Below are 44,975 nucleotides of genomic sequence, written 5' to 3' on the forward strand. Positions count from 1 at the left end.
ACCCGCCCATGGCCGCGCCGGCCTGGAACTGGCATCCGACATGGTGGAGGACGACCGGCGGCGCTAACCGGCCGGTCCGTCAGCCCGCCCGCATCCGCCCCGCTGCAACATTAGGCACGGTCAGCGGTTCATCGAAGATGCGCACCTCGGCAGGCACATCATGACGCGCGCGGGCAAGGCCGCCTTCTCCCTGCAATGGCAGATGCTGGCGGGCTTTCTCGCGGGGCTGGTCCTTGGCCTGATCGTCCATGCGAGCGCGCGGGACGCGGCCTGGGTCGATCATGTCACCACCTATGCGACGGGCCCGATCGGGCAAATCTTCCTGCGGCTGCTGTTCATGCTGGTCATCCCCCTGCTGGTCTCGGCACTGATCGTCGGCATCGCGGAAATGGGGGAGATGCGCGCGCTGCGGCGGGTCGGGCTCAAGACGCTTCTCTACACGCTGCTGGTGTCCAGCATCGCGGTCGCCATCAGCCTCGCCGTGGTCAACCTGCTGCGCCCCGGCGCGGGTGTCGATCCGGTTCAGGCGCAGGCGATGCTGGACAATGCCGGAGCAGGCGCGCACGCCATATTGGCGCGGGGCGGCGAAACGCCCCAGGGGATGAACGCCCTGATCGCGATGGTGCCCGACAACATCATCAGGGCGATGGCGGACAACGACATATTGGCCGTGATGGTCTTCGCCCTGTTCTTCGGCATCGGCCTGGTGCTGGTGCGCACCGACCACTCCAGACGGCTGCTGTCGGCGATGGAAGGGCTGTTCGAAGTCACCATGCGGCTGATGGGGCTGGTCATCCGGCTCGCGCCCGTCGCCATCGCCTGCTTCATGTTCAACCTTGCCGCGCAGTTCGGATGGGAATTGCTGGAGCGCCTGTCCGCCTATGTCGGCGTGGTGGTGCTGGCGCTGGCCCTCCAGATGATCGGCGTCTATTCTCTGCTGCTCGCCCTTATCGCGCGGCGTTCGCCGCTGGCCTTCTTCGCGGCCGCGCAGGAGGCGATGGTGATGGCCTTCGCCACGGCGTCGTCCAATGCGACGCTGCCCACCGCCATCCGCGTAGCGGAGGAAAAGCTGCACCTGCCCCGCCGCATCGCCCGCTTCGTGCTGACGATCGGCGCGACGGCGAACCAGAATGGAACCGCGATGTTCGAAGGCATCACGGTGCTTTTCCTCGCGCAATTCTTCGGCATCGAACTGGATTGGGCGCAGCAGTTGATGGTGATGCTGGTGTGCATCCTTGGCGGCGTTGGAACCGCCGGGATTCCGGCCGGATCGCTTCCGGTCGTGGCGATGATCCTGGGCATGGTGGGCGTGCCGCCCGAAGGCATCGGACTGGTGCTGGGGGTGGACCGCCTGCTCGATATGTGCCGCACGACGCTGAATGTCACGGGCGATCTGGTGGCGGCGACGGTCATCGCCTCGGGCGAGCCGCCCGAAAGCGTCAGCGCGCCGCCTTCGCCGCCTCCGCCCACCAGATGAGGCTGCTGGCAAAACCGGAAAAGCCGCGTTCGAGCGCCGCGCCTGCGTCCCCTTGCGGCTGGCCCTGCTCATCGATCGTCTGGCCGATCTGACCGGCGCTCAGCCGTTCGGGGATGACGGCCATGCCCATGGCTGACAGAGTCACCGTCCAGTCGGCATGGCTGTTCACCCCGGCATAGCGGCCCGCCGAATAGCTGGCGATACCGGCGGGGCGGCGGTCGAATTCCTTGAGATAATGGTCGACCAGATTCTTGAGCCCCGGCTGGATGCCGCGATTATATTCGCCCGCGACAAAGACGAAGGCGTCGGCGGCGGTCAGGCGTGCCGCAAGCGCGCTCATCGCTTCGGGCGCTTCGCCGGGCGCATAGTCGCTATAGCGCTGGTCGAGCATGGGAAGGCCCACCTGCATCGCATCCACAAGCTCAGCCTTGTGGCCGAGCTTTTGAAAGCCGCCGACAAGATAGCCGGCAAGGCGGATGCCCATGCGATTGCGGCGGTAGGAACCGTAGAGGACGAGGATGTCGAGGGACATGACAGGCTCCGTTGCTGGGCACGTGTTCGTTCCCGACCGTAGAGAATAGCGCTACCTCCAGCAATGGCACTGGCCGGGACCCGGCGTGGCCGAGCCTCATCCGACCGGCGAAGCCGCTTTTCAGGTTTCGCGCAGAGACGCAGAGGGCGCAGAGCGATCGCGTCCCGCCACCAAACTCTGCGCCTTCTGCGGGCTCTGCGCGCATTTATTTCACGCGGAGGCGCGGAGATGCTGCGTGCGGCACCATCGTCCGTCTTTCTCCCCTCGCCTCCAAATGCATGCTTTATTGGAAGCGCTACGCGGCCTTCCAATCACTCCGCGTCTCCGCGCCTCCGCGTGAAAATAAATTCTGAGCGCTAACATCAGCAGCCCGCCCGCCGAGCCAATGACGAACGAAAAACCCTATCGCAGCTTGGCGATGGAAAGCCCGTCCTGCTTGGCGCGGGCCTTCACTGACTCCTCGCTGCGGGTCAGCGCCTTGGCGATCGCCTTGAGCGCCATGCCCTTCTTGGCCAGCGTGTGGAGCTTTTGCAGCTCGTCCGCTGTCCAGGGCTGCTTGTGACGCTCGAATCGTTTGTCAGTCATGGCATAAGCATGTGTGGATATTCAGTTCAGGGCGAGGCGAAAATGCCGGGGTTCGAGAACCGGCGCGCAGCGTGCTTCCGGCACGTGAGCACCGGAAGCGCTGAAAACCGGCATTTGCAGCCCGCGCTGGGCTGAATAGCCGCACATGCTAGTCTGCGAAGGGGTCGCGGACGAGGATGGTGTCCTCGCGCTCGGGGCTGGTGGAAACGAGCGTGACCGGGCAGCCGATCAGTTCCTCGATCCGGCGGATATATTTGATCGCCTGCGCGGGCAGGTCGGCCCAGCTGCGGGCCCCCGCCGTGGTGTCCTGCCAGCCTTCGATGTCCTCATAGATCGGCTCCGCCTTCGCCTGGTCCTGCGCATGGGCGGGGAGGTAATCATAGCTCTGGTCGCCGATGCGGTAGCCGACGCAGATTTTCAGCGTCTCAAAGCCGTCGAGAACGTCGAGCTTCGTGAGCGCGATGCCGGTGACGCCCGACACGGCGACCGACTGGCGCACCAGCACGGCGTCGAACCAGCCGCAGCGGCGCTTGCGTCCGGTGACGGTGCCGAATTCATGGCCGCGCTCGCCCAGGCGCTGGCCTACGTCATTTTCCTGCTCGGTCGGGAAAGGACCGGAGCCGACGCGCGTCGTATAGGCCTTGACGATGCCCAGCACGAAGCCCGCGCCATTGGGGCCAAGGCCGGTGCCGCTCGCCGCCGTGCCCGCGACCGTGTTGGACGAGGTGACGAAGGGATAGGTGCCGTGGTCGATGTCGAGCAGGGTCCCCTGCGCGCCTTCGAACAGGATGCGCTTGCCTTCGGCCTTCGCCTTGTTGAGCGTCAGCCATACGGGCTTGACGAAAGGCAGGATGAAGCTGGCGATGTCGCGCAACTCCGCCATCAGCGCGTCGCGGTCGATCGGGGCTTCGTTGAAACCGGCGCGCAGGGCGTCGTGGTGGGCGGTCAGGCGGTCGAGCTGCGGACCCAGGTCGTCGAGATGGGCAAGGTCGCAGACGCGGATCGCGCGGCGGCCGACCTTGTCCTCATAGGCCGGACCAATGCCGCGGCGGGTGGTGCCGATCTTGCCCGCGCCGCTCGCATCCTCGCGCAGGCCGTCCAGGTCGCGGTGAAAGGGCAGGATCAGCGGGCAGGTTTCGGCGATCTGGAGATTCTCCTGAGTGATCTCCACACCCTGCCCCCTGAGCTTCGCCACCTCATCCCGGAAGTGCCAGGGGTCGAGGACCACGCCATTGCCGATGACGCTCAACGTACCACGGACGATGCCCGAAGGGAGCAGCGAGAGCTTGTAGACCTTCTCCCCCACGACCAGTGTATGCCCGGCATTATGGCCGCCCTGGAAGCGGGCGACGACATCGGCGCGCTCCGACAGCCAATCGACTATTTTACCCTTGCCTTCGTCGCCCCATTGGGCGCCGATCACGGTCACATTTGCCACAGATACAGTCCTCCGCCCGCCGCGCGGACCGGCCATGCCCTTCGACGGGACTCGGCATGCCGGTGGGATCAAGTTGGGCGCGAACGCCTCATGCGGGCCGCGCGTTAGCCCTGTGAGCGTGGCGCGTCAAGCGTGCTGCGGTGCAACCAATCGTCCGTTCGTTTCGATCATAGTCGAGAAACGCAAGAACAGCGCTTGCCGCTTCTCGACTACGTTCGAAGCGAACGGAGCAGAATCAATAAGGCCGGGGCTCCTCCCCATCCATCCAGTGGGTGCAGCGCAGCGCTTCGCCATCTTCCTGCCCCGTCAGCGCGGCGACCGTCTGCCACCCTTCCCCGCGAAGTTGCGCGGCGCGACTTTGATCATGATGGAGGGGCAGAAAGAGCCGCCTGGGCGCCTCCGCACCGAACCCCGCGTCGATCAGCGGATCGGGGTAGAGGGAAAAACCCATGGCGGGTTCTTCCGAACCGTCCGCGCGGGTGATGGCGTAGCTGCCGCCCCGGCCGATCTCGCCGGTGAAGCCTTCGGCGAAGATCGAGAAGCCGAACCAGTTCTGATATTCGAAGCCATGACGCTCGGTGGGATCGAGCGTCAGGGTGATATCCCAGCCGATCGGCTTTGCGATGGCTCGCAGACCAGCGATACGGCTGTCGATCGCACCGCCGAGCCGGGCATTGAGCGCTTCGAGCTTTTCCATCGCGGGATGGAAGGGCCCGGCTGCCTCGATCAGCGGGAGATAGGCGGCGGCGGCCGGGCTGATCGCCGCGAGCGCACCTGCATCCTTGGCGTCCAGTTCGGCGCGGACAGCCTCGATTTCTTCTGGCGCGAGCGGGAGCGGACCGGCGGCAAGCCCATCGATCAGGTCCGGCAGGGTGAAGTCGATGGTGATGCCGGTGACGCCCGCAGCCTGAAGGGCCTCGATCGCGACGTTGACGATCTCCACCGCCGCCGCGCTGCTGTCGCTGCCGATGAGTTCAGCGCCGACCTGAAGGCGTTCGCGTTCGGGGCGGAGCTGATTCGCGCGCAGGCGGATGACGGGGCCTCCATAGGAGAGGCGCAGCGGGCGCGGCGCGCTGGCGAGGCGGGTGGCGGCGATGCGGCCTACCTGCGCGGTCATGTCGGGGCGGAGCGCCAGGCTGCGCTGCGACACGGGATCGACGGCGCGGACCAGATCCTGCGCGCGCATGGATTTGAGGCGGCCGACGAGCGTTTCCTCAAACTCGGCGAGCGGGGGCATGACACGTTCATAGCCATGGGCGGCGACCGTATCGAGCACGCGGCGCGCAAGCCGCGCTGAGGCTTCGGCCTGCGGCGGCAGGCGGTCGGAGAGCCCTTCGGGAAGGAGGCCGGGGGGGATGCTGGTCATGGGCTGGCCTTTAGGCAACATCGGCCAGATTATCCAGCCTCCGTTCAGTTCGAGCTGGTCGAGAAACGGTCAGAGCAACCGTTTCTCGACTTCGCTCGAAACGAACGGGGATCAGGAGATAGTTCAGGCGAAGCGCAGCAGTTTGACCGTCTTCACGCCTGTGAGCTTGCAGATGTCGGCAAGCACTTCCTCGCTCACCGCGCCATCGACCGAGAGCAGCAGCACGGCTTCGCCACCCTGATTGCGGCGGCCAAGGTGGAAGGTGCCGATGTTGACATTGGCCTCGCCCAGCGTCGAACCCAGGCGGCCGATGAAGCCGGGCGCGTCCTGATTGACGATGTAGAGCATGTGCCCGGCAAGGTCGGCTTCCACCTTGATGCCGAACAGTTCGACCAGGCGCGGCTGCGCATTGCCGAACAGCGTGCCCGCGACCGACTTGTCGCCAGCCTCCGTCTTGACCGTCACGCGGACGAGGGTCTGATAGTCGCCCTCGCGATCGTGACGCACTTCGCGCACGTCAAGGCCGCGTTCCTTCGCCAGGAAGGGCGCGTTGACCATGTTCACCGTGTCCGAATAGACGCGCATCAGACCAGCCAGCACCGCAGCGGTGATCGGCTTCTGGTTGAGTTCGGCGGCATGACCTTCGACCTCGACCGAAACGCCCTGGATCTTGTCGCCTTCCAACTGGCCAACGAGGCTGCCCAGTTCCTCCGCCAGAGCCATGTAAGGCTTGAGCTTCGGGGCTTCCTCGGCCGACAGGCTGGGCACGTTCAGCGCGTTGGTGATGCCGCCGTCGAGCAGATAGTCGCTAAGCTGCTCGGCCACCTGGAGCGCCACGTTCACCTGCGCCTCGTCGGTCGACGCGCCCAGATGCGGGGTGCAGATGAAGTTGGGCGTGCCGAACAGCGGCGATTCCTTGGCCGGTTCAGTCGCGAACACGTCAAGCGCGGCGCCAGCGACATGGCCCGAATCCAGCGCTTCCTTGAGCGCGGCTTCATCCACCAGACCGCCACGGGCGCAGTTGATGATGCGCACGCCCTTCTTGGTCTTGGCGAGATTTTCCTTGCTGAGGATGTTGCGGGTCTGATCGGTCAGCGGCGTGTGCAGCGTGATGAAGTCCGCCTTCGCCAGCAGCGTGTCGAGATCGGCCTTTTCCACGCCCATTTCCACGGCGCGTTCCGGCGTCAGGAAAGGATCGAAGGCGACGACCTTCATCTTGAGGCCGAGCGCGCGGCTGGCGACGATCGAGCCGATATTGCCCGCGCCGATCAGGCCCAGCGTCTTGCCGGTGACTTCAACGCCCATGAAGCCGTTCTTCGGCCACAGACCCTGCTGGGTCTGGGCATTGGCTTCGGGGAGCTGGCGAGCCAGCGCGAACATCAGCGCAATGGCATGTTCGGCGGTTGTGATCGAGTTGCCGAACGGGGTGTTCATGACGATCACGCCCTTGGCCGAAGCCGCCGGAATATCGACATTATCGACGCCAATGCCCGCGCGGCCGATGACCTTGAGGTTGGTTGCGGCGTCAAGAATATCCTTGGTGACCTTGGTCGAGCTGCGGATGGCGAGGCCGTCATATTGGCCGATGATCGCCTTCAACTCTTCCGGGGTCTGGCCGGTAATCTCGTCAACCTCGACCCCGCGTTCACGGAAGATCGCGGCGGCGCGGGGGTCCATCTTGTCGGAAATGAGTACCTTGGGCATGGGAATGCTCCTTACTGGAATATGGGAAAGCCGTTCGGGCTGAGCAAAGTCGAAGCCTTCAACTGAGCGAAGCGAAGTGGCCTCCCCAATGGTCGGCCAAGCCCTTCGACTTCGCTCAGGGCGAACGGAATTAGGAGATGTTAAGCAGCCTTGGCCGTTGCATAGGCCCAATCGAGCCACGGACCCAGCGCCTCGATATCGGCGGTTTCGACCGTCGCGCCGCACCAGATGCGCAGGCCTGCCGGAGCGTCGCGATAACCAGCGACGTCATAGGCGGCGCCTTCCTTTTCCAGCAGGCCAGCCATGCTCTTGATGAAGGCTTCGTCCGCCCCCTCGACCGTCAGGCAGACGCTGGTGGTCGAACGGGTCGCAGGATCGGCGGCGAGATGGCCGAGCCAGTCGCGCTCCTCGACGATCTTGTTCAACGCCGCCGCATTGGCGTTGCTGCGCGCGATCAGGCCTTTGAGGCCGCCCAGAGACTTGCCCCATTCAAGCGCGAAGATCGCGTCCTCGACCGCCAGCATGGAGGGCGTGTTGATCGTCTCGCCCTTGAAAATGCCTTCGGCGAGCTTGCCCTTCGCCATCAGGCGGAAAACCTTCGGCAGCGGCCAGGACGGAGTATGGGTTTCGAGCCGCTCGACCGCGCGCGGGCCGAGGATCAGCACGCCGTGGCCACCCTCACCGCCCAGCACCTTCTGCCAGGAAAAGGTGGCGACGTCGATCTTGGTCCAGTCGATCTCATAGGCGAAGACGCCGCTGGTGGCGTCGGCAAAGGTCAGGCCTTCACGCGTCGCAGGAATCCAGTCGGCGTTCGGCACGCGCACGCCGGAGGTGGTGCCGTTCCAGGTGAACAGCACGTCGTTGGAGAAATCGACGGTGGAAAGGTCGGGCAGCTGGCCATAGTCAGCGCGAATGATCGTCGGGTCGAGCTTCAACTGCTTGGCGGCGTCCGTCACCCAGCCTTCACCGAAGCTCTCCCAGGCGAGCGTCGTGACGGGGCGGGCGCCCAGCATCGTCCACATCGCCATTTCGAAGGCGCCGGTGTCGGAACCGGGAACGATGCCGATGCGGTGGGTGTCGGGCAGGTTCAGCAGCTCGCGCATCAGGTCGATGCAGTAGCCGAGGCGGGCCTTGCCGATCTTGGCGCGATGCGAGCGGCCGAGGGATTCAGCGCTCAGCTTGCCGGCGCTCCAGCCCGGAGGCTTGGCGCAAGGACCCGAAGAAAAATAGGGGCGAGCCGGCTTGGTGGCGGGCTTGGCCGCGGCGGGCGCAAGAGTGGCGTCGGCAGCAGTCGTATCAGTCATGTAATGCGTCTCCTTGCAGAGAGCACGCGCGGCGTTGGGACCGCGTGGCCCGGCGGCCGCTCTAAAGACCGCCGGGCAAGAGTCAAGCCGCCAAAGAGTCCAATCGACGCTCTGGATGCGATGAACCGTTGCGCTTGTTAACCCACAGGATAGCAGAGCATGGTAAATGGTCGCTCATGAAAGAGCGGGCTTGGGGGAAAGCGGTAATGCGCGGCGCGGGGCAAGCGGGCCTGCTGTCGCTATGTCTGGCGTTGGCGTCGTGCAGCGGGGACATCGTGCCGCGCGGCCGGGTCGAGCGCCCGTCCAAGCCGGTCAAGAGCGCGCGCCCCGCCGCACCGCCGCCCATGGAATTGCGGCAATGCCTGGTGAAGCTGCAATCGCAATCCGTGCTGTTCACCCCCCTGCCCGATCAGAATTTCGGCGGCGGCTGTTCGGCGAAGGGCAGCGTCAAGCTGCTCGACATCGGCGTTCCCGCCACCAATTTGGGGGCGATGACATGCGGTCTTGCGGCCAATTTCGCTGCCTGGGCGCGTTATGGGGTGCAACCCGCCGCGCGGCTGATCCTGGGAGCGGAGATCGAAAAGATCGAAACCTTCGGCACCTATAATTGCCGCCCGATCGCGGGGAGCGGGAAGCTTTCCGAACATGCGCACAGCAATGCGGTGGACGTGTCGGCCTTCGTCCTGTCGGACGGGCGGCGGATCACGATCGAGCAGGGCTGGAACGGCGATCGCCAGACGCGGCAGTTCCTGCAAATCGTGCGGGCCAGCGCCTGCAAACGGTTCCGCACCGTGCTGAGCCCCGACTATAATGTCGCGCATCGCGATCATTTCCATTTCGACATGGGAGGGCGCGGCGGCTTCTGCCGCTGAACGCCCCCTTGGGTTTTACGGCCCGCGCGCCTAAGTTCAGTGCGATGACAAAAAAAGAAATCGAAGAACGCAAATTCCGTCCTGCGCGGCAGGAAGCCGCCGACGCCCAGAAGCAAGCCGGAACCCCGCAGACCAGCAGCGCCGCCTATCGCCTGGCCTTTCAGGACACGGAATTCCTGTTGCGGGAGGATTTGCGGCCCGTGCGGTTCCAGCTGGAATTGCTGAAACCCCAATTGCTGATGGACGAAGCCCGGATCGAATCGACCTTCGTATTTTACGGGTCGGCTCGCATCCCGGAGCCCGATCAGGTGCAGGCGCGGATCGAGGCCGCGACGACGCCCGAACAGCGGCGGATCGCGGAGAATCTTGGGCGGAAGGCCCGCTATTATGAGGAAGCCCGCAGGCTGGCGCGAATCGCGGCGCAATATCCGGTGACGGAAGCGGGGTGCCGCCATTTCGTGGTCTGTTCGGGTGGAGGGCCGTCCATCATGGAGGCGGCCAATCGTGGCGCGGCGGATGTAGGCGCGCAGACGATCGGCATGAACATCGTGCTGCCGCATGAACAAGCACCCAACCGATTCGTGACGCCGGAGCTTTCCTTCCAGTTCCACTATTTTGCGCTCAGGAAGATGCACTTCCTGCTTCGCGCGCGGGCGCTGGCCGTGTTTCCCGGCGGCTTCGGCACCTTGGATGAGATGTTCGAGCTGCTGACCCTCATCCAGACCGGCAAGATGAAGCCGATTCCGGTGCTGCTGTTCGGGCGGGACTTCTGGACGCGGGTGGTGGATTTCGATGCACTGGCGGACGAAGGAGTGATTTCGCCTTCGGACCTGAATTTGCTGACATGGGTCGAAACGGCCGAGGAAGCCTGGGCGGCGGTGCAGACTTTCTATGAGGATAGCGCTGCGCCCGGATGCGGGTGAACTTAGCGGCACAGCCTCTTGAAAAATCTTTGCGTTCTCTGCGCCTCTGCGCGAACAATTTTTTGCGCGCAGGGGCGTAAAGAACGCAGAGAGAAAGATTTGAGGCCGCTTTGCGTCAGGGTCGTGGCTGCCATGCCCTTGCCTCCCTCGGCTCACAAGACTAGGGCCCCGCCATGCGCGCCGAGCTTGCCCATGTCGATTGCTGGATCTTCGATCTGGACAATACGCTTTACCCGGCGAAGGCGGACCTGTTCGCGCTGATCGACGTCAAGATGGGCGAATTCATCCAGGGCCTGCTGGGCTGCGACCCGGACGTCGCCAAGGCCACGCAGAAACGTTACTTCATGGAACATGGCACGACGCTGTCGGGCCTGATGCACCATCACGGCATAGAGCCGCGCGCCTTCCTCGACTATGTGCACGATATTTCGATGGACCGGCTGGAGGTGGACGAGGCGCTGAACGCGCATATCGCCGCCTTGCCGGGCCGCCGCCTGATCTTCACCAATGGCGATGCGGCCTATGCGGGGCGGGTGCTCGACAAGCTGGGCCTTTCCGGCGCGTTCGAACTGATCCACGACATCCATGCCTGCCAATATGTTCCGAAGCCCGATCCGTCGGGCTATGCCGAACTGTGCCGCGTCCATGGCGTGGACCCGTCGCGCGCAGCCTTTTTCGAGGATATGGCGCGCAACCTGAAGCCCGCCAAGGCGATCGGCATGTCCACCATCTGGGTGAACAACGGGTCCGAGGCGGGCAATCACGAACATCACCCGGACTTCATCGATTTCGAAACCGGCCATCTGACGCCGTTCCTGACCGACATCATTGGGGAAAAACCATGAGCCAAGATCTGATCGCGACCATCGACGCTGCCTGGGAAGACCGGGCCAATGTCAGCCTGACGACGCAGGGCGAAGTGCGTCAGGCCGTGGACAAGGCGCTGGCCCTGCTGGACAGCGGCGCGGCGCGGGTCGCCGAACCCACGGGTGCTGAAGGTTCTGGCGGCTGGCAGGTCAATCAGTGGCTGAAGAAGGCGGTGCTGCTGTCCTTCCGTCTCAACGACAATGTCATGATCGGCAATGGTCCGGGCGCTGGCCACTGGTGGGACAAGGTGCCCAGCAAGTTCGCAGGCTGGGACGAAGCGGCCTTTCGCGCCGCCGGTTTCCGCGCGGTTCCGGGCAGCTTTGCGCGGGCGGGGTCGCACATCGCGAAGAATGTCATCCTGATGCCGAGCTTCGTCAATATCGGCGCTTTCGTCGATGAAGGCACGATGGTCGATACCTGGGTGACGGTGGGCAGTTGCGCACAGATCGGCAAGAATGTGCACCTGTCGGGCGGCGTCGGTATCGGCGGCGTGCTGGAGCCGTTGCAGGCCGACCCGGTCATCATCGAGGATGACTGCTTCATCGGCGCGCGGTCGGAAGTGGTGGAAGGCGTGCGCATCGGCAAGGGTTCGGTGCTGTCGATGGGCGTCTTCATCGGCCAGTCGACCAAGATCGTGGACCGCACCACCGGCGAAGTTTTCATGGGTGAAGTACCATCTTACTCGGTCGTGGTGCCGGGGTCGCTTCCGGGCAAGCCGCTGCCCGACGGGACGCCGGGGCCGAGCCTCTATTGCGCGGTAATCGTGAAGCGGGTGGACGCGCAGACCCGGTCCAAGACGGGGATCAACGAACTGCTGCGGGATTGATTTCCCGCTACTCCCCTGCCGCTAGCGGGAGGGCAGCCTGACAGAGCGATCGCTTCGCGATCATACACACCCCAGCCCCTCCCTTGACGGGAGGGGCTTATAAGATTAGCGGCGCTCGCTTACATAGCCCCAATGCCGCCTTCCACCCCCGACAACAGCCCCCTTCCGCCCGTCTGGGCGACCTTGCGGCGGTTTCTTCCCTATCTCTGGCCATCCGACGCCCCGGCGCTGCGGCGGCGGGTGTCCATCGCCATGCTGCTGGTGGTGCTGGCGAAGGCCATCAGCCTGGCCATGCCCTTCGCCTACAAGGCCGCGATCGACCGCATGGCGCCGGGCATGGAGCCAGCCGTCGCGCTCGCCATAGCGCTGGTCGCCGCCTATGCGGGCGCGCGGTTCGGCAGCGTCCTCTTCGACAATCTGCGCAATGCCGTGTTCGAGCGGGTGGGGCAGGAAGCCGGGCGGCGGCTGTCGGACGATGTGTTCGTCCATCTCCACCGCCTGTCGCTGCGCTTCCATCTCGACCGGCGGACGGGCGCGGTCACGAAGATCGTCGAGCGCGGCACGAAAAGCATCGACACGATGCTCTATTTCCTGCTGTTCAACATCGCGCCGACGGTGCTGGAACTGGCGGCGGTCTGCGTCATCTTCTTCGTGAAGTTCGGGCCCGGCCTGGTCATCGCGACCCTGGTCATGGTGGCGCTCTACATCTGGTTCACCCGCACCGTCACCGAATGGCGCAACCAGTTGCGCCGCGACATGGTGGACATGGACACCAACGCCGTCGCCCATGCCGTGGACAGCCTGCTCAATTTCGAAACGGTCAAATATTTCGGCGCGGAGGAGCGGGAAGCCGCCCGCTACGGCACGGCCATGCGCCGCTATGCCAACGCCGCGGTCAAGTCGGAAAACAGCCTCGCCTGGCTCAACATCGGCCAGTCGCTGATCACCAACCTGATGATGGCGGGAGCGATGGGCTATACCGTCTGGGGATGGAGCCGGGGCAGCTTCACCACCGGCGACGTGGTGCTCGTGAATACGTTGCTTAGCCAGCTATTCAGGCCGTTAGACCTGCTGGGCATGGTGTACCGCACCATCCGGCAGGGCCTGATCGACATGGAGGCGATGTATAACCTCATCGACACGCAGGCCGAGATCGCCGACGCTCCGGGGGCTCCGGCCTTGAAGGTGACGGCGGGCGAGGTGCGTTTCGACCATGTGCGCTTCGGCTATGATCCCGACCGGGAGATATTGCATGATGTCAGCTTCACCGTCCCGCCCGGAAAGACGCTGGCGATCGTCGGGCCTTCGGGCGCTGGCAAGTCCACGATCGCGCGAACCCTGTTCCGCTTCTACGACATTCAGGGCGGCCGCATCCTGATCGACGGGCAGGACATAGCTCAGGTCACGCAATCGTCGCTGCGCGCGTCGATCGGCATCGTGCCGCAGGACATGGTGCTGTTCAACGACACGGTCGGCTATAATATCGGCTATGGCCGCGCGGGCGCGACGCAGGCGGAGATCGAGGCGGCGGCCATGGCAGCGTCCATCCACGACTTCATCATGCGCCTGCCGCAGGGCTATGACACGCGGGTGGGGGAGCGCGGACTCAAGCTGTCAGGCGGCGAAAAGCAGCGCGTGGCGATCGCCCGCACGCTGCTCAAGGACCCGCCGGTGCTGGTGCTGGACGAGGCGACCAGCGCGCTCGACAGCCGGACCGAGACGGAGATTCAGGACGTGCTGCGCAACATCGCGCGCAAACGCACGACCTTGATCGTCGCGCACCGCCTGTCCACCGTCGTCGATGCGGACGAGATCATCGTTCTGGATCAGGGGCGCATCATCGAGCGCGGGCGCCATGCCGATCTGGTGCGGGCGGACGGGCTTTATGCCGCCATGTGGGCGCGGCAGGCAACCGAGCGGGATGAGCCTGTCATGGAACCCGCCTACTCCACCCTGCACTAGCAACGATGGGCATTCAGCCCTGGGACAAGGTGTCGGCGTCGGTGATCCGCACCACCCTGTTGCTGATCTTGACCGTCTTCACCACCAGCGACGTTTCGACATGAGTGACGCCCTCGACCTCCAATATCCTGCCCGACGCCAGCCGGTGAAGGTCGTCGAGATCGTGATAAAGACAGGTCGCCATGACGTTGAACGGGCCAAGCATGATCATCACCGCCTTCACGAGCGGGATGTCAGCAATGTCGCGCGCGATGCGGCGGACATGGGCGGTGTCCGCCTGAATGGCCATGAAGGCGATATTGGCGGCCTTTTCCAGCTTCATGCCGGTCAGCGCGGTGAAGGCGATCAGCTTTTCCTGCTGCAAGCGCTTGATCCGCCCCCGCACCGTGCCTTCGTTGACGCCAAGGTCGCTTGCGATCTTGCGGTTCGAAACGCGCGCATCCTGCGCCAATATGCCGATCAGCTGGCGGTCGAGATCATCCAGTTCCGGCCTGCTCATGCCGCGCTCCTGCTGTCGACCGGCCCTGTGTCCAGCGCATAGCGGACGATGTCCAGCCCAACGGCAGGGGTCATCGACTTGATGCCGGGCACCTTGGCGAATGTGCCGGTGATGAGCGGCGGCAGTTCGTCAATGTCCCGCAGCGTCAGCAGCAGGCTGATCTCATAACTGCCCGTCACCAGATGCGCCGCGAAGACTTCGGGAAAGACGGCCAGGTCCTCCGCCACCTCCAGCGCCGGACGGCCGCTGACCTGGACCGCGAGGTGGATGAGGATATGATAACCATGGACCGCGAAGTCCGACACGGCGACGACGCGCAGCATGCCCGCTTCCTCCATCCGCCGGATGCGCGTGGACACGGTGGAAGCGATCAGATTGAGGGATTCGGCGATCTGCTGGTTGGTCGCCCGGCCATTTCGCCGCAACTGCTCGACAATCTTCCGGTCCGTCTCATCGAACGCGAACATATCGTTCATATAGTTATTCAACCCCTTTTCGGCCGCCGGTCTTGCCAGCAAAGGGCCGGAAGGTCGAATCGAAACAACAGCGCGAAGCGCAGCGCCGCCCGGCCCGCGCGATCAACAATGTTCAGGAAGGCCCGCTTGTGCGGCCATAATGATGAGGGGAAATGGTGCTGCCGGTGAGGATTGAACTCACGACCTCAGCCTTACCAAGGATGCGCTCTACCACTGAGCTACGGCAGCACTTCACCATTTTCCACAGCCATGCGGCTGCGGAGCCGGGCCTATGGCCGCGTGTGTCCGGCTTGTCAAGGCGGTTGCGGCGGCCGGGCGGATTTGCTTTAGGCTTGGCCCATGACAAGCGGACGGGACGATCGCAAGGAGCGGCTGGCGCAGGCGCTGCGCGACAATTTGCGCCGCCGCAAGGCGCAGGCTCGCGCGGGCGCGGCCGAATCGCCGCCCGTGGAACCCGGCAGCGATCGCCGCGATCATTAGGGCGAGCCCGCCCTCAGAGCCGCGCGCATGCCTTCCTTAGCCAATCCAGCGCATCGCCTTCCAGTTGCGGGCCGATCAGGTCCAGCACCTTGGCATGATAGCTGTCGAGCCAGGCGCGCTCCTCGGCCGTGAGCATGTCAACGGTCACCAGATTGCGGTCGATGGGGGCGTAGGTCAGCGTTTCGAAGCCCAGCATCTCCCGCTCCGCGCCCGCAATCTCACGCGGTTCGACCAGCACCAGATTTTCGATGCGGATGCCATATTCGCCGGTCTTGTAATAGCCGGGTTCGTTGGACAGGATCATGCCCGCCTGCAAGGGTTCGTCGCCGCCGCCGAAGGTGGCGATACGCTGCGGCCCTTCATGCACCGACAGGAAGCTGCCGACGCCGTGGCCGGTGCCATGGGCATAGTCCAGACCTTCGGCCCACAGGAACTGGCGCGCCAGAATGTCGAGCTGGCCGCCGCGCGTGCCCTTGGGGAATTGCGCGCGGGCGAGCGCGATATGGCCTTTCAGCACAAGGGTGAAGCGGCGCTTCATCTCCGCGCTGGGCGTGCCGATGGCGATGGTGCGCGTGACGTCGGTGGTCCCGTCCCGATACTGCCCGCCGGAATCGACCAGATAGAGCGAGCCCGGCTCGATGCGGCGATTGGTCGTTTCGTCCACACGATAGTGGACGATCGCGCCATTGGGGCCAGCGCCGCTGATCGTGTCGAAGGACAGGTCCTGAAGCTCGCCCGTGTCGCGCCGGAACGCTTCCAGCCGGGCGGCGGCGGTCAGCTCGTCGGCCGTGCCCTTCGGCCCCTCGACCGCGATCCAGTGCAGGAAGCGGGACAGCGCTGCTCCGTCGCGCAGTTGCGCCGCCTTGTGCCCGGCAATCTCGACCGGGTTCTTGATCGCCTTGGGCAGCACGGCCGGATCGCGCAGCGCCAGCACCTTAGCGCCACCGGCTTCCAGCGCCTCGAATATCGCGGCCACGGAGCGTTCAGGGTCCGCCGCCACCGTCTTTCCTGCAAAGCCCGTCAGAGCGTCTGCAAAGGCGGCGCGGTCATGCACGCGCACCGCATTGCCCAGATGCTGGACCACCGCCTGATCGACCTTTTCCGGCGCGACATAGAGGTCCGCCGTCGCATCGGCATGGACGATCGCATAAGCGAGCGCGACCGGCGTGCGCGCCACGTCCCTGCCCCGGATGTTGAAGGTCCAGGCGATCGAATCCAGCGCCGAAAGCACCACGGCGTCGGCCCGTGACGCCGCCAGCCAGTCCGCCATCGCCTGCCGCTTTTCCGCCGCGCCCTTCCCTGCATAGCGGTCCTCATGCACCACCAGCCGCGCGTTGCCGGGCGCGGGGCGATCGGTCCAGACCGCATCGACCGGGTTGCTGTCCACCGCCACGAGGCTGGCTCCCCGCCCGGCCAGCGCTTCGCCCGCGGCCTTTACCCAGGCGCGCGTGTGCAGCCATGGGTCATAGCCGATCCGCGCGCCTTCGGGCACATGCGCGGCCAGCCAGGCGGCGACGGAGGTCTGCGGCACGCTTTTATATTGCCAGAACGCCTCGTCCACCTGTTCACGCACTTGCAGGGTGTAGCGGCCATCGACGAAGATCGCCGCTTCGTGCGCCAGCACCACGGCGCTGCCTGCCGACCCCTGAAATCCCGTCAGCCATGCGAGCCGCTGGGCATAGGCGCCGACATATTCGCTCATATGCTCGTCAGTCAGCGGCACGACGAAGCCGTCCAGCCTGTCATGCGCCAGTTGCACGCGCAAAGCCTTCAGACGGTCTTCATGGGTGGACATGGAATTTCCCTTGGATCACATCGGCCCCTTGCGCGGGCCCCATCACCGCCAACATAAGCAGGCATGCGCGCTTATGCCAGCGCGTCCGGCCCACGATACAGGACTGTGAATGACCGCTTCCCTTGTTCCCCCTTCCGCCGCCCGCCGCCCTTTCAGCCTGACCCGTCACGGCATCACCGTCGAAGATCCCTGGTCCTGGCTGCGCGATCCCAGCTATCCTGAGGTCAAGGACCCGGACGTGCTCGCCTATCTGGAGGCGGAGAACAGCTTCTTCGAAAGCGCGATGCGGCCGCACAAGGCGCTGACCGACACCCTGTTCGCGGAGATGAAGGGCCGGATCAAGGAAGATGACAGGTCGGTGCCGCAGAAGGACGGCGACTATGTCTATTGGCGCGCGTTCGAGGTCGGGGCGCAATATCGCAAATGGTATCGGCGGCACGTCAATGGCGGCGAGGATCAGCTGATCCTGGACGAACCCGCCCTTGCCGAAGGTCACGAATATTTCCGATTGGGCGCGATGTCGGTCAGCCCGGACGGCCGCTACCTCGCCTACGCCATCGACAATGATGGGTCGGAACGGTTCGAGGCGCGGGTCAAGGACCTGTTCACCGGCGAACTGCTGCCGGAGGTCATTTCCGACACGCTGTCATCCCTGGTCTGGACCAGCGACAGCAGGGGCCTGATCTACGGCATCGCCAATGAAAACTGGCGGACCGACAATGCCCGCCTGCACTGGATCGGGCAGCCGGTAGAGACGGACGTCGAACTGTTCCATGAGGATGATGACGGCTTCCGCGTATCGGTGGGCCTTACCTCGTCGGAAAAGTGGATCGTTATTGCGACCGGCGACCATGTGACGACCGAAGTCTGGCTGCTGCCCGCCGGCAATCCTACGGCCGAACCGCTGCTCGTTTCCGCGCGCAAGCCCGGCCGGGAATATGAGGTCGACGAGCATGACGGCACGCTGTACATCCGCACCAACGACATCCATCCCAACTTCCGGCTGGTGAAGGCGCCGCTCTCAGCACCGGGAGAGTGGGAGGAAGTCATCGCGCCGGACCCGCATTTCTACCTGACCGACTTCACCCTGTTCAAGGGCTTCTACGTCACGGAAGGGCGGCAGGACGGGCTCGACCAGATCGAGCTGCGCGATTACGAGACGCACAGCGCCAAGCGCCTCTCCTTCCCGGAGGCGAGCTATTCCGCGTCGCTGGACGACAATCCCGAATATGACGTGACGAAGCTGCGGATCGGTTATGAATCGATGGTCACGCCCGACACCATCTACGACTATCATCTGGCCACCGGCGAGCTTGAGGTGCTGAAGGTGCAGGAGATTCCTTCAGGCTATGACGCGAGCCGCTACGCGACCGAAAGGCTGATGATCCCGGCACGCGACGGCACGCCCATCCCCGTGTCGATCGTCTATCCCAGGGACCTGCCCCGCGACGGCAGCGCGCCGCTGCACCTTTACGGCTATGGCGCCTACGGCATCGCGATGGAGCCGGGCTTTTCCACCAGCCGCCTGTCGCTGCTGGAGCGCGGCTTCGCCTTTGCGCTGGCGCATATCCGGGGCGGCGACGATCTGGGGCAGCAATGGTATCTGGACGGCAAGCTGGACAAGCGCACCAACACGTTCAACGATTTCGTGGACGTGGCCAAGGGGCTGATCGAACGCGGCTACACGTCGAAGGGGCGGATCAGCATTTCCGGCGGATCGGCGGGCGGGGAGTTGATGGGCGCGGTGATCAATTCCGACCCGGACCTTTGGGGCGCGGTGGTCGCCCATGTGCCCTTCGTCGATGTGCTCAACACCATGCTGGACGCGAGCCTGCCCCTGACGCCGGGCGAATGGCCCGAATGGGGCAATCCGATCGAGGACAAGGCGGCATTCGAAACGATCCTGTCCTACGATCCCTACAGCAATGTGAAGGCGCAGGCCTATCCGCCGCTGATGGTCACGGCCGGGCTCAACGACCCGCGCGTGACCTATTGGGAACCGGCCAAATGGGTGGCGAAGCTGCGCGCGACCAAGACGGACGACAATATCCTGCTGCTGAAAACCAATATGGGCGCGGGCCATGGCGGCAAGTCGGGGCGTTTCGAAAGCCTGCACGAAACGGCGGAGGAATTTGCCTTCATTCTCTGGCAATTAGGGGTGACGCAGTAAGAATCGCCCTCCTCCTTCAAAGGAGGGATGGTTGGGAGAGGGACGAAGCGAGCAACGACAGGAGCCGGCATGTCCTCGACCTACATAACCCGGATCACGGCCGGGCCGGAGCACATTGATATCCTCGGCCATGTGAACAATGCGGTCTGGGTGCAATGGATGGAGCAGGTCGCGACCGAACATTGGACCCGCGACGCGGCGGCCGGGCATGTCGACGCCTATGTCTGGGTCGTCACCCGGCATGAGATCGACTATCGCGGCAATGTGCGGGAGGGCGAGACGGTGACGGCCCGTACCTGGATTCCGCAGGGGCCGCGCGGCGCGCGCTTCGACCGCCACATGGAATTTACCGGCGCGGACGGCAAGGTGAAGGTTGCGGCCAAATCCACCTGGGCGATCATCGACCGGCAGTCGGGCCGCATCCTGCGCGTACCGGCGGAGGTCGCCGCCCCCTTTCTGACCCCCTGACGCTTCCGTCCCACGCCGCGCCTGCCCCGTGCGGCGAGTGGAACCGTGCGGCCCGATGCCACGTTGTCCGGCCCACCAACTACGACAGGAGAGATTATGCCCAAGACCGGCTTCACCATCCGCACCCTCGCTGCTGCCTCGGCGCTGTTCCTGACTGCGGGCCCGGCACTGGCGGGGGACGAGGAACGCGCGCTGGCCGCGATCGCCCAGGCGCAGGGCAAGATCGACGCCGCCGCCAAGCTCAAGGCGAGTGAGATCGATCCCGCCGTGCTTGCCAAGGCTCAGGCATCGCTGCGCCTTGCCCAGGAACGGCTGGAGAGCGGCAAGGAGCAGGACGCCATCAAGGCGGCGATCGAGGCGCAGCAATTTGCTGACACCGCCATCGGCCAGAGCCAGGCGCGCGTCGAAACGGATGCGCAGGTGCAGGCGTCCACCGCAGCAGCAGCCCAGCAGGATGCCGCCGCCGCCAATGCACGCGCGGATGCAGCCGAACGCGCCGCAGCAGCAGCGGCCGCCGATGCCCGTGCCGCCCGCGCGGCCGCAGTGGCCCCGCCCGAACCTGCCGCAACGACCGTGACGACGGAGACCGTGAAGACGGCGCCCGCCACGACGACCCGCAAAACAACGTCCGCGACGCGCAAGGCCGTGCGCAAGACGACATCCGCCCCCGCCCGCGCCACGGTGGTGGAAAAGACCACAACCACGGTCACGAACCGCTGACATCGGGGCAGGCGGCTTCGCACAATGTGCGGAACCGCCTGCGCACGTCGTCAATGCCTAGTGGAAGATTCCCACCGCACCCTCGGCCCAGAGCAGCAGCACGGCAAGGCCAAGCCCTGCCCCGGCCAAGGCGCGATGGCGGCGGTTTGAAAGCAGGCGGGACGCGATTTCATACAGCCCCATCGCCCCGATCAGGAGCAGGGCGGCAACGGCGAAATCGAAAGCTGTCCACTGGACCGCGCCGGTGAACTGCATCGCGACCAGCGGAGCCACCAAAATGGCAGCGATCACGGCCCATAAGATGGTCCGCACGGGGAGCCTGCCCTCAGCTTGTCCTGCCTTTTCCATCTGCATCGATCCCTCGACAATCCCACAGCCATTTTCCCATCACGGGCGCCAAGGGTCAATTGGGAAAGCGATTTGCCTGCCTGTGAACAGGGAAGCCGGCAAGCGCTCAGGCGGCCTTCCGATCGTAGGAACCCAGCGCCATCAGCGCGGCGTTGATCATTTGCCGGTGCGCGTCGCTGCCGCGCGTCACGTCCCACCATTGCTGGCCAGTGACGGAGCCATGGCTTTCCTGCCAGATTTTACTCGCCATCAGGTCGACTTCTTCTTCCGTCGGGCGGCGTTGTTCGGCGAAACACCTTATCAGCAGCTTGTGAAAGGCCTTGCTGTGAACAGGCTGGTCCAGCTTCATCGCATTCTCTCCAGCGCTCATTGTCCCGATATTATTTTGCTATCCAATCCGTCCAGGGCAGCACGCATAGGACCTATAGATCCTACCAAGCTTGTATAGACGGATTTCGGGGTGTAAAAATCTTCCACCTCTTCCAAGCAGAGGCGCGAAGTAATTCCGATATATAGTAATATTCAGATGCGCTTTCCGCGCCATCCAGGCATTTATTCGACATCCTCTCCAGCGATGATTGTTTCCTCATCTGCCATGGCCAAATTTCCATAGGGGAAGATTCGCGTCAAGCCGGATGCTTCCTAATAAATCTCAATATTGTTAATTTCCATTATCTCTCATCGGCCGCTTCCAACCGCCGCCTCACTCCAAGGGTGGAGGCAACCAGCTGAGGTCCTGCGCCAGCGGCCGGACCGGCACCCCGCTCAGCTTGCGGAGCGCGGGCATGTCAAGCAATTCGACCCTGTGTCCGCTGCGCCTGATCAGCCCCCTGTTTTCCAAGGCGCGGAACACCCGGTTCACATGAACGGAGGTCAGGCCCAATATGTCGCCGATATGCTCCTGCGTCAGCGGGTGGTCGAAGGTGCCTTCCATCCGGGGCGTGATCAGCTTCAGGCGGTCATGCAGGTGAAGCAGAAGCAAGGCCAGGCGGCATTCCGCCGATGTGCGGCCGATGGAACAGAGGCGATCCATCAATATCACCCGTTCCTGCTGCGCGCTGAGGAACAGCAGCGCGGCGAGACGCGGCGCGCGGGTGAACAGGCTTCCCAGTGCCGCATGGCTCATGGCGCGCAGCTTGACGGGCGTCAGCGCCGTCAGCGTTTCGGCCGCCCCCGCCAGCGCGATGCTGGGCGAGCCCATCATGTCGCCCGGCAGATGGACCTTCAATATCTGGCGGCTGCCGTCAGGCAGGGTCATGCTGCTCAGCACCCAGCCTTCGACCAGCAGGTAAACGGATTGCGGCCGATCACCCTCCCGCCTGATGGTGCGGTGGCGTTCGACCTGCTGGATCGGCCCGGCCAGGCCGACGAACAGGTCGAACTCGGCTGGCGTGGGGGACAGGAATTCGGATAACCGGGCCCGGGAATAGCCGAGCGGCGGTTGGTCATCGGATAACGCGCGCACGGAGCCTCGGAAAGAAATACCGTCCCGCCCTAGCAGACGCGGCGTGCCCCCTCTTTAAAGTAAGGCAAGAAGATAGATAATTAGCGCGCGACCGTCAGACCAAGCCATAATGTACGTGGCGTTCCAAGGTCGATCGATCCTCCGGCATTACGGGTCACCACCCGTTCGTCCCACAAATTCTCGCCCCGGGCCACGATCGAAATAGCGCGCGTAACGGGAATGCGGGCGAAAGCATCCAGAGTAAGGGCGTGGGGCAGCACGTCCGATTGCAGATCATCTTCATATTGTTTCGACACATAGCGCAGCGTGGCGGAGAGAGCCGCCTGCGGCGCGGGATTCCATGCGACGGTCGCGCTGGCGGCATGGCGCGGGCTTTGAGCGGGCGCGAGGCCGTCGAAATCCTGCCCCGGCGCATGAACCCTGCTGCGGCTGTAGGCATAGGAGGCGGAAAGCTGGAAATCGCCCGCCCGCGCGCTGGCGCTGAGTTCAATGCCCCTGGCGATGATGCGGTCGATATTGCGGCGTTCGCGCACGATGATCATGCGATCGCCGCTGACGCTCGAACTCACCGTCACATTGCCCACCGCATTGTCGAGCCGGTTGTAAAAGGCGGTGGCGGAAAGGGTGACGTCCGGCGCCGGAGTCAGTTCAAACCCCGCCTCGACCCCTTTCAACTTTTCATTTTCGAGAGCCGGATTGGCGCGCGTCGTCACCATCGACGCGGACGAAGCGATGACGAAGGGGCGGTAGAGTTCATTGAGCGTGGGCAGGCGAAAGCCCGTATAGGCCGCCCCGCGCACCGCGAGCGTGCCGCTCACCCGGAAGAGCGCGCCCGCCCGCCCGGAAAACTCCCAGCCCGACCGGTCGGGAAAGCTATCATCCGCTGCCCCCGCGCCCGCCGCGCGGAAGAAGCCGTCATGGATTTTCCAGCGGTCGGCTCGCACGCCGCCGGTCAGGACCAGGTCGCCAATCGTCCAGTCATCCTCGGCGAAAAGGCCCGCCGTCAGCTGCTTGCCCCCGGCATGGCGATGCGCGCTCGCCGCGCCGGTCATCGCATTATAGGCGTCCTCGAACATATCTCCGCTCGCCAGACGGCTGTCGACGCCGATCCGCAGCACATGGGCCGGGCCCACAGGAGGACGCAGTTCGATCTTGCCGCCCAGCCCCGTCGAAGGCGTGTTCCGCTGGTCGAGCGACGTGCGGAAAGGCGGGCTGGAGGAGATGACGATGTTCGAAAAATTGCGCGCTTGCAGATAGGCGAGCGCGTCCACCTGCCATGCCCCGCGCGACACATAGCGGATGCTGGCGTCCTGCCCCTCGCTCATGCTGTCGGCGCCCCGGAAGCGCAGCGTGCGTTCGTCCCGGAACAGCGTCGCGCGGAATTGCAATTCGGACGTGGCCGACAGCGGCGCGACGGCGCGCAGATTGGCGGACCAGCCATCATAGGCGGCTGGCACGGTCGCGGCGGTGCGCTGATCCTCCGGCGTGGTCTGGAAGCCGTCACCGCGATCCCACCGGCCCGACAGGGAGACGAGTCCTCCGCCCAGATCAGGGCTGTAGCTGGCCGACAGTTCCGTAGCGTCCCGGCTGCCGTAGAGGGCGCTGGCGGAGAAGACCGGAAGCTGATCGCGGGTCGCGCTTGCCAGTTCGATGGTGCCAGCGACAGCGCCCGCGCCGAACGCGCCCACCCCGCCGCCGCGCGTCACCCGGACGACAGACAGCCGGTCGGGCACAAGCGCGCTGAAGGGAATATAGCCGAAAAACGGGTCCGCCATGGGCACGCCGTCCAGCAGCACCAGCGTCCGGCTCGACGCATTGCCGCCAAGCGCGCGCAGGGTTGCTCCCTGGGCGGAGGGGTTGGCCGAACGGCTGTCGGACCGCCGGAACTGCTGGAACCCGGCGACGTCGCCCAGCACGCTTTCGATCCGCCCCGACGCGCTGTTCAGCAGCCGGTCGCGGTCGATCACCACCGATCCATAAGCGGGCGTTCCGGGGGGCAATGGCAGACCCGCGCCCGTCACGACGATCCTTGCCGGATCGGGATCGGCCTGCTGGCACAGGGCGGCGGAGGGACAAGCGAGCAGGATGATCGGAAGGGCCAGCGTCTTCATGACAGCGGCCCCTACATCGCCCCCTCGCCTGCGGCAACCATGCCGGCCGCCGGTGTCCGCCCCGGTCAAGCCAAGGCGGAGCCTTCCGCCTGCGCGATCAGCTTGTCGATGGTCAGCGGATAGTCCCTCAGGCGAATGCCCGTCGCGTTGTAGATGGCGTTGGCGATCGCCGCCCCCGCGCCGCAAATGCCCAGCTCTCCCACGCCCTTCGCCTTCATGGGCGAGCTTTTGTCGTCCAGTTCCTCCACGAACAGCACGTCCTGATCGGGGATGTCGGCATGCACCGGCACCAGATATTCCGCCATGTCATGGTTGACGAAGAAGCCGAAGCGCGTGTCGACATGCAGTTCCTCCATCAGCGCCGCGCCCGCGCCCATGGTCATCGCCCCGATCACCTGGCTGCGCGCGGATTTGGGGTTGAGGATGCGCCCGGCGGCGAACGCCCCGCCCATGCGGCGGATGCGGACTTCGGCCGTGTCCATGTCCACCGCGACTTCGCAGAAATGCGCGCCGAAGGTCGCCTGGGCATAGCGTTTGGTGAGGTCGCCAAATTCGATCTTGTCCTCTGCCCACAGACCATCCGGCCCGGCGAGCGCACCCAGCGCCTGCGACTGGTTGCCCATGCGCAGCAGCCCGTCGTCGAACGTCACCTCGTCAGCAGGAAAGCCCGCCTTTTCGGCAAGCTTCGCCCGCAGGGCGACGCACGCGGCATAGACGCCCGCGGTCGAACTGTTCCCGCCGAACTGCCCGCCGGACCCCGACGATACCGGAAAGCGGCTGTCGCCCAGGCGCACGGTCACCGCCTCCAGCGGCACGCCCAGCATTTCCGCCGCTGTCTGGCCGATGATCGTGTAGCTGCCGGTGCCGATGTCGGTCATGTCGGTTTCCACCGTCACATGGCCCTGCGCGTCCACTCCCACGCGCGCGCCCGACGCGACGACCAGATTGTTGCGGAAGGCCGCCGCCATGCCCATGCCCAGCAGCCAGCGCCCCTCGCGCCTTCGCCCCGGTTCCGGTTGCCGCTTGTCCCATCCGAAGCGCGCCGCGCCCTGACGCAGGCATTCGACGAACTTCCGGCTGGAAAAAGGACGTTGCGGTAACGCTTCCGGGTCATATTGCACATCGTTGCGGATGCGCAGTTCGACCGGATCGACCCCGCACGCCTCCGCCAGTTCGTCCATCGCCACTTCCAGCGCCAGCATCCCCACGGCCTCGCCCGGCGCGCGCATGGCATTCGCTTCGGGCAGGTCGAGCGTCGCCAGCCGGTGCGCGGTCCGGCGATGATCGCCGCGATAGAGCAGCCGCGTCTGCTGCGCCGCTGTTTCAGGGCTGCCGCCGGGCAGGTCGCCGGACCAGACCTCATGCGCGATGGCGTCGATCACGCCATCCTTGTCAGCGCCGATGCGGATGCGCTGGATGGTGGCCGACCGGTGAGTGGTATTGTTGGGGATTTGCGGCCGGGCGAGCGCGACCTTGACCGGCCGCCCCACGGCGCGCGCGCCAAGCGCCGCGAGCAGGGCATCGGCGCGCAGGAACAATTTCCCGCCAAAACCGCCACCCACATAAGGGGTGACGAGGCGGATCTTTTCCTTGGGAATCTTGAGCGTCTTCGCCATGTCGCTCACGCCCCAGGCGACCATCTGGTTGGATGTCCACAGCGTCAGCCGGTCGCCATTCCAGGCGGCGATGGTGGCATGGGGCTCCATCATCGCATGGCTCTGGTCCGGCGTGGTATAGCTCTGGTCGATCTTCACCGCTGCCTGTGCGAAGGCTGAATCGAAGTCACCGGCGCTCGTATCGGCGGAGCCGCCGAAGCCCGCCCTGGGCACGGCGGCCTTGTCCCGCTCCGCCGCCAGATCGAACCGCCCCTGTTCGGGCGCATAATCGATCCGCAGCAGCCGGGCCGCGTCGCGCGCATTTTCCAGCGTGTCTGCAATCACCAGCGCCACCGCCTGATCATAATGTTCGATCGCCGGGCCGCCCAGCAGATGGGCGGTGTTCATGTCGCCCTTGCCCAAAGGCCCCGCATTCTGATGCGTGACGATGCCAAGGACGCCGGGCGCTGCTTCGGCCGCCCTCAGGTCCATGGCGGCGATGCGTCCCTTGCCGATTGCCGATCCGACGATCCAGCCATAAGCGGCGTTGGGCGCGGCGTCATGGCGTTCATAGGCGTAGGGCGCGGTGCCCGTCACCTTGGCCGCGCCTTCGATACGGTCATGCGCGATGCCCACGACCCGGCCGCGATCGATGGGATTGGCGGTTGCTGGCGTGTCGAACTTCATGCCCGCGCCTCCTGACGGAAAATGGATGCAAGCGTTCGCGCGGTCAGCCCTTGCTTGAAGGCGTTCTGCGCCGTCGGCCGCGCTCCGGCCAGCGCGGCCTCGGCCACGGCCGATGGTCCTGCGGGGGCAGCGGCATCGGCGGCCTCGACCCGCCAAGGCCCGGGCGCGATGCCGCCAAAGGCAAAGCGCCCGCCGCCGTCCTTGCCCAGGATGGCCGCCACCGACACCAGCGCGAAGGCATAGGAGGAACGATCGCGAACCTTGCGATAAACATGCGTGCCGCCCACCGGCCTGGGCAAGGTGACGGCGGTGATGAGTTCACCGGGCTTTAGCGCATGTTCTACATGGGGCGTATCGCCCGGCAGCTTGTGAAAATCAGCGATCGGAATGGACCGGCGCGCGCCATCCGCCGCGATCGTTTCGACCTGAGCATCCAGCAGGCGCATCGCCACGGCCATATCAGACGGATGCTGCGCGATGCAGGCTTCGCTGGTGCCGATAATGGCAAGACCACGGTTGATGCCCTTCATCGCCGAGCAGCCGCTCCCCGGCTTCCGCTTGTTGCAGGGCATGCGCGTGTCGTAAAAATAGGGGCAGCGGGTGCGCTGGAGCAGGTTGCCTGCGGTCGTAGCCTTGTTGCGCAACTGCCCCGACGCGCCCGCCAGCAGCGCACGGCTCAACACCGCATAATCGCGCCGCACCCTCTTGTCGGCGGCGAGATCGCTGTTGCGCACCAGCGCGCCGATGCGAAGGCCGCCCTCCTGCGTCCCCTCGATCCTGTCGAGGCCGATATGGTTGACGTCGATCAGGTGCGTGGGCGTTTCGATCTGCAATTTCATCAGGTCGAGCAGGTTCGTGCCGCCCGCGATGAAGCGCGCGCCCTGCGTGCTGGCGGCTGCTTGCGCCGCTTCCTCCACGCTTGCCGCGCGGCTGTAGGTGAAGGGCTTCATGCCTTGCCCTTCCCGGCCGCGTCGCGGATCGCAGCAATGATGTTGGGATAGGCGGCGCACCGGCAGATATTGCCGCTCATCCGCTCGCGCAGTTCGGCGTCCGAAAATTCGACCTTGTCCAGGTCCTGGGTGACATGGCTGGGGACGCCCGCCGCGATCTCGTCCAGCATCGCCACGGCCGAACAGATCTGCCCAGGGGTGCAGTAACCGCATTGAAAGCCGTCATGGGTGATGAAGGCCTGTTGGATCGGGTGCAGCTTTTCCGGCGTGCCGATCCCTTCGATGGTCGTCACATGATCGCCCTCATGCATGACCGCCAGCGTCAGGCAGCTGTTGATCCGGCGGCCTTCGACGATGACCGTGCAGGCCCCGCACTGCCCATGGTCGCAGCCCTTTTTGGTGCCGGTCAGGTGCAGATGTTCCCGCAAGGCGTCCAGCAAGCTGGTGCGCGGGTCGAGTTGAAGATGCACTTCCCGGCCGTTCACGGTGAGTTCGACGGCGTTCATGCCTGCTCCTTCGCTTGATCGCGGCATATTGGGTGACGCACCATGCGCCGTGCCCATCGCAGGGAAAGCAACCGCCACAGCGCCGCTGCCCCGCAGCAGCCCCCGGCGGGTCAGGTGACCGGATGACATATTCTCTTCCTCCTGCACGCCTCAGGCCATTACGAAGCAAGGCCCCGGATGATCCCGTTCGCGCGAATAATTAGGTGCGCTGCCCGCATTCTAGCAGGCAGTCATGATCCGCCAAGCTCTCGAAGGCGGTCCATGCAGCGGCAAACCGTTTCCCAGGAAATTTTGCCCAGAAAATTTGCGCTGCCTCCAATTCTCCCCTTGCCCAGGCGCAGAACCGCTGCTAGTTGCCCGCCTCACCCGCCGAGAGGGACACATCCTCCGGCCGCCAGAGCGGGCGTAGCTCAGGGGTAGAGCACAACCTTGCCAAGGTTGGGGTCGAGGGTTCGAATCCCTTCGCCCGCTCCAGATTTTCAATTGCTTAGATATGCTTTTCGTCAGCAAGCATTTGATACCCTACTACATCTCCATTTGTTGGCTTTCTGACGCGCATCGCCGATAAAAAGCCGCGTAAGTTCGGCGGCGCGCATGCGCACGCTGTGTCAATCCTGAACCGGCAACTCGGCAGAGAGCTCCCTACGTGACCGGGGCGTCAAGCTACCCGAGCGGATAGGCTTCAAACGCACGGCCTTAGCCGTGGCTCGGAAGCTCACCGTTGTCATGCCGCCATGCTGAAATCGGGCGAATTCTTCGATAGGAACGCAAGCGCTCCGGCGTAGCAACGCGACCAGCAAGCAACTGGCCAGCGAATTCGTCCCTGCTGCGATATGGGCTGAACCATCCCGCTTGACGGAATGCACCGGATTCCACCGAGCGCGCCGCCCGCATAGGGAGGTTCCGTCCTACGAAGACCGACCGTGCGACGGCCCATACCGACAGCGAAGACGACCCTGAACCCGGCATACGGTCAGTACAAAATCTGCTCACATGAACCGCGCGATTAGACGACCCCGTGAAAACTCATGCCATGGTTCCGATCGTGCGACGGAACCGCAACAGTGCCACGGCGAAAAACGCCGCGCCGATCACCGCAATTGCGAAAAACTGCGGCCATACAACGTCAAGACCGGCGCCCCGATACAGGATCGCCTGCCCCATCTTCACAAAGTGGGTCGTCGGCGCGGCGAGCATGATCGTCTGGACGAAATCCGGCATGCTCTCGCGCGGGGTCATGCCGCCCGACAGCATCTGGAGCGGCATCAGCACCAGCATCAGGAGCAGGCCGAACTGGGGCATCGACCGCGCGGCGGTGCCCATGAAGATGCCGATCGATGTCGTCGCGAACAAATGGAGGCAGGCTCCCCCAAGGAACAGCGCGACCGAGCCTTCGATGGGCACATGCAGCAGGCCCCGGACAATGAATGTCAGCGAGAAAGCGCAGGCCGCCAGCACCACCAGCCCCATCGCCCAGACCTTGCTCGCCATGATTTCGAAAGGCGTCACCGGCATGACCAGAAGATGCTCGATCGTGCCGTGCTCGCGCTCGCGGATCAGTGCCGCTCCGGTCAACACGATCGACAGCATGGTGACGTTGTTGATGATCTCCATCAGCGAGCCGAACCAGCTTTGCGCAAGTGTCGGATTGAAGCGCGCGCGCAGGGCTAGGTCGACGGGCAGGGGCGCGGTGGCGCGCGTCCCGGCCATGAATTCGGACACCTCGCCCTGGACGATCTGCTGGATATAGCCGCCGCCGGTGAACGCCTGGCTCATCCGCGTCGCATCGATGTTGAGTTGAACGCTGGGCCGGCGGCCCGCCAGCACGTCCCGCTGGAAATCGGGTGGAATATCGAGTGCGAAGGTGAAGCGCCCGGCGTCCATGCCCTTGTCGACCTCGCTCAACCCCACCAGCGAGGGCTGGCTGAAGTGCGGCGGGTAGAAGGCGCTGGTGATCCGGTTCGACAGCGGCGACTGATCCTCGTCGACGATCGCGATCGGGGCTTTGTTCAGCGTTTCCGGCATGCCGGTGGCCGAGATGTAGATGTTGAACGTGAAGGTGAACAGGATCAGGAACAGCATCATCGGATCGCGCAGCAGGCTGCGCAGTTCCTTGATGCCGAGCCGGTAGATATTGGCGGCGTGCTCCACGGCCTAGCTCTCCTGCTTGCGCAGCAGGGCCGCGCAGACGAGCATGATGGCCGGATAGGAAATCGCCAGTGCGGCCAGTTCGCCGCTCAGATCGGCGAAGCCCAGTCCCTTGGAGAAAACCCCCCGGCAGATGGTGACGAACTGGGTCGTGGGGAAGATCGTGCCGATGATCCGGCCCGCACCCTCCAGCGAGGAGATGGGATTGATGAGCCCGGAAAACTGGATCGCTGGCAGGATCGTGCCGACAGCGGTTGCGAACAGCGCGGCGATCTGGCTGCGCATGAAGGTGGAGAACAGAAGCCCCATCGCTGTCGCCGACAGAATATACAGGAATGCGCCCGCGGTCATCGTGGCGAGGTTGCCGGTGATCGGCACGCGGAACATCACGATCGCCATGAGAACCAGGAGGACATAGTTCAGCATGGCGAGGGCCACATAGGGAAGTTGCTTGCCGAGAAGGAATTCCAGCCGGCTGATCGGCGTCACATAGAAATTGATGATCGACCCCAGTTCCTTTTCCCGAACGACGCTGAGCGCGGTCAGGATCGCGGGGAACAGGAGCAACAGGATCGGGATCACCGCCGGCGCGATCGCGACAAGGCTTCGCACGTCGGGATTGTAGCGGTAGCGCAGTTCGACATCGACCAGACCCGACGCCGGACGCTCACCAAGTTCCTGAACCGCAAGGTCGCTGAGCCACTGCCCGTGCATGGCCTGAAGATAGCCCTGCACCGTCTCGGCCCGCTGCGGCATCGCGCCGTCCATCCATACGCCGATCTCGGACGGGATGCCGCGCCGCACGTCGCGCGCGAAATTGGGCGGAATCTCGATCGCGACGCTCAGTTCCCCCGACCGCATCCGCTTGTCCAGCTGGGCATAGTCGGTGATCTCCCGCCGCTCGACGAAATAGCGGGAGCCGGCGAGGTTCAGGGCATAGTTCCGGCTAATCGTGGTGTCGTCACGGTCGAGGACGGCGAACGGCAGGTTCTCGACATCCATGCTGATCCCATAGCCCATGATGAACATGAGGATGACGCTGCCCAGCAGGGCCAGGGTCGCGCGGATCGGGTCGCGCTGTAATTCCAGGGCCTCGCGCCTGGCATAGCTCATCATGCGTCGCTGGCTGAACCAGCCGGACAGGCTGTCGTGCGCCGGCGCGTTGCCGTCCGTGATTCCCGACTTGCTGTCTGTCACGGAGGCTGGGCGGCTATCTGCATCGCCGGTCGCCTCTTTGAGGCAATCGATAAACGCGTCTTCGAGGCTGGCGCTGCCGCGCTGCGCGACAATGGCGTCGGGCGTGTCGGAAACCAGAACCTTGCCGGCGTGCATCAGCGAAATCCGGTCGCACCGCTCGGCCTCGTTCATGAAGTGCGTGGAGATGAAGATCGTCACCCTGTCCTTGCGCGACAGGTCGATCATCATCTGCCAGAACTGATCGCGCGCGATCGGATCGACGCCAGAGGTCGGCTCGTCCAGGATCAGCATCTCGGGCTTGTGGATCATCGCCACCGCAAGGCTGAGGCGCTGGCGCTGTCCGAGCGGCAATGCATCGGGCAATGCGTCCATGATCCCGGCAAGATCGAAACGCGCCTCCATCTCCGCGACCCGCGCGGGAATGTCCGCCTCAGGCACATGGAAAAGCTGCGCGTGTAGTTCGAGATTCTGCCGGACGGTCAGTTCGGAATAGAGCGAAAACGCCTGGCTCATATATCCGACGCGTCGACGCGTCGCCATATCGTCATTCTCGACCGGGCGCCCGAACAGCCATGCCTGACCTTCGCTGGCCTGCAACAGGCCGGTCAGCATCTTCATCGTCGTCGATTTGCCACACCCGTTGGACCCGAGAAATCCAAAGATCTCACCGCGTTCGATGCGGAAATCGACATGATCGACGGCGGTGAAGTCGCCGAACCGCATGGTGAGGCCCTTTGCCTCGATGGCGATCTCGGCCGCTTCCTCCTGCCCGCGCGGGGGAATGGTGACGGCCCGGTGCCCCTTGCGGCGTTCGTCGGGCAATAGCGCGATGAACGCGCGTTCCAGCGTCGTTTCGCCAGTACGTGCGTAGAAGTCGGCGGGACTGCCAGTGGCAAGTATCTTGCCCGCGTCCATCGCGACCAGCCAGTCGAAACGGGCGGCCTCCTCCATATAAGCGGTGGCGACAAGCACGCTCATGTCGGGTCGATCGGCCCGGATCGCGTCGATGAGATCCCAGAACTGGGCGCGTGACAACGGATCGACACCGGTTGTCGGTTCGTCCAGCAGCAGGAAATCGGGATCGTGGATCAGCGCGCAGCACAGGCCCAGCTTCTGCTTCATCCCGCCCGACAACTTGCCCGCCGGGCGTTTTCGGAATGGGGAGAGGCCCGTGCTGCGGGTCAGCCGGGTGATCCGGCGCTCCCGCTCGGCGGCGTCCTGGCCGAACAGCCGGCCGAAAAACTCCAGATTCTCGTCGATGGAGAGTGTCGGATAGAGGTTCTTACCCAATCCCTGCGGCATATAGGCGATGCGGGGGCAGACCGCTTCGCGATGCGCCGCATCGGCCATGTCGCCGCCCAGCACCTCGACATGGCCCTCATGGATATGACGCGCGCCCGCGATCAGCGAGAACAGGCTCGATTTGCCCACGCCGTCCGGCCCGATCAGGGCAACCATCCGCCCGGCCGGTATGTCGAGGTCTATGCCGTCGAGCGCGATACTCTTGCCATAGCGGAGGCCGACACCCGACAGCCTGACGACCGGCTGAGGCGCTTCGCTGCTCATCGTGGCACGTTGACGGCCAGGTTGGCAGGCCAGTCGGTGCCGGGATCGATGCGGATATAGGCCATGCCCGGAAGGCCGGTCTTCACATGCGAGATATATTTTTGCAGCAGCGCCCGGTCGATACGCGCCTTCACGCGGAACATCAGCTTCTGCCGTTCGCTCGCGGTCTCCACCGTCTTGGGTGTGAATTGGGCGACATCGGCAACGAAACTGACTTTGGCGGGCACGACGTAGCCGGGCGCGGCGTCAAGGACGATGCGCACATCGTCGCCCAGCGCCACCTTGCCCGCCACAGTTTCAGGCAGAAAAAAGGTCATGTAGACATCACCCAGATCGACGAGGTTGAGGACCCGGCCGCCACCAGCCACGACCTCGCCCGGCTGCGCCATCCGATACTGGACGCGGCCTGCCCTGGGCGCCTTGAGATCACTGTCCCGGACGTCGGCCTCGATCCGCTGGATGGTAGCGCGTACCGCATCGACCTGAGAGCGCGCGCCGATTACCTGATTGCGCGCCGTGGTGATCGCGGCATCGACGGCGGCAAGCTGCGCGCGCGCAGCCTCGACCGCGGCGGCGGCGCCCTCGACCTGCGCCTCATCGTCGTCGCGTTCCTGCACTGCGGTCGCGCCTTCCCGCGCCAGGGTGGTTGAACGAGTGAGGCGCTTGCGCGCGGCGTTGAGTTCCGCTTCGCGCTGCCGCACGGCGGCCTGTGCGGCGGCGCGGTTGCTCTGCTGCTGGGCGACCTGGCTCTCGGCGATCTGGATACCATTCAACGCTTGCGCGAGTTGGGCCTCGGCTTCGGCCTTTTGCGCGACGAGCGTATCCGTATCCATATGGGCGACGACCTGCCCGGCCCTCACGAATGCCCCTTCGTCGACCAATATGTCGCGAATGCGTCCCGGCGACTTTGCCGAGACATCAATCTCGACACCTTCCACGCGGCCGTTGCCGCCGATGATCCCCGGCGGCAGACTGGCGGGTTTGAGGACTTGCCAGAGGCCGAAGCCCGCGACGATGACCACAGCCGCTATCAGGCCGCGAACGATCCAGCGCTTGCGGGATATTGCTGTCATTTCTGGTCGGCTCCGGTCGGCTGAGTGTTGGGCGAATTGTTGAAGGGCGGCGCACCGGCAAAGCCGCCGCCCAGAGCCGCATAAAGCGCGACCGCGCTTGCCAGATGGGCGCGGCGCAGCTGCACCAGCGTCTGTTCGGTGTCGAAGAGACCGCGTTGCGCGTCCAGCACCTCCAGATAGGCGGAACGGCCATTTTCGAATCGAAGCTGCGCGAGCCGCCCGCGCTCGCGGGCCGCGCGCAGCATGGTCCGGGTGGTGGCGATCTGAAGGCCGAGCTGACGCCGCCGGACCAGCGCATCCGACACGTCTCGAAAGGCGGCCTGCACGGCCTGCTCATATTCGGCGACCGCGCGCACCTGTCGCGCCTTGGCGACGTCCAGATTGCCCTTGAGGCGGCCCGCATTGAAAATCGGCAAGGTGATCGCAGGGCTGAAGCTCCACGACCGGCTCCCGCTCGCGAACAGCCCATCGAGATCGGTGCTGGTCGAACCGAAGGCCCCGGTCAGACGGATGTTGGGGAAAAAGGCCGCGCGTGCCGCGCCGATATCCGCATTGGCGGCGTGCAGCGCATACTCTGCTGCAACAATATCCGGCCGGTTCACCAGTAGATCGGAGGGTAAACCGGGCGGCAAATCCACGTCCGGCACGGCGTCCGCGAGGCGCCGCGGTCCGGGCGCGATCTCCACAGGCCCGCCGATCAGCAGCTGGAGCGCGTTGAGATTGACCTGCCGATCCTGATCCAGCCCCTGAAGAACGGCCTGCGCCTGCGCCAGCAGGATCTCGGCCTGCGCCAGGTCCAGCCTGCTGCCCGAGCCGACCTCATAGCGGCGGCGCAGGATGCGCAACGACTCCTCGCGGGTGGCGATCGTCTGCCGCGCGAGTACCCCGCGCTCCTCATATTCGCGCTCGAGCAGATAGCCGTTGGCCACCTGCGCGACGAGATCGGTCGCGACGGCGCGGCGGGATTCCTCGGTCGCGAGATACCGGTCGCGGGCGGCATCGCCGAGGCTGCGCAAACGGCCCCAGAAGTCGATCTCCCACTGCGCGCTGAGTTGCGCCGTGACCTGCTTGATATCATAGCTCTGCGCGCCCGCGCCTGGCAGGTTCAGCAGCGAACGTCCCCGGTTGCCGGACAGCCCCGCGTCGAGTTCGGGGTAGAGCGGCGCGCCTTCGATACGCCAGGCGGCGCGCGCTTCGGCGACGCGGGCGGCGGCGATGCGGATATCGCGATTATTGGCGAGCGCCGCCTCGATCAGGCGGCGAAGCTCCTCGTCCCGAAAGAAATCGCGCCATCCGGTCCGCGCGATCGACGATGCATCGGCGCCGGGGTCGGCAACGAAGTGCTCCGGCACCGGTTGCGCTGGCCGAACATGCGATGGGGCGAAAGAGCAGCCGCTCGACGCGAGCAACGCAGACAGGAACATCCATCGTCGTGGCAACACGAAATCATTCCCTTTTTCTAATTGCCGCGAGACCGCATTGATGCGTCGAAGGCAGATGGCCTGTGATCTTTTCTGTTTTTCGCGTTTCGCTCACTCTTCAGAACCGTGATGCTGCGCGACACGGCAGGCCGCCTCCGGCCGGATTCCTTTTGTTATGACGCCGATCCCCGTTCCGCCGGGGAAGCACCCAGCCACTTCGTCGTTCCCATGAGAGGTCGAGGCGACAGAATATCCGGCGTCGAGGAAACCGGCGCGCGATCCCACACGTTTCTCCGGCGACAATGCGATGCCCATGGGAAGTCATCCGATAGCAACTGGAACAGGCTCATGCCTTCGCTCCGGCGTCCTCTTCCGGCTATACGTATCTTTACCGATGGTATCGTATTGTGCCGATGTGACCCTTTCAAGAACGAAATGCATTACACTATTATGGAATGCGGGAGATGGCGTTAAAAAAAGGAGGGGAAGCTGACGATCATGGAGAGTGGCACGGCTAATAATGGCGCCAACGCACAGAAGTCGCGCGGTGGCCGTCCTCGCCAGGAGGTCGCGACGCGTCTTGCGAGCCACATTCTCGATGTCGCGCTTGAGCAGTTTCTCGCCCGCGGCGTTGAACGTGTCAGCATGGACGAGATTGCCGCACGGGCCGGAACCACCAAACGCACGCTCTATTCACGCTATGGATCGAAAACCGGCCTGCTCGTGGCGGTCGTCCAATGGGGGATAGCAATGCACATGCGGCCAGTCGCCGGGGCGATACCGCAGGGGACGGTGCGCGAGCGCCTTGTCCACGTGGCGCGGCGCATGCTGGATTTATCCCTGAAACCCGAAATCATCGGCCTTGAACAACTGGCCAGGCAGGCGGCGGCACAGGACATCGAGATTCCGGGTGGCCGGCTCACATTGTCTTCGCAGACGGGAGTGGAACTGATTCAGGGCATCCTGGATGAAGGAAGCGCGGCGGGGAGCGTCCACGTCACCGATACGCACTTCGCTGCTGCGTTCCTGCTGGACGCGCTCGTGATCGTTCCTCGAGCCCGCATCCTCTGGAAGCAATTCGAGAATAAGCCCAGGACGAAAATGGAATATATGGAGCGCACGCTTGATCTTCTGGCTTCAGGCATGCCGTTCTTGAGCCCCTGAGGCGAAGCGAAAGGAGGCATGGCATCCGTCCGCTGCCCGCCCACCTTTTTGGGCAGCTGCGACATCGCTTGAACTCGCGGTCATCACGCGGCAATATAATACTATCAGTATAGTTACGGATGGTGCCCGTTCTTCCGCGCTGTCAACCAGCAGGCTGTCGAGGCAGCCCCGACGATTGGGCTGGCTCCGAACGGAGAGGATACTGGCGAGGCCTTGCGGCAAGTGAAGGAGGAAGGCTCTCCATGTCCCGTATCGCGTTCATCACCGGCGGCGTCAGTGGCATCGGCGCAGCGACGGCCAAGCTGTTAAAGGCATCGGGCTATACCGTTGCAGTCAACTTTTTCGGCAACGACGAGGAAGCGCGGCGCTTCATCGCGGAGACCGGCATTCCGGCATATGACTGGAACGTCGCGGATTTCGCGGCATGCCAGGAAGGGGTCGCGAAAGTCGCCGCCGACATCGGCCCGATCGAAATTCTCGTCAACAATGCCGGAATCACGCAGGATTCGACGCTGCATAAGATGACCGAGGCGCAATGGCGCAACGTGATCGACGTCGACCTCGGCGGATGCTTCAATATGAGCCGCGCGGTGATCGAGGGGATGCGCGAGCGCCGCTTCGGGCGGATCGTCAATGTCAGTTCCGTCAACGCCCTGTCCGGACAGTTCGGACAGACGAACTATGCTGCCGCCAAGGCCGGGATGATCGGTTTTACCAAGGCATTGGCGCTCGAAGGCGCAACGCGCAACATCACCGCCAACGCCGTCGCACCGGGCTACACCAACACCGGCATGGTCGCCGCGGTGCCTGGGGATGCGGTGAAGGCGGTGCTGGCGGCGGTGCCTATGGGGCGGCTGGGCACGCCTGATGAAATCGCGCGCGGGGTGCTGTTCCTTGTCGCGGACGAGTCCGGTTTCATCTCGGGCGAGACGCTCTCGATCAACGGCGCGAAATACATGGCCTGAGGCGGAAGGGCTTCGGGTCGTCGGTATGTGAGTTCGTGCAACATAGGCGTGGCGGACAGGAGGTTGACCGTGGATGATGTGACAAGCCGGACGCCGGACCCGCTGGACGGTATAGCCGAAACGCTGGACCGGGCGGCCAGCGCCGCGATCGCCCAACTCACTTCGGGCATATCGCCGGTAACAATGATGCAGTCCTGGTTCGACTGGGGACTGCACCTCGCCTGCGCGCCGGGCAAGCAGCTCCAGCTCGGGGCGAAGGCGGCACGCAAATATGCACGGCTGGCCGATTATGCCGTCCATCGATCCCTGTCCGAGGATTGCCCGCCAGCGATAACGCCCTTGCCTCAGGACCGTCGCTTTTCCGACCCGGCCTGGCAAAAGCCGCCTTTCGACATCATCGCTCAAGCATTTCTGCTGAACCAGCAATGGTGGCACGCCGCCACGACCGGCCTCCGCGGCGTGACCAGGCATCATGAAGGGGTGATCGAGTTCACAGTACGCCAGTTGCTCGACGTGGCCGCGCCGACCAACTTCTTCGCGACCAATCCCGTCCTGCAACAGCGGATATTCGAAACGGGCGGCAAATGCCTCATCGACGGCATGCGCAACCTGCTGGAAGATATGCAGCGAGCCGTGCGCGGCGTGCCCCCGGCCGGCGCGGAGGATTATCAGGTGGGCGGCAATGTCGCCGTCACACCCGGCAAGATCGTCTATCGCAACCGACTGATGGAACTGATCCAATATGCGCCGACGACCGACAAGGTCCGGCCTGAGCCGGTGCTGATCGTGCCGGCCTGGATCATGAAATATTATATTCTCGATCTTTCGCCGGAAAATTCGCTGGTCCGCTGGTTGAGAGACCAGGGCTTCACGGTATTCATGATCTCCTGGCACAATCCGGGAAGCGCCGATCGCGATCTCGACATGGAAGCCTATAGGCGGCTTGGCCCTGCGGCGGCGCTCGACGCGGTGTCGGCGATCACCGGTGCGACGCAGATTCACAGCGTCGGTTACTGCCTTGGCGGCACGCTCCTTTCGATCGCGGCGGCGGCGATGGCGCGCGCGGGCGACGACAAGCTGGCGAGCGTCACCCTGTTCGCGGCGCAGACCGAATTTTCCGAACCGGGGGAATTGGGGCTGTTCATCGACGAGGCGCAGCTCAATCTGCTGGAGAACATGATGTGGAGCCGGGGCTATCTCGATAGCAGCCAGATGGGCGGCGCGTTCCAGATCCTGCGCTCGAACGATCTCGTCTGGTCGCGTCTGCTCACCACCTATCTGATGGGTGAGCGCGAGCCGATGAACGACCTCATGGCCTGGAATGCCGATGGTACGCGCATGCCCTATGCGATGCACAGCCAATATCTGCGCACCCTGTTCCTGGACGACGATCTGGCCGAGGGCCGCTATCGGGTCGATGGCCGCACCATTAGCCTTTCGGGCCTGCGCAAGCCGATGTTCGTCGTCGGAACGGAGCGCGATCATGTCGCGCCATGGCGTTCGGTGCATAAGATTCACTGGCTGACCGGCGCGGAGATCTGTTTCGTGCTCACCAGTGGCGGGCACAATGCCGGCATTGTCTCCGAACCGGGGCATCCGCGCCGTAGCTACCATATCCTGACACGCGAGACGGACGGCATGGCGCTCGACCCGGACGAATGGCTGAGCCATGCCGAAAAGCGGGAGGGAAGCTGGTGGATCGCCTGGGGCGAATGGCTTGCCGCCCACTCGGGCGATCCTGTCTCACCGCCGTCCATGGGCGCGCCCGACAAGGGATACACACCCATCGCCGATGCGCCGGGCCATTATGTGCTGGAGCATTGAGCGATGGCGGATGAAGCGATGCTTGAAAACCGCACCTTCGACGAAATCGCCATTGGTGACAGCGCCAGCCTTTCGCGTACGCTCGGCCAGCGGGACATCCAGCTCTTTGCGCTGGCTTCCGGTGACGTCAATCCGGCGCATCTGGACCCCGATTTCGCGGCGTCGGACATGTTCCACCGGGTCATTGCGCACGGCTTATGGGGCGGGGGCCTTATTTCGGCTGTGCTGGGCACACAGCTTCCGGGGCCCGGCACCATCTATCTTGACCAGAGCCTCCGCTTCCTCCGGCCGGTCGGTCTTGGAGACACGATCACCGCGCGGGTGACCGTGAAGGAAAAGAAGCCCGATCATCGCATCGTCATCCTCGACTGCCGTTGCACCAACCAGAAGGGCGAAGAGGTGATTGCGGGCGACGCGGTGGTGAAAGCGCCGGTCGAGAAGGTCCGGCGGCCAGCCGTTGCGCTGCCTGACATACTGCTTTCCGACCATGACGGCTATCATCGGCTCCTGAAAGCGGCCCAGGGTGGCGATCCGATCCCCACGGCCATCGCGCATCCGTCCAGCGCCGCGGCGATCATGGCGGTCGTGGAGGCGGTCGAGGCCGGATTGATCGCTCCCATTCTCGTCGGGCCCGAACCGCGCATCCGCAGCGCCGCTCAGGAGGCCGGCGCGGATATTTCCGCCCTTCGTATCGTGCCCGCGCCGCATAGCCATGCCGCCGCAGCGCAGGCGGTCGCGCTGATTCGATCGGGTGAAGCGCGGCTGCTGATGAAGGGCTCGCTCCACACCGACGAATTGATGGGCGCGGTGGTCGCGCGGGAGACAGGGCTGAGGACCGAACGACGGGTCAGCCACGCCTATCTCATGGACGTGCCCGGCCATCCCGCCCCGCTGATCATCACCGACGCAGCGATCAACATCGCGCCGGGGCTGAAGGAAAAAGCGGATATTATCCGCAACGCCATCGACCTGGCGCATGTCATCGGCATCGAATGCCCGCGCGTCGCCATTCTCTCGGCGGTCGAGACGATCAATCCCTCGATCGCCTCCACGCTCGATGCCGCCGCGCTGTGCAAGATGGCGGATCGTGGCCAGATCGCGGGCGGCCTGCTCGACGGCCCGCTCGCGTTCGACAATGCCATCAGCGAAGCCGCCGCCAGGGAAAAGGGCATTGTGTCACCCGTCGCGGGCAAGGCCGAAATCCTCGTCGTGCCCAATCTGGAAGCCGGGAACATGCTCGCCAAGCAGCTGACTTTCCTGGGCGGTGCCGACGCGGCGGGCATCGTGCTGGGCGCGCGCGTGCCGATCATCCTGACGAGCCGGGCGGACAGTCTGCGCACGCGGCTTGCCTCCTGCGCGGTTGCCACACTTCTGGCGCGTGCGGGCACCAGGGCGGCGCCGGGGTTGCCGGCATGAGCCGTGCGATCGTCAGCCTCAATTCCGGCTCATCCAGCATCAAGTTCGGCCTTTATGCATTGGAACCCGGCGGCCCCGTTCACAAGGCCGGCGGCAAGCTGGAGGGCATCGGCACCGCCCCGCGCCTCATGATACGGGACGATGACGGCACCGTACTGATCCAGCGCGACTGGCCCGGCGGAGCTTCGCTGACGCATGAGCAGTTGCTGGACGTCCTTTACGACTGGGCCGACACGCATTTGACCGGATATGAGATTGCGGCGGTGGGACACCGGGTGGTCCATGGCGGGCGCAAATTCCGGCACCCCGTGCGGGTCGATGCCGCGCTGCTCTCCGAACTTGAGGCGTTCTGTTCGCTTGCGCCGCTCCACCAGCCGCACAACCTGGCCGCCATTCGCGAGATCGCGCGCAAATCGCCCGGTTTGCTGCAAGTCGCCTGTTTCGACACGGCCTTTCACCATGACATGCCTGAAGTCGCCGCCCGCATGGCGTTGCCGCGTGCCTATGCCGAACGGGGATTTCGGCGCTATGGCTTCCATGGCCTGTCCTACGAATATATCGCGCGCAAGCTGGCCGAACTGGCCCCGGCGCTGGCGCGCGGGCGTGTGATCGCGGCGCATCTGGGCAATGGCGCCAGCATGTGCGCCATGCGGGAAGGCCGCAGCATCGACACCACCATGGGCTTCACCGCGCTCGACGGCCTGATGATGGGAACGCGCAGCGGGTCGCTCGATCCCGGCGTCATCGTGCACCTCCAGCTTCAGGAAGGCATGAGCGCGCAGGACGTCGAATCCCTGCTCTATCGCCAGTCGGGCCTGCTGGGCGTATCGGGCGTGTCCAGCGACATGCGCGCGCTGCACGACAGCAAGGATCCCCATGCCCGCGAAGCGATCGAACTTTTCGTCTGGCGGGCCGCACGTCATGCAGGCGCGTTGATGAGCGCTTTGGAAGGGCTGGACGGCCTGGTCTTCACAGCAGGGATTGGTGAGAACGATCCCCGCATCCGTGCCGCGATTTGCGAACGGCTCGCCTGGGCTGGCGTTGTCCTCGACGCTCAGGCCAACGCCAGCAACGCGCCGGTCATCAGTTCCCCGGACAGTCGTATCGCTGTCCGGGTGATCCCGACCGACGAGGAACGCATGATCGCGCTTCACACATCCGCCATTTTGGAAAATCGGGAAGGAGAAGCGGCGTGAAACCGCTGGTGGATCTTTCGGGCAAACGTGGGCTCGTCATCGGCATTGCCAATGACCACAGCATCGCGGCGGGATGCGCCCGTGCCTTTCGCCAGTGCGGCGCGCGCATTGCCGCGACCTATCTTAATGAGAAGGCGAAGGCGTAGGTGGAGCCGGTCACGACCGCCTTGGGCGCCATCATACCCTGATGGGATCCGTAACGCTATCCGGCGTCCAGAGAAGCAAGCTTCCGAAAAAGCCGGCACCGGCGGCTGTCGGTGCCGATCTCAGAAACAAAAAAGGAATATGTACATGAAAATCATGGCTCATGGCTGGACACTCGCCCTCACATTGCTCGTTGGCGGCCTCGGAAGCATGACGGCTCAGGCGCAGGATGGCGATCATGTAACGCTGGGCGTGGGCGTCGCGGCTGTACCGGAATTTGAAGGCTCCAAGGGCTATCGGGTCCTCCCAATTCCACTGCTTGACGTGCGGGCCGGCCAGTTTTTCGCCAGCCTCGGAGACGGCATCGGCGTTCATGTCGTCGACACGCCGACGTTGAAGCTTGGCGGCAGCGTCACTTACGTTCGGGGCTATCGACGCCGCGACGTGCCAGAAGGTATCGACAGGTTGTCCGATGCGGCAGGCGCTCGCCTCTTCACGTCCCTCCGATTGGGAGGCGCGATCGCCACCGTAGGAGCAACGCGCGTGATCGGTGGCGGAACCCGCGGCACCATCGCGGATGCGCGGCTATCCTATCCCGTTCAGACCGCGGAACGGGTCACGATCATCCCGACGCTCGCCACCAGTTGGGCCGATGACAAGCATATGCGCCGCTACTTTGGAGTGACGCCCTCGGAAGCGGCGGCATCGGGCTTTGCCGCTTATCGTCCGTCGGGCGGTTTCAAGGACGTGTCCGCTATCGTTACCGCCAATTACCGTCTTGCCGGCGGCCTCAATATCGCTGGATCGGCGGGAGTCACACGGCTGTTCGACAAGGCGGCCGACAGCCCCTTCGTCGAGCGCCGCTGGCAACCGGCCGGATTCGTCGGCATCGCCTATAGCTTTTGAGATCAAGCACGCATCCGAGGACACTCAAGGTGAAATGCTCCAGGAAGCGTACTTCGCAAATGCGATCACAACATTACACGACCTCGCAAGCCTGCATCCAGCGACGGGACCCCGTCAAACGCCGTCCTTCTACTTGCCTGCGCCAATCACATAGCGCTCCCTTATCATCCGCGAATGAGGCGGAGGCTGCGGCGGCGAGCGAGCAGCAAGCCACCAGCGCCCAGGGCAAAAAGTGCCCAGGCCGGACCCTCAGGGACTGGCGTCCCGCCCGAACTTCCCCCTGGCGGCGTAGCAGGCGGATTGTAGTTGCCCGCATAGGTGCCCAGATGCATTTCGCCATCCTGGACAAGACTTCCGAATACGGCTGATCCCTGGATATAGTTGCTGGTATGCGCCGACGCCCAGGGAGCGAGAACCGAGCCGCCCCAGCTGGTCGTCAGATCCAAAGCCTGCGCATCCGCGAAATTCCAGATGAGATGCTCGCCTAGCCCTGCGGTGCCGCCCAGAAAGTTGTCGTTGAGGTTGATCGTTGCCCCGCTGACATTGACGATCGCCGTGTCCGCGCCGTTCAGGTTGAAGGCGATCTCTCCTATGGAATTGAGATCCGCCGCGCTGATCGAAAAGACCGCGAGCCCGTCCGCATTGGGAGTAGCGTTGAAGGTTGCGCGGTTGCCGGTGATATCCACCTGGCTGTTGGCCGAAAGGCCGTTCAGCGTAGCCGACAATTCCTTCATACTGCCGGCGATCGTGCTCCCTTGTGCAGCCAGAGCGCTCGCAAATCCAGGATCGGACGCGGCAAGGCCGGACTGAACGACATTCTGATTGACATTGGTGTTGGCAATCGAGCCGCCGACCTTGACCGTTTGCGACGGGCCGTTGAGATTGAACCCGCTCTCGACATTGCCGCCGACGACAGCGCCCGAACCATTGTTCAGGTTCTTGATACCGCCGGTCACGTTGCCGACGACAGTAAGGCCCGGTTGTCCGTTCGGCGAGGTGCTCGGTGTCCCGATCTGATAATTGGATGAAGTGCCGGTCAGATCGCCGCCGACAAAGGTTCGCCCTTCGACCTCCGAAGAGGATTTCAGATCGCCCAGCACGATCAGGTTCCACTCACGCAGGGCATCTGTCCCTGAAACCGGCGATGCGAACGCCGCCGAGGCGGCAAGTGCGGAGCCCGCAACCGCGAGCAAAATGCGATATCTCTTCATATCCGCCTCTATACACGACCGTTGCCATTGCCGAAGGATCAAAGATGGTTAATGGAAACCTGTCCCAAGTCGACACAATAATTGCGAGGGATATGGCGTGGAGCCAGGAATGCCTGCAAACACAACCAACTAAGCCGCTGGTGGGAGACGTCCGGCCGTTTGCTGCCCTGCCAGGTCTGAAGAGGCGAGGGCTACAAAGGTGCCATCGGAGCAGATGCGCGACCTCATTGAAGCAATTGAAGACGGCAGATACTCTCATGTCCGCTGTCCAGAACTCATAATATCGCGAGAACGATAAATATTGGGTGGTAATTATCCAAGTTTTCTTTCGTTCTCACATTTGTGTGCTTCCGGGTGGTATCTTGAATTGACCCGTTGAACGATGCGTTCAGCCAAATTGACCCTGATCGGCAGACCGGCATCTATCCGGCGCCAGGTATTGTAGCTGATCCCGAAGCTTTCCTGCAACTTCTCGTCGGTTCGGCCGGGGCAATTGGCGCGCATATGGTCGACGATATAGCCTGGCAGGCAGATCATGCGCTGGGTCAATGACTTTCTCCCATTTCCGCCTCCACCATGTCGGATGCCAGTTCCAGGCCGGCGCGGCCATGGGCGGGT

The 44,975-nt window shown here is 64.3% G+C and carries 39 protein-coding genes, 2 tRNA genes and 1 pseudogene; 20 read left to right on the forward strand and 22 right to left on the reverse strand.

Annotated elements, in window-relative coordinates; translation table 11 throughout:
* Nucleotides 1–160: 160 nt before the first annotated feature.
* Entirely contained in the window at nucleotides 161–1,477 is a 1,317-nt protein-coding gene (locus tag ET21_RS0108375; RefSeq protein ID WP_030539314.1) for a dicarboxylate/amino acid:cation symporter, read from the forward strand.
* Here ET21_RS0108375 and ET21_RS0108380 read toward each other — a convergent pair.
* From ET21_RS0108380 to ET21_RS0108405, 6 genes are all read right to left on the reverse strand, one after another.
* Nucleotides 1,440–2,009, reverse strand: coding sequence for an NADPH-dependent FMN reductase (locus ET21_RS0108380; RefSeq protein ID WP_030539315.1), 570 nt, complete (start codon nucleotides 2,007–2,009; stop codon nucleotides 1,440–1,442). The two genes, ET21_RS0108375 and ET21_RS0108380, sit on opposite strands and share 38 nt — an antisense overlap.
* A gap of 402 nt (nucleotides 2,010–2,411) precedes the next feature.
* Nucleotides 2,412–2,594 carry a hypothetical protein gene (locus ET21_RS0108385; RefSeq protein ID WP_021239778.1) on the reverse strand — a complete coding sequence of 61 codons (183 nt, stop codon included), beginning with the start codon at nucleotides 2,592–2,594 and terminating at the stop codon, nucleotides 2,412–2,414.
* Nucleotides 2,595–2,742: 148 nt separating this feature from the next.
* The gene (locus ET21_RS0108390; RefSeq protein ID WP_021239779.1) at nucleotides 2,743–4,032 is read right to left on the reverse strand and encodes an adenylosuccinate synthase; all 1,290 of its coding nucleotides are present in this window, start codon (nucleotides 4,030–4,032) and stop codon (nucleotides 2,743–2,745) included.
* A 235-nt stretch (nucleotides 4,033–4,267) separates the two neighbouring features.
* Complete coding sequence (locus ET21_RS0108395) at nucleotides 4,268–5,398, reverse strand: ATP phosphoribosyltransferase regulatory subunit (protein WP_030539316.1); 1,131 nt, start codon at nucleotides 5,396–5,398, stop codon at nucleotides 4,268–4,270.
* Between the two features lie 123 nt (nucleotides 5,399–5,521).
* Entirely contained in the window at nucleotides 5,522–7,102 is a 1,581-nt protein-coding gene (gene serA / locus ET21_RS0108400) for a phosphoglycerate dehydrogenase (protein ID WP_030539317.1), read from the reverse strand.
* Nucleotides 7,103–7,242: 140 nt separating this feature from the next.
* Nucleotides 7,243–8,406 carry a phosphoserine transaminase gene (locus ET21_RS0108405; RefSeq protein WP_021239782.1) on the reverse strand — a complete coding sequence of 388 codons (1,164 nt, stop codon included), beginning with the start codon at nucleotides 8,404–8,406 and terminating at the stop codon, nucleotides 7,243–7,245.
* A gap of 176 nt (nucleotides 8,407–8,582) precedes the next feature.
* On the opposite strand from ET21_RS0108405, the gene ET21_RS0108410 reads away from it, so the two are divergent.
* The 5 genes from ET21_RS0108410 to ET21_RS0108430 all read left to right on the forward strand — a co-directional run bounded on the left by ET21_RS0108410 (nucleotide 8,583) and on the right by ET21_RS0108430 (nucleotide 13,856).
* Nucleotides 8,583–9,278 carry an extensin family protein gene (locus ET21_RS0108410; protein WP_030539318.1) on the forward strand — a complete coding sequence of 232 codons (696 nt, stop codon included), beginning with the start codon at nucleotides 8,583–8,585 and terminating at the stop codon, nucleotides 9,276–9,278.
* Nucleotides 9,279–9,322: 44 nt separating this feature from the next.
* Nucleotides 9,323–10,201 (forward strand): LOG family protein, encoded by an 879-nt coding sequence (locus ET21_RS0108415; protein WP_030539319.1) that lies wholly within the window; start codon nucleotides 9,323–9,325, stop codon nucleotides 10,199–10,201.
* A gap of 173 nt (nucleotides 10,202–10,374) precedes the next feature.
* Nucleotides 10,375–11,046 (forward strand): pyrimidine 5'-nucleotidase, encoded by a 672-nt coding sequence (locus tag ET21_RS0108420; RefSeq protein ID WP_030539320.1) that lies wholly within the window; start codon nucleotides 10,375–10,377, stop codon nucleotides 11,044–11,046.
* Nucleotides 11,043–11,894, forward strand: a complete 852-nt coding sequence (dapD, locus tag ET21_RS0108425) for a 2,3,4,5-tetrahydropyridine-2,6-dicarboxylate N-succinyltransferase (RefSeq protein ID WP_030539321.1) — start codon at nucleotides 11,043–11,045, stop codon at nucleotides 11,892–11,894. The genes ET21_RS0108420 and dapD overlap by 4 nt, the downstream gene beginning before the upstream one ends.
* Nucleotides 11,895–12,026: 132 nt before the next feature.
* Entirely contained in the window at nucleotides 12,027–13,856 is a 1,830-nt protein-coding gene (locus tag ET21_RS0108430) for an ABC transporter ATP-binding protein/permease (protein ID WP_030539322.1), read from the forward strand.
* Between the two features lie 13 nt (nucleotides 13,857–13,869).
* On the opposite strand, the gene ET21_RS0108435 is transcribed toward ET21_RS0108430, so the two are convergent.
* The 3 genes from ET21_RS0108435 to ET21_RS0108445 all read right to left on the reverse strand — a co-directional run bounded on the left by ET21_RS0108435 (nucleotide 13,870) and on the right by ET21_RS0108445 (nucleotide 15,059).
* Nucleotides 13,870–14,355, reverse strand: a complete 486-nt coding sequence (locus ET21_RS0108435; protein ID WP_021239788.1) for an Lrp/AsnC family transcriptional regulator — start codon at nucleotides 14,353–14,355, stop codon at nucleotides 13,870–13,872.
* Nucleotides 14,352–14,831, reverse strand: coding sequence for an Lrp/AsnC family transcriptional regulator (locus ET21_RS0108440; protein ID WP_021239789.1), 480 nt, complete (start codon nucleotides 14,829–14,831; stop codon nucleotides 14,352–14,354). Before ET21_RS0108440 ends, ET21_RS0108435 begins: the two co-directional genes overlap by 4 nt.
* 153 nt (nucleotides 14,832–14,984) lie before the next feature.
* A tRNA-Thr gene (locus ET21_RS0108445) sits at nucleotides 14,985–15,059 on the reverse strand.
* Nucleotides 15,060–15,170: 111 nt separating this feature from the next.
* Here ET21_RS0108445 and ET21_RS28175 point away from each other — a divergent pair.
* Nucleotides 15,171–15,311, forward strand: coding sequence for a hypothetical protein (locus ET21_RS28175; protein ID WP_193378970.1), 141 nt, complete (start codon nucleotides 15,171–15,173; stop codon nucleotides 15,309–15,311).
* 13 nt (nucleotides 15,312–15,324) lie between these two features.
* Here the strand turns inward: ET21_RS28175 and ET21_RS0108455 are convergent, their stop codons facing one another.
* Nucleotides 15,325–17,106: an aminopeptidase P family protein gene (locus tag ET21_RS0108455; protein ID WP_030539323.1), complete on the reverse strand. Its 1,782-nt coding sequence runs from the start codon at nucleotides 17,104–17,106 to the stop codon at nucleotides 15,325–15,327.
* A gap of 109 nt (nucleotides 17,107–17,215) precedes the next feature.
* Between ET21_RS0108455 and ET21_RS0108460 the strand changes: the two genes are divergently transcribed.
* The 3 genes from ET21_RS0108460 (at nucleotide 17,216) to ET21_RS0108470 (ending at nucleotide 20,464) form a co-directional block, all read left to right on the forward strand.
* Nucleotides 17,216–19,276: a S9 family peptidase gene (locus ET21_RS0108460; RefSeq protein WP_030539324.1), complete on the forward strand. Its 2,061-nt coding sequence runs from the start codon at nucleotides 17,216–17,218 to the stop codon at nucleotides 19,274–19,276.
* 69 nt (nucleotides 19,277–19,345) lie between these two features.
* Nucleotides 19,346–19,744, forward strand: coding sequence for a thioesterase family protein (locus tag ET21_RS0108465; protein WP_021239839.1), 399 nt, complete (start codon nucleotides 19,346–19,348; stop codon nucleotides 19,742–19,744).
* Between the two features lie 96 nt (nucleotides 19,745–19,840).
* Complete coding sequence (locus ET21_RS0108470) at nucleotides 19,841–20,464, forward strand: hypothetical protein (protein ID WP_021239840.1); 624 nt, start codon at nucleotides 19,841–19,843, stop codon at nucleotides 20,462–20,464.
* Nucleotides 20,465–20,521: 57 nt separating this feature from the next.
* Here ET21_RS0108470 and ET21_RS0108475 read toward each other — a convergent pair whose 3' ends face one another.
* From ET21_RS0108475 to paoA, 7 genes are all read right to left on the reverse strand, one after another.
* Nucleotides 20,522–20,776 carry a hypothetical protein gene (locus ET21_RS0108475; RefSeq protein ID WP_237751522.1) on the reverse strand — a complete coding sequence of 85 codons (255 nt, stop codon included), beginning with the start codon at nucleotides 20,774–20,776 and terminating at the stop codon, nucleotides 20,522–20,524.
* A 142-nt stretch (nucleotides 20,777–20,918) separates the two neighbouring features.
* The gene (locus ET21_RS0108480) at nucleotides 20,919–21,161 is read right to left on the reverse strand and encodes a hypothetical protein (RefSeq protein WP_030539326.1); all 243 of its coding nucleotides are present in this window, start codon (nucleotides 21,159–21,161) and stop codon (nucleotides 20,919–20,921) included.
* A 354-nt stretch (nucleotides 21,162–21,515) separates the two neighbouring features.
* Nucleotides 21,516–22,277 carry a Crp/Fnr family transcriptional regulator gene (locus ET21_RS0108485; protein WP_021239843.1) on the reverse strand — a complete coding sequence of 254 codons (762 nt, stop codon included), beginning with the start codon at nucleotides 22,275–22,277 and terminating at the stop codon, nucleotides 21,516–21,518.
* Nucleotides 22,278–22,357: 80 nt separating this feature from the next.
* The gene (locus ET21_RS0108490; RefSeq protein ID WP_030539328.1) at nucleotides 22,358–24,388 is read right to left on the reverse strand and encodes a TonB-dependent siderophore receptor; all 2,031 of its coding nucleotides are present in this window, start codon (nucleotides 24,386–24,388) and stop codon (nucleotides 22,358–22,360) included.
* 65 nt (nucleotides 24,389–24,453) lie between these two features.
* Nucleotides 24,454–26,670 carry an aldehyde oxidoreductase molybdenum-binding subunit PaoC gene (paoC, locus tag ET21_RS0108495; protein WP_030539329.1) on the reverse strand — a complete coding sequence of 739 codons (2,217 nt, stop codon included), beginning with the start codon at nucleotides 26,668–26,670 and terminating at the stop codon, nucleotides 24,454–24,456.
* Nucleotides 26,667–27,620: a xanthine dehydrogenase family protein subunit M gene (locus ET21_RS0108500; RefSeq protein ID WP_030539330.1), complete on the reverse strand. Its 954-nt coding sequence runs from the start codon at nucleotides 27,618–27,620 to the stop codon at nucleotides 26,667–26,669. The genes paoC and ET21_RS0108500 overlap by 4 nt, the downstream gene beginning before the upstream one ends.
* The gene (gene paoA, locus ET21_RS0108505; protein WP_030539331.1) at nucleotides 27,617–28,255 is read right to left on the reverse strand and encodes an aldehyde dehydrogenase iron-sulfur subunit PaoA; all 639 of its coding nucleotides are present in this window, start codon (nucleotides 28,253–28,255) and stop codon (nucleotides 27,617–27,619) included. The genes ET21_RS0108500 and paoA overlap by 4 nt, the downstream gene beginning before the upstream one ends.
* 270 nt (nucleotides 28,256–28,525) lie before the next feature.
* Here paoA and ET21_RS0108510 point away from each other — a divergent pair.
* Nucleotides 28,526–28,600 (forward strand) — tRNA-Gly (locus ET21_RS0108510).
* A gap of 159 nt (nucleotides 28,601–28,759) precedes the next feature.
* Nucleotides 28,760–28,911, forward strand: a pseudogene (locus tag ET21_RS27610) (IS110 family transposase); the annotation flags it as partial.
* Between the two features lie 241 nt (nucleotides 28,912–29,152).
* Here ET21_RS27610 and ET21_RS0108515 read toward each other — a convergent pair.
* The 4 genes from ET21_RS0108515 to ET21_RS0108530 are packed head-to-tail and all read right to left on the reverse strand — an operon-like array spanning nucleotide 29,153 to nucleotide 35,534.
* Entirely contained in the window at nucleotides 29,153–30,277 is a 1,125-nt protein-coding gene (locus ET21_RS0108515) for an ABC transporter permease (RefSeq protein WP_021239586.1), read from the reverse strand.
* Between the two features lie 3 nt (nucleotides 30,278–30,280).
* A complete protein-coding gene (gene rbbA, locus ET21_RS0108520; RefSeq protein WP_030539332.1) occupies nucleotides 30,281–33,037 on the reverse strand; it encodes a ribosome-associated ATPase/putative transporter RbbA in 2,757 nt (918 codons plus the stop codon).
* On the reverse strand, nucleotides 33,034–34,110 hold the full coding sequence (locus ET21_RS0108525) for an HlyD family secretion protein (protein ID WP_030539333.1): 1,077 nt from the start codon (nucleotides 34,108–34,110) through the stop codon (nucleotides 33,034–33,036). The genes rbbA and ET21_RS0108525 overlap by 4 nt, the downstream gene beginning before the upstream one ends.
* On the reverse strand, nucleotides 34,107–35,534 hold the full coding sequence (locus ET21_RS0108530; protein ID WP_030539334.1) for an efflux transporter outer membrane subunit: 1,428 nt from the start codon (nucleotides 35,532–35,534) through the stop codon (nucleotides 34,107–34,109). The genes ET21_RS0108525 and ET21_RS0108530 overlap by 4 nt, the downstream gene beginning before the upstream one ends.
* Nucleotides 35,535–36,029: 495 nt before the next feature.
* Between ET21_RS0108530 and ET21_RS26520 the strand changes: the two genes are divergently transcribed.
* From ET21_RS26520 to ET21_RS0108565, 7 genes are all read left to right on the forward strand, one after another.
* A complete protein-coding gene (locus ET21_RS26520) occupies nucleotides 36,030–36,695 on the forward strand; it encodes a TetR/AcrR family transcriptional regulator (RefSeq protein WP_030539335.1) in 666 nt (221 codons plus the stop codon).
* A 242-nt stretch (nucleotides 36,696–36,937) separates the two neighbouring features.
* Nucleotides 36,938–37,660, forward strand: coding sequence for an acetoacetyl-CoA reductase (gene phbB / locus ET21_RS0108540; RefSeq protein WP_030539336.1), 723 nt, complete (start codon nucleotides 36,938–36,940; stop codon nucleotides 37,658–37,660).
* A 63-nt stretch (nucleotides 37,661–37,723) separates the two neighbouring features.
* Nucleotides 37,724–39,484: an alpha/beta hydrolase gene (locus ET21_RS0108545; protein WP_030539337.1), complete on the forward strand. Its 1,761-nt coding sequence runs from the start codon at nucleotides 37,724–37,726 to the stop codon at nucleotides 39,482–39,484.
* Nucleotides 39,485–39,487: 3 nt separating this feature from the next.
* A complete protein-coding gene (locus ET21_RS0108550) occupies nucleotides 39,488–40,900 on the forward strand; it encodes a bifunctional enoyl-CoA hydratase/phosphate acetyltransferase (protein ID WP_030539338.1) in 1,413 nt (470 codons plus the stop codon).
* The gene (locus tag ET21_RS0108555; RefSeq protein WP_030539339.1) at nucleotides 40,897–42,096 is read left to right on the forward strand and encodes an acetate/propionate family kinase; all 1,200 of its coding nucleotides are present in this window, start codon (nucleotides 40,897–40,899) and stop codon (nucleotides 42,094–42,096) included. Before ET21_RS0108550 ends, ET21_RS0108555 begins: the two co-directional genes overlap by 4 nt.
* Nucleotides 42,093–42,242, forward strand: a complete 150-nt coding sequence (locus ET21_RS27015) for an SDR family oxidoreductase (protein ID WP_237751524.1) — start codon at nucleotides 42,093–42,095, stop codon at nucleotides 42,240–42,242. The genes ET21_RS0108555 and ET21_RS27015 overlap by 4 nt, the downstream gene beginning before the upstream one ends.
* Before the next feature lie 145 nt (nucleotides 42,243–42,387).
* Nucleotides 42,388–43,146 (forward strand): MipA/OmpV family protein, encoded by a 759-nt coding sequence (locus ET21_RS0108565; RefSeq protein WP_051768070.1) that lies wholly within the window; start codon nucleotides 42,388–42,390, stop codon nucleotides 43,144–43,146.
* 164 nt (nucleotides 43,147–43,310) lie between these two features.
* On the opposite strand, the gene ET21_RS0108570 is transcribed toward ET21_RS0108565, so the two are convergent.
* Nucleotides 43,311–44,357, reverse strand: a complete 1,047-nt coding sequence (locus ET21_RS0108570; RefSeq protein WP_030539341.1) for a choice-of-anchor A family protein — start codon at nucleotides 44,355–44,357, stop codon at nucleotides 43,311–43,313.
* A gap of 375 nt (nucleotides 44,358–44,732) precedes the next feature.
* Between ET21_RS0108570 and ET21_RS27615 the strand changes: the two genes are divergently transcribed.
* A complete protein-coding gene (locus ET21_RS27615) occupies nucleotides 44,733–44,909 on the forward strand; it encodes a hypothetical protein (RefSeq protein WP_156029055.1) in 177 nt (58 codons plus the stop codon).
* Nucleotides 44,910–44,975: the final 66 nt, after the last annotated feature.

Source organism: Sphingobium sp. DC-2 (assembly GCF_000722555.1).
Classification (GTDB): Bacteria; Pseudomonadota; Alphaproteobacteria; order Sphingomonadales; family Sphingomonadaceae; genus Sphingobium; species Sphingobium quisquiliarum.

Excerpts from the sequence above, each read along its gene's own strand:
- ET21_RS0108375 (WP_030539314.1), top strand. The coding sequence starts at position 161 with ATGACGCGCGCGGGCAAGGCCGCCTTCTCCCTGCAATGGCAGATGCTG.
- ET21_RS0108380 (WP_030539315.1), bottom strand. The coding sequence starts at position 2,009 with ATGTCCCTCGACATCCTCGTCCTCTACGGTTCCTACCGCCGCAATCGC.
- ET21_RS0108385 (WP_021239778.1), bottom strand. The coding sequence starts at position 2,594 with ATGACTGACAAACGATTCGAGCGTCACAAGCAGCCCTGGACAGCGGAC.
- ET21_RS0108395 (WP_030539316.1), bottom strand. The coding sequence starts at position 5,398 with ATGACCAGCATCCCCCCCGGCCTCCTTCCCGAAGGGCTCTCCGACCGC.
- serA (WP_030539317.1), bottom strand. The coding sequence starts at position 7,102 with ATGCCCAAGGTACTCATTTCCGACAAGATGGACCCCCGCGCCGCCGCG.
- ET21_RS0108405 (WP_021239782.1), bottom strand. The coding sequence starts at position 8,406 with ATGACTGATACGACTGCTGCCGACGCCACTCTTGCGCCCGCCGCGGCC.
- ET21_RS0108410 (WP_030539318.1), top strand. The coding sequence starts at position 8,583 with ATGAAAGAGCGGGCTTGGGGGAAAGCGGTAATGCGCGGCGCGGGGCAA.
- ET21_RS0108415 (WP_030539319.1), top strand. The coding sequence starts at position 9,323 with ATGACAAAAAAAGAAATCGAAGAACGCAAATTCCGTCCTGCGCGGCAG.
- ET21_RS0108420 (WP_030539320.1), top strand. The coding sequence starts at position 10,375 with ATGCGCGCCGAGCTTGCCCATGTCGATTGCTGGATCTTCGATCTGGAC.
- dapD (WP_030539321.1), top strand. The coding sequence starts at position 11,043 with ATGAGCCAAGATCTGATCGCGACCATCGACGCTGCCTGGGAAGACCGG.
- ET21_RS0108430 (WP_030539322.1), top strand. The coding sequence starts at position 12,027 with ATGCCGCCTTCCACCCCCGACAACAGCCCCCTTCCGCCCGTCTGGGCG.
- ET21_RS0108435 (WP_021239788.1), bottom strand. The coding sequence starts at position 14,355 with ATGAGCAGGCCGGAACTGGATGATCTCGACCGCCAGCTGATCGGCATA.
- ET21_RS0108440 (WP_021239789.1), bottom strand. The coding sequence starts at position 14,831 with ATGAACGATATGTTCGCGTTCGATGAGACGGACCGGAAGATTGTCGAG.
- ET21_RS28175 (WP_193378970.1), top strand. The coding sequence starts at position 15,171 with ATGACAAGCGGACGGGACGATCGCAAGGAGCGGCTGGCGCAGGCGCTG.
- ET21_RS0108455 (WP_030539323.1), bottom strand. The coding sequence starts at position 17,106 with ATGTCCACCCATGAAGACCGTCTGAAGGCTTTGCGCGTGCAACTGGCG.
- ET21_RS0108460 (WP_030539324.1), top strand. The coding sequence starts at position 17,216 with ATGACCGCTTCCCTTGTTCCCCCTTCCGCCGCCCGCCGCCCTTTCAGC.
- ET21_RS0108465 (WP_021239839.1), top strand. The coding sequence starts at position 19,346 with ATGTCCTCGACCTACATAACCCGGATCACGGCCGGGCCGGAGCACATT.
- ET21_RS0108470 (WP_021239840.1), top strand. The coding sequence starts at position 19,841 with ATGCCCAAGACCGGCTTCACCATCCGCACCCTCGCTGCTGCCTCGGCG.
- ET21_RS0108480 (WP_030539326.1), bottom strand. The coding sequence starts at position 21,161 with ATGAAGCTGGACCAGCCTGTTCACAGCAAGGCCTTTCACAAGCTGCTG.
- ET21_RS0108490 (WP_030539328.1), bottom strand. The coding sequence starts at position 24,388 with ATGAAGACGCTGGCCCTTCCGATCATCCTGCTCGCTTGTCCCTCCGCC.
- paoC (WP_030539329.1), bottom strand. The coding sequence starts at position 26,670 with ATGAAGTTCGACACGCCAGCAACCGCCAATCCCATCGATCGCGGCCGG.
- ET21_RS0108500 (WP_030539330.1), bottom strand. The coding sequence starts at position 27,620 with ATGAAGCCCTTCACCTACAGCCGCGCGGCAAGCGTGGAGGAAGCGGCG.
- paoA (WP_030539331.1), bottom strand. The coding sequence starts at position 28,255 with ATGTCATCCGGTCACCTGACCCGCCGGGGGCTGCTGCGGGGCAGCGGC.
- rbbA (WP_030539332.1), bottom strand. The coding sequence starts at position 33,037 with ATGAGCAGCGAAGCGCCTCAGCCGGTCGTCAGGCTGTCGGGTGTCGGC.
- ET21_RS0108525 (WP_030539333.1), bottom strand. The coding sequence starts at position 34,110 with ATGACAGCAATATCCCGCAAGCGCTGGATCGTTCGCGGCCTGATAGCG.
- ET21_RS0108530 (WP_030539334.1), bottom strand. The coding sequence starts at position 35,534 with ATGTTCCTGTCTGCGTTGCTCGCGTCGAGCGGCTGCTCTTTCGCCCCA.
- ET21_RS26520 (WP_030539335.1), top strand. The coding sequence starts at position 36,030 with ATGGAGAGTGGCACGGCTAATAATGGCGCCAACGCACAGAAGTCGCGC.
- phbB (WP_030539336.1), top strand. The coding sequence starts at position 36,938 with ATGTCCCGTATCGCGTTCATCACCGGCGGCGTCAGTGGCATCGGCGCA.
- ET21_RS0108550 (WP_030539338.1), top strand. The coding sequence starts at position 39,488 with ATGGCGGATGAAGCGATGCTTGAAAACCGCACCTTCGACGAAATCGCC.
- ET21_RS0108555 (WP_030539339.1), top strand. The coding sequence starts at position 40,897 with ATGAGCCGTGCGATCGTCAGCCTCAATTCCGGCTCATCCAGCATCAAG.
- ET21_RS0108565 (WP_051768070.1), top strand. The coding sequence starts at position 42,388 with ATGAAAATCATGGCTCATGGCTGGACACTCGCCCTCACATTGCTCGTT.
- ET21_RS0108570 (WP_030539341.1), bottom strand. The coding sequence starts at position 44,357 with ATGAAGAGATATCGCATTTTGCTCGCGGTTGCGGGCTCCGCACTTGCC.